Genomic DNA, 57,671 nt, shown 5'->3' on the forward strand with positions numbered 1-57,671 from the left:
AAAGGACAACAAGTCGACTATGTTTTAGGAGAATGGGATGAAAATGAGAAAGAAAAACTACCCGAACGACTCGAAACCGCCGGCGAAATTATCAAATCTTTTGGCACAGCAGGAATTGAAAACACCATGACAACCTTTAACGGAAAATAAAAAAGGGGGAAACCAAACTGTTTCCCCCTTTCTCTTTCCAGCACTGACGTGTACTTTATTCAAATATTACTTTTCGCACTATTTTCTTTTCCCCATCCTCTAATGTTAACAAATACACACCGGCAGCCACGTTTTTAAAATCAATTGTTTCATCAAAAGTACCAGTGTTAGCAAATTCATTTCGATACACATTTCTACCCAACAAATCCGTCATGGCTATGCGAACCACCCCCTTAGCAAATCCCGCAAACTGAATAGTACAACTCCCTTTAGAAGGATTTGGAAACAGCCTAACAGCATCTACCATAGTATCCCTCACGCCCAAGGTTGCCTTTTTAGTACAAACTGTAACCGAAGCAGCACTTACAGTACCACTATCACCACCAAAACGATCTCTCACACGCAACAGCCAAGTGCCTGCCGCATCTTGCCCATTAAATCCACTCAACAAATCGGCCGGTGTAATCACTTGTGTCGTTGTATTGGCACAATCCACCACAGCTCCACTATCGTCCAACTTCAACCGTAAGGTTTCATTCGTAGCACCACATATTCTCTGCAACAAACGCACCGTTTGTTTGGTTGGACTCACTAACTCCAATTCCACATCTGATAGATAAGCATGGGAAATAACCAAATCGACCGTAACTTCTTTGATCACACCTAAACCCGATGGAACCACAATTTCACGATTCACATATTGACTCGAACCATCTGTAATGACTATTGGTGCAGCAAAATTATAAGTATTGCAAGCAGAAACCGTTGTATAGCCAATGGCAAACGGTATAGGATTTATAGCATAAAAAACAGAATTAACTGGCTCCACCAAAATCCTACACTCTAACGCAGAAACAAATGGAACCTCGACAGACTGTGAGCCATCATTGGGCGTGTTAGCTATCAATGTAGCAGGAAAAGTAAGCCCACCATCCGTAGACAATTTAATATTCACAGCACTCGCACCAGCCAAAGTATTAGAACCATTAACATTCCAAGTTATGGTTTGAGTACTACCTGGAGCCCAACTCACATCAACATCATTGGGAGCAGTTATTTCAAAAGGACCTACGGTATTGCTAACCGTAATACGCGTCGCATCTGAAGCTGTTTGCCCAGAACCTGCCAAAGCATTGTCACGTGCAGTAAAGACAAACGTCAAGGTACGACCAATGCTAGCTAAGGATTCCCACTCACTGTTAAATCGATTCACAAGCACTTTGTCATAAGAAGGAAAATAACGCGTCAACGAAGCCGTTGGAGGAAAAGATCGAAACAATGGGCCATCAGGTTTATCAGCAATCGCTAAACTTTTGGCTCCAAAAGTCGTTATCGCAGTATCATTCTGTTCCCAAACATAAGTAAAAGCGCTGGTAGTTGTTCCGCTAGTGGTCCCTTTTAGTAAAAAAGGAGTGCTTTTTGGAATCGTATAATCTGAACCTGCGTTCACAGCAAAGGAAGACGTCGTGATACTAGCTTGCACCGGACAGGTTTTTGTGACTAAATTTTCTTGAATCTGAGCAATACTAGCATACGTAAAATAATCATCAGAATCAGCCTGTACATTATAATCCGTAATTCCGGCATATCCCATAATAGTAGAACCGCTACCGGGTTCTACATTGGTATCTGTACCTTCAATATCATGCGAAAAGGTGTGGGTAGCCCCTAGCTGATGTCCAAATTCATGCGCTACAAAATCAATATCGAATAAATCCCCTTCAGGTTTATTATTCGAGGGCGATGTAAAAGCGCTCCCTTTTCGTCCATTCTCACAAACGCAACCAATACAACCTGCATTTCCTCCGCCACCAGAGGCGCCAAACAAATGACCGATATCATAGTTCGCCTCCCCAATAGTACTGGTCAATGTATTTTGAAGTTGTTGATTCCATGTATCAGGCGCATTTGATCCCACCACCGGATCATACGGATCGGAAGTCGCATTGGTATAAATGACATCTAAATTATTGGGAATAATTACTAATCGGAGCGCTAGATCTCGATTAAAAACGCCATTTACTCTGGTCATAGTAGCATTCATCGCAGCCAAGGCACCTTCTTTGGTCCCGCCATGATAAAGAGTATACTCACCAGTACACGACAAAGCCAATCGAAAGGTACGAAACACACGATCACTGACCGTGGTTTTGGCGGAAATATTGGTTATCCTTTTAGACAAGGCAACTTCGTCAGTACTGCAACTCAAGGGCAAAACACCTTTATCGGTTTTATCAGAACGATACAAAACATAGGTATTGGCAGTTCCTTTAACCGGTTCTATAAATTCAGCTTGGGAATTGTTTCTCAAAATCATAGTTTGAACCCCTTGTTCAGAAGTACTAAAAAAAACGCGTGCCGAAGGATCTGTAATTCCTTTACCCGAAAAAGAACGAATAGAAGGAAATTGAGCTTGTAGCAATGGATCAAAATTAGAAGTTTCCCAAACTAAAAATTGTTCTGAAACTCCCTTAACATTTGGTAAGTCTATTGTTGTAGCAGCATTTTCTTTGTTTTTCCCCTTGGCAGAGGCCATAACTTTTGACCAATTGGACTTTTGAAGCTCAAAGATCGCTTCAAAAGGCCTCTCCTCCATCAATTGTCGCTGAATATCTGTTGACAAAACTATTCTCTTCCAAACTTCTTGTTCTTGGGCCAATATTGGGATTGAGGCACAAAAAATGAGTATTCCAACAACAATTTTCTTCATTTATCAAGTGTTTTATTACTCAAAATTAAAACAATAAAATGAATTCTTTTAACAAATAAACAAATCAAACGCACTACCGCAACGATTAAATGAATAGAATTAACAAATTACGAGAGAAATGTAACCACTGAATTTGCTTCTATAACCATTTAAAGTATAAATTTGCAGCTTTATAAATTAGTCATTTTGAAGATTTTTCACTCCATAAACGAATTTGTTGCTACTAAAAAAACAATTCTCACATTAGGCACTTTTGACGGGGTTCATTTTGGACACAAATCTATTTTGAACAAAGTAACACAAAGCACCTTACATGGAACATACGAGAGTGTGGTACTTACTTTTTTTCCGCACCCAAGAATGGTTTTACAGGGAAAAAAAGATTTAAAATTACTGAACACTATTGATGAAAAGAAAGAATTACTTGAAAAATTAGGAGTCGAAAATCTGATCATACATCCCTTTGACACTACGTTCTCTAAATTGAGTGCCGAGGAATTTGTCCGAGATATTTTGGTAGAAAAACTAAAAATACAAAAAATCATCATTGGATACGATCATCGATTTGGGAGTAACAGAACGGCCGATATCCACGATCTCATAGCTTTTGGAAAAACCTATAATTTTGAAGTCGAGCAAATTTCGGCTCAAGAAATAAATGATATTTCGGTTAGCTCAACTAAAATAAGAAATGCCATTACAGAAGGCAATATTGATTTAGCCAACCAATACCTTGAATACCCCTATTCTATTTATGGTGAAGTAATCAAAGGCAAACAATTGGGGCGCACCATCGGATTCCCTACCGCCAACATAAGTATCAATGAAGCCTACAAATTGATCCCTCAAAAAGGAGTGTATGTGGTAAAAAGCATCATCCATGAACAAACGGTTTATGGCATGATGAACATAGGAAACAACCCAACAGTTGGTGGTGATACACAAAGTATTGAAGTGCATTTCTTAGATTTTTATAACGATCTCTATGGAACATCATTAAAAATTGACATTTTGCACCGCTTACGTTCCGAACAAAAATTCGAAAACATTACCGCTCTCAAAAATCAATTGGCTACAGACGAACAAGAAACCAGAGATTACTTTACTGTTTACCAATCACTTAACAATCGTTAATCTTCCCTTAAATTGGAATTCCTTCCGTTTAAATCCTTAATTTAGAGGTCAATAATTGAAAATTTTTTCAATTATATGACTTAATTCTATTAAGTACAGCGTTTTGGCTAGGAATTACTTCACTTATATTATTTCCATAGGTGTTCAATGAACTTCGTTTGCAGTGGAAATCCTTTTTGAGGCTTTTTCTACCTCAAAAAGATTGTAACGTGAGCCCGACCCCAATGTCATTAAGTTAAGAGATTTTAGATTGAAGATTAACGATTCTTGATTTTAGATTTTAGAGCAAGTGAGTAAAATTATATGATTTTCAGTACCTTATACATCAGCAATCAAAAATCGTTAATCAAAAATCAGCAATCATTTTATCATTTAATCCTTAACTTAATGACATTGAGCCCGACCCTTGTGGTAACGCCCAAATAATAAGATTTGAAAAATGTTGTTTAGTGTAGTAGTAAGCTTTATATAGTAACCCTTAAAATTTTTCGGCATGATACTTTCAAGAGAATTTCAAAATGGCTTTCTGATCTTTCTGGGAATAGCCTTGTATTTTTTAATCATGAATCTTGTGGGCTTATCTGATGTGTTTTATCTCAGATTATTCAACACTATATTTGTGCTTTACGGCGTGAATCGAACCTTACTGATGAATATAACCGATGGCAACCTCAACATGGCCGACAATGCCGTATCAGGAATGAAAACCTCGTTGTATGGTGTTTTTTTGAGTATCATCGGGCTCATTATTTACAGTTACATGCAAGGAGGTGATGCTTTTGTGGAATCACTATCCAAAACGTTTCTTTTTGGTGGCAATCCAACCGTTATTTTGTATAGCATTTGCCTCTTGTTTGAAGGCATAGCTTCTACCGTGGTGGTTACAATGTTGTTGTTATTGTATTGGAATAACCGATTTGTAACGGACTAAAAAAACTAGCTTTTGGACTACTGTCTTTGTGACTTAAAAGTAATTGATTACTTTTGGCCTTGAAAAAAAATTGGGCGTATGAGCAATATAAGACACAATTGGACTAAAGAAGAAATCATTGCTATTTACAACAAACCATTAATGGATTTGTTATATGAAGCAGCAACAATACATAGAGAACATCATGAGCCTAATGTGGTTCAAGTTTCCACCTTACTTTCGATAAAAACAGGCGGATGCTCAGAGGATTGTGGGTACTGTCCACAATCAGCTCGATACCATACGGATATTGAAGGCAACGAGTTAATGACCGTAAGTCAAGTGAAAGCACAAGCTTTGCGCGCCAAATCTGGAGGTTCATCAAGAGTTTGTATGGGCGCCGCTTGGCGAAACGTAAAAGACGGTCCTGAATTTGACCAAGTGCTTGAGATGGTTCGTACCATCAACAAACTAGACATGGAGGTTTGTTGTACATTGGGAATGATTACCGAAAATCAAGCTAAAAGATTAGCTGAAGCGGGATTATACGCCTACAACCACAATTTAGATACTTCTGAGGACTATTACAAAGAAGTGATATCTACCCGTGGTTTTGAGGATCGTTTGCAGACTATTGAGAATGTTCGAAAAACTAAAATCTCGGTTTGTAGCGGTGGTATCATCGGAATGGGAGAAAGCGTTGAAGACCGCGCAGGAATGTTAGTCGCTTTGGCCACCTTAAACCCACAACCCGAATCTGTGCCAATCAATGCACTTGTAGCTGTTGAAGGAACGCCGATGGAAGATGAAAAACCGGTAGAAATCTGGGAAATGGTTCGCATGGTAGCCACCACAAGAATTGTGATGCCTGAGACACAGGTTCGTTTATCTGCAGGACGTATGAACATGAGCCGTGAAGGACAAGCAATGTGTTTCTTTGCAGGAGCCAATTCTATTTTTGCTGGCGATAAGTTATTGACTACGCCAAATCCAAATGTAGATGACGACATGAAATTGTTCGAAACCTTGGGATTACAACCTCAAAAACCATTTATTAAATTACAACAACCCATTACCGTTGAAGCTTCGGATTCAGAATTTGTGGCTTTGGGAGAGAAACCAAAATGGTCCAGACCTGGTCACATCATCGAAAAAAACATTGAAGCCTCAATGAAGAATAAGTAATGTTTTTTCTATAAAATAAATTAAAGCTTTATTACATTTGCTCTTAGTCTAAAAAACTATGAGCATTTTTTTTAATTTTTAATTTCAATTTATGAAACTGAATCTTACTGAAATTGAACGTGTAGCCACTATTTCGAAAAAAGATTTTTATACGAACTACGTAAAAAAACAACAACCTTTAGTAATTGAAAAACTAACCGAGGATTGGCCTGCTTATACCAAGTGGAATTTAGACTATATTAAAACTGTTGCTGGGGACAAAATAGTACCTCTTTATGACGATCGCCCTGTATCACACAAAGACGGTTTCAACGAAGCTCATGCTCAAATGAAAATGGCCGATTATATCGATCTGTTACAATCCAAACCTACCAATTACAGAATCTTTCTTTATGAATTAATGAAGGAGGTTCCGATCCTTCAAAAAGACTTTCAATGGCCTAAAATAGGACTACGATTGGTCAAACAATTGCCCATGCTGTTTTTTGGGGGCGAAAACTCTAAAGTATTCATGCATTACGATATTGATTACTCCAACATCTTACATTTTCATTTTCATGGTCAAAAACAATGTATGTTATTTGATCCGCAACAAACCCCATACCTTTACAAAGTACCTCATGCTTTAATTGCAAGAGAAGATATTAATTTTGACGCACCCGATTTTGAAAAATTTCCAGCCTTGAAAAACGCCAAAGGCCTCATCACTACTTTACGTCATGGCGAAATGCTATATATGCCAGAAGGATATTGGCATTATATGAAATACGAAACAGCAGGTTTTTCGATGAGTTTACGAGCCTTCCCAAGAAGATTACCGAACTTAGGGAAAGCGTTCTACAACGTGTTCATCATGCGCTATTTCGATACTTTGATGCGAGAATTAAAAGGACAAGCTTGGATTGATTATAAAAATGCAAAAGCAATGAAAAACAGCAATACATAATGGATTAAAATCTGTTGCCGCAAAACACCAATCAACGGATTAAAATCCGTTGCTACAAAATCAATCATTCCTACGGAATTTAAGGTTAAAAAATAATTTTATTACTTTTTATCGCTCCGTTAGCCAAAATGGTTCGAACAATCAATACCTGCTTACTCGATCTTAAAGAAGCAATCGACCATTTTTGTGCGTTGATTTTTGATTTATCGTATAATTTTCTACCTAACAAATCAAATATTTGCACTTTTTCGATAGCCTCTCCAAATGAGTTGATGGTAATGATCTTGTTTTTAACACTCACCACTAGTTTCTTATCCTCTAACACATTGTCTTCGGTACCCAACTGATTGTTATAATACTTTAGTACAAATCGATCATTTTCAACCCCCTTGATCGCTGTGAAAGAATAGTCCGATCGCGATAAATCATGAATAGCATTTGTCTCTTTATCTTCTAACCAAATTTCTTGACCTGCCAAAGCGCCGTCTCTGTGGTCAATACTAATATTGAAAGTGCCTTCGATTGTGCTTCGATACCCTAAAGGCACTTCATCTTTATCTGAAAAGGGCAAAGCACGTCCTTGAATGGTAAGATTCTGTCCCTTATTGACACTATAAAAATCGACAAATTCCTGCCCATCAAAACTTGGACCATCATACAAATTATCAAAGTCATTGGTAGCTCCACTAATGTACCCTACAAGTAGTTGTTTGAAAGCGCCACCGCTATTGGTCAAGTTCAACCAAACACGATGCTTCTCAACTTCTACCTCAAGATTTTTGGAGAGATTAAAAAACTGACTATTGTTACCCGATACACGCATGGCATTGGTAAACTTGAAACTTCCTGTGGCTGTATTTCCCACAAAAAAGGACTGTCCTGCAGCAATAAATCCTTTGGGTGCAACTCCTCCTGTATTTGCTTTGCCAGCAGCTGTTCCTGTGCCTCCTGTGATGTTAAAAGTCGCATAATCATCAGCCTGATAATCATTATTTGTAATTGCCGTATTATGCGTCCAAAAATATAGGGCGCCGTGAATAATGTCTTTGTTGGTCTCCATGAACCTTTTTGCATCGATCGCTGAAGGATAGGGATTCCCGATCAAATTATATTGATCTGCTCCTACTTTAAATTCATAGTCACCATTGTTTGGAATACCTTTAAAAGCGACGGGTTGCTTATAAGGCATCGCTACCGTTTCTGGATAAGGCGCACCGTAGACTCCTGGTTTTGGGGTACGAATAATAAAACCTACGCCGGGAGCCATGAGTCCATCATCATTCACCCAACCTTTGAGGGGATCGTATTTATGATATTTATCCCATAATGTATTTGGCGACAACAACTTCGCAGTTTGCCCAATTACTGGAGACGACCAATAGGTATAATCAAAATTCTTCATGGGCGATGAAGTTCTTCGGTATTCTATGGCTCCACTGTTTTTAGCATTCGTAGTTTGGACTAAGCTTGCGTTGTTCTCAAGGATTAGTTTTCCTTTTGTGGTTACCTCTTTGACAATTGTGAGTGTATGCCCTGACTTTATCGTCATCGTAACACCCTCATTCACTGTACAGGAACAACCATTTAGATTAGAGGTTGAAATATAATCATCATCAATAATCAAATTGGAATCACTAGTAGGAATTACTGACCATTTTCCTTCTTTCCAAGTTGAAATCTTTGCGTATTTTGACAAATCATAACTTACCTCTCTTGGAAAGCCACTTCGAACATAAAAACTCAAATTATAAACACCACTTGAAAGTCCTTTAATATCTCTAGTACTAGATGAAAAAGAAGTATCACCTGTTTTTGACCAAATATATGTATATGGGTCTTGCCAGATAGGACTATTTACTAAATCGGCAGTTACACTATAAGGCACGCTTTTAAGAATAGCACCAGACGTTTCATTAAAATTATAACCCGCAAGCAACCCTTTTTCTGTACCAAAATAGGTAGTAGGTGAATCAGCTAGACGCTTAATCTCAGAAAGAGAAAGTGCTGTGGTATAAAAACCTACTTTCAACATTTGTCCTTTGAAACAGTCCCATTCAGGCATAATATCACCCGCTATTGTTATTTCATTACTCGAATCTCCGCCATAATTTGAAGTTAATTGAGGTAACGATTTTTTTAAAACTCCATCTATAAAAAGCATCGTTTTTGCCCCATCACCAACAGTAGCTATATGATGCCATTCATTATCCCCAAGATTACCAACAGGAATCGAAAGGTACCCACCATACGAATGCAAAAATAGTACATCAGCTTGAAAACCAAATCTAAGTATGTCCTTCTGCCCAAACAATCCAGTATACTCTGAATTCAAATCGGAGGTTTTGAATTTAACCCATCCTTCCATGGTAAAAGAGGGCAAAACCGAGGGGAATTTCAAATTGGTATATACAAGTTGTGTTTTTGATTTATCAAAAAATATAGCTTGTTCTTGCTTTAATAAAGTTATACTCCCATTAGTATTACAACCCGATATAACTAAAGGTTCAACGGGCATAGGAGGAAGCACCGTTGGAGGAAGCGGAGATACTGTAACCTTTACTGAAACACAAGAAGTTGTATTACATGAACCGGAATACCTAACAAAATATGTAGTATCCCTCAAAGGCGATACAGTTATACTATTTCCTGTGCCAATTACAGCGCCTTCACAAGCATCGGCAAACCATTGCGCCGTTGCACCTGTACCTGCGGATCCACCACTAACTGCAAGTGTAGTAGAATTTCCTGTATAAATCGTTGTTTCTCCTATTATGTCTGTTGGCGCAACTGAATAACTATTAACCGTTACAGGCAGAGCACTTACAGCGCTAATGCCACAATCAACTACAGCAGCAGTAACTCGTATGAAACCATTTTGTCCTCCAGAACCAGCAGTAACTCGAATAGTGTTGGTGCCTTGTCCTGAAGTGATTACCCAACCTGGAGGAACGGTCCAATTATAAGAAGTTGCGTTTGCGACAGCTGCAACAGAATAACTAAGACCTGTTTGTAAGGCGCATTGAATAGCATTGCCATTAATGGCTCCTGGTTGAACAAAACAAATGATCTCATCAGCTCCAATGTAAGGCTTACTTCTAGGTTGTCCATCTATATCTGTAGGAACAGCATCCAACAAAACACCTTGCAAATCAAAATTTTTAGCTGTTGCCTTTAATCGTAGCGTGGTATTTAAAACAAAATCAGGTTGTATGTTTTTGGCGTTTGTTTCTTTTCCAATTACTTTCTTCCAATCCTCCAAAGTACTCATTAAATTAGAAGGTTCATAATAATCTCCCCAGCCTGCTATATATTGAGTAGAGTAATAATTATTAAAATCTAAAAACAAATATTTATCCCTTGCTTTCCATTCGGAATAAAAAGCAACTTTTCTAGAACCTCCTGTTTGTGCATTGATGAAATTATTATTTCGAATATCCAATTTAGTTGTATTAGTACCTACAAAAATGGCCGCACTCAATCCTAGTTTCTGAACACCTCCTAATCGAACACTATTGTGATATACCTTAATATCTTCTCCTGAAGATAGAAAAATACCAAATCCACTTTGACTAAAAAGATCACCTCCCCCAGAGGTAACCACATCGGAAATGACATTGTTATTTAACATCATTCTATTACCAGAACTTAAAAGACCAAAAGAAGACGACATCAATGAATTTACAATTTTATTTATTTGGTTATTGGCAACAATACCATTTGATCCATACGCAGCAATTCCTGCAACAAAAGTAAATCCGTACTCATCATAATCTGTATTGACCAAAGACAAATCTGAAATTGTATTATTTAAAATAGAAAAATTAGAAGCCGTGTTAACATAAAGACCAAAGAAGGGCTTATTATTACCATTTGTAGTTGAGTTAGTATTATTTAATATTTTCCATCCAACATTAAGCATTTCATCTTTACCATTGATAAACAACAAATGCTTCGCATCAATAAAGTTAACATTTTCAATGGTATTATTGGGATTATTCCCAGTGCTTAGTTTACTTACAGTTGAACCATTACCAGCAAAAACACCTATAGACAGATTACTTTTTAAAGAGAAAGATTGTTGTACCGCAAGATTTTTAATTTGGATATTACTTGCATTGTCGCCTAACCAAAAAACAGTTTTTGATAGCGTATGATTCATTGAATTATTTTTCACAGTCAATGCCTTGCTACTGGATCCATTATTGCCATCAAAAATGACAAATTTGGCACCAATTATTTTAAAAACACTCTTACTACCTTCTCCAGTATTTCTATTTTCAATAACAACGGTATTTCCGGCATTAGGCTTTATAGTTAGTGTATTTGTTGCGCTTGATCCAGTAAATTGTGTGATAACGATTGGAAAAATCTCTCCATTTTTAGTAGAATAATTAGAGTCGTCTAGCAAAAAAGTAACCGGACCACTTACTCCTGAAGCATTAATTCTCGCTATTGCAGAGGTTATTGTTTTAAATGGAGCGGGTTGTGAAGTACCAATATGGTAAGTACCTGACAAAGCCTGAGCCATAGCACAATACGGCAAAAACAATAAAAAAATTAAAACAAAGTACTTTTTACGCATCCAACAAACATTTATTTAGTCTATTCTAAAAACAAGATTTAAACTTTTTGTTTCTATAAACAACATCAAAATTTAAAATTTTAGAAGGGGCAAAAATAAGGTATTCATTAGGGAAACTTATTGAGATTAAGATAAGATTAACCTTTTAAAATCTACAACTCACTTTAAAACAAATACTTATTAATACCTACAATCAGTAGACTAAAAATATTTTCATAAATTAACTCAATAACTATGGTCCTCATGTTAAAAAGAACAAACAAGACAAACTCCAAAATTGAAATTCCAATTTCCAATATTAACCTTTTAAAACAAAAAACCCTTTCAAAGCAAGTCACTCTGAAAGGGTTAAATGGATAGGGTTGTATTTTTGCCCAACAGATAGAAATCCGTTGCTACAATATTGTACGTTCCTTCACAACGGATTGAAATCCGTTGCTACAAAATAAATCGTTCCTACGGAACTGAGTAGGATTAAAAAATAATCTTCTTGCTGCTAATCGCTCCGTTGGCTAAAGTCGTTTTGACAATCAAAGCTTGCTCACTCGAAGGCAAAGCATCGATCACATACTCTTGTGCGTAGATTTTGGATTTATCATAGATTTTTCTACCTAACAAATCAAAAATCTGAATTTGAGTAATGGTTTCTTCAGATGAAGCAACCGTTATTTTTTTATTTTTGACACTAATCACTAGCGATTTATCTGCTAATGTGTTGTCATCAGTACCCAAAGTTTTATTAGCGTATTTCAATACAAATCGACTGTTCTCTACTCCATTAATGGCTGTAAAGGTGTATTTACCTTGGGTCAAATTATGAAGGGTAGCTATCTTTTTATCTTCTAACCAAATTTCCTGTTGGGCCAATTGTCCATCTCTTGTGTCGATGCTGATCTCAAATGGACCAGCGATGGTACTACGGTAACCCAACGGCACTTCATCGGTCGCTTCAAATGGTAAAGCGCGTCCTTGAATCGTTAAATTCTTGCCTTGATTGATGCTGTAAAAATCTACAAAAGGTTGCCCATCAAAAGTTGGCCCATCATACAAATTGTCCCAATCATTAGTAGCTCCAGCAATATATCCTACTAACAATTGCTTGAAAGCGCCTTGGCTGTTGGTTAAATTTAGCCAAACTCGGTTTTTCTCGTCTAATGTAGTTTTCTTGGCGCTGGCTTGTTTGAAGAATTGGGTATTATTTCCCGAAACACGCATAGCATTGGTGAATTCGAATTTAGTGGTAGTAGGTGTTTTTTGCGATCCCACAAAAAAGGATTGGCCTGCTCCAATATATCGTGATGGAACAGCAATTCCACTTGGTGCTGTTCCTATTCCTGTACCGACCCCTCCAGTTAATGTATATGTAGCGTAATCATTAGCCGTATATGTATTGTTTAAAATTGCGGTCTTGTGTGTCCAAAAATACAAAGCGCCATATATGATATTACTATTGCCCGTAATAAACAAATCAGCATCAATCGCCGATGGATAAGGATTTCCAATCAAGTTAAACTGATCGGCTCCTGCTACAAAGGGAATCGTACCATTGTTTGGTATTCCTTTGAAGGTCACCGGTTGTTCATAGGTAATCCCCGACCAGTTATCAGGCGCAGGAGAACCAGGTTTTGGCACACGGATAATGAACCCAACACCAGGTTTCATTTCTCCGTCATCAAAAACCCAACCCGAAGTAGGATCAAATCTAAAATATTTATTGTCAAGCGTATTGGGTGATAAATTTTTAGCGGTTTGTTTCGGGACAACTATTCCATCACCATAAACTGGCGAAGACCAATACGTGAAATCGAAATTCTTCATCGGGGATGATTTGCGCTGATATTCTATACTGCCTGTATTTAGAGCAGCGGGATTGGTCTGTTTTAAACTGGTGTTATTTTCAAAAACCAAAGTACCTTTTACATCCAATCCGTTTTCTAAAATCAATTCACCAGGAGACTTAATAACAACATTCACATTTGGATCAACGATACACGAACATGCTGTAACTGCACTACTAACATTAATATTGCTACTTCCTGTAAATTTGGCAATTTTGTTGACAGTTAATCCTCCGTTGTCCCAAGTCACCCCATCGGAAGATTGTGAAATTGCCAAGGAAATAGTAGCTATATTAGAGTACGCACTCTCAATCCCGCAACTACTCACAGCTTTTACTCTCATGTAGTACGTTTGCCCAGCTAACAATCCATTTATTGACAAAGACTCAGTAGAACTAGCTGAAGGAGTAACAGGACGATTTTGATAGCCTGCTAAATAAGAAGTTAAAGCAGCATCCGAAAACACATCTACAATATAATTAGATGTATTAGATGAAGCGTTCCATGTTTGAGAAGCAGTAGTTTGGTTACAGGTTAAGGTAATGTTTGAAAGGACTGGTGTTGCTGGTGCTAGACTAACAGTAACCATTACAGATGCACATGTAGTAGTATTACAGGTGCCATTATAACGAACAAAATAAGTAGTGTTTGAAGTAGGAGATACAGTTATTGCATTACCCGTTCCTATAACAGTACTTCCACAAGAACCACTAAACCATTGGGCTGTTGCTCCTGTACCTGCTGAACCGCCATTAATCGTAAGTGTAGTAGAGTCTCCTGAACAAATTGTGGTTGTTCCTAATATCCCTGTTGGGGCAACTGAAAGACTATTTACAGTAATCGTTGCTGTACCCGTAATAGCAGCACTGCACGTTGGAGCCGACTGGTATGCAACACTAACCAAGCTATAAGCAAAAGTTCCAGAAGTTGTTGTAGGCGCAGCAACATTAGCTGTTGTATTAGCACCTACATTTATAGTTTGGTTTGCACCACCATTAACTCTATAAGTTACCGTAATTGCACTAGGCCTAGGGTTTGTAAAAGTAATATTTGGTGAGGCTGCGTTTTGGCAAACTGTAGCTGTACCGCTTATACTAGCACTAGGGTTTTGAGTAGTAACCGTTTGATAACCTAGAGCCGTATTAGCACTTGTACTACCACTACATCCATTAAAAGACCTAACTCTATAATAATAAGTAGTACCTACCGCCAAGCCTGTAACATTAAAAGAGGTAACTAGACCAACATCTAAATTATTATATCCAGATACAAAACTACCAAATGTTGAACTTGTAGAAACATCCAGTCTATAACTTGTAGCAGTTGTTACTGTATTCCAATTGGCAGTAAAACTAGTACAGCTAACATTTGTCGCTGCTGAAGAAGTTGGTATTGGCGGTGTTGCATTTGCTCCAGTTGTTATACTGATAACATTGCTATCCCAAACACAAGCTGAGGCATATGCCGCTGTAGCTGAAACCACCCTTTTGTAATATCTAATATCTGCTCCAGTTGTGGTTCTTGCTGCAGGAGTATAATCTTCTGCTGTACCACTAGTTCCAGTTGTAACATTTGACCAAGGCCCTGATGCACTTGTTGCCGTTTGCCATTGATATCTAATAGTTGGATTTATTGTTGACCCATTGTATGTATAAGAAGAACCATTTATAACTCCTGGTGTAACCCCACTACATACTGTTGAAGGAGTAGGAGCTACAATAGAATTTGACGATGCAACAAAAGGAGTAATGCTAAAACTAACTACATTCCCTCCTGCATTTTCATAATAATCAAGAATAAGATCTGCATCTCCGTCTAGATAAACCAAAATACTTTGAAAGTTCTGTGTTGGTTGTTCTTGCCACTCATCGAAAACCAAAACATTGTCAACATACAACCTGACTCCATCGTCTCCTTGAACGTTGACTATATAACAACCAGCAGGTCTCGTGGACTTCATTCGATACCGCACAGCATATAGTTCAGTATAAATAGATGCTCTTTGTGTTCCGTTTGAAAAAACATCAAAACATGCTGCCCCTCCATTAAAGTTAAAATTTGTGGGTATTGATTCTGTTCCTACATCATAATAGCCCGCATACTGTGAAGCAGTAAATGGATTTGTTGAAGGTGGTGTTGAAGGTGATGGAGTACCACCTGGAGGGGCTGTACCTGTCCAATTATAGATATGCCCTCGCCAAGTATTTGTTCCTGCTATTGTTGGATCGTCTATAGTATTTCCTATGGAAATTAAATTAATTCGCAACTGAGCAAATGCAGAATTATCATTAACACAACCGCCAGGAGCAGTTCCTCCTCTAGAAATTAAGACTTTTACTTGTCCTGACAATGTAGCTGTCCAGTTAAAATCAACACCTCCGCTACCAGCTGAAGTAGTTAAACCATTATTATTCGCAGCGTTATAAATTGAAACAATTTCATTGTTATTAGTTCCGCCAAAATTATCATCTACGCGAAATCGATAAGTAAACCCCTGAACTACATTTAAAAGTACAAACCTTCCAGCAGGAACATTATTTGAAATAGTTCCCGAATTATCAATACAATAAATTATAGTACTACCAACTTGTGTGGCTCCTGTAGGATAGGCACACTGCCCATAATTTTTAGTAGAAAATAAAAATAGAATAAACAAAAGCATGCAAGAAAAAGCTTTGCCAGTTAAAAAACTGTTCAATCCTATTCTTAAACCCCTTGATCTTTTTCTTTGATTAGTAGGAATCATTAATAAATCTGCAAAAAGTAAAATTCTTTTCATAAAAAAGTATTCAAAATTAAATTCTCCTTAACAAAACATTATAAGCCATATTCTTCTTTATGTCTTCTTAAGTGTTTGCAAAAGTAACTATTATCCGATATCAAACAACTATTATTATGAGAATTAATAGTAAAACAAACTACTGCTAAGCATCTTAGCAAATACCTTATTGCCCTAACAAAAAACAAACACAAATAAACTAAGAGATTGAAGATCCAATCATGTAAGGGTTAGAAAAAATTATCAGATAAAATTCCAAACTCTTATCCGGTAAAAGTTTACAGATTCAACAATTTAACAATGCAAAGTTGTAAAACAAAAAACCCTTTCAAAGCATTAGACTCTGAAAGGGCTTATCGTTCGAAGCTATTTTACTTACAAAATAATCTTCTTGCTGCTAATCGCTCCGTTGGCTAAAGTAGTTTTGACAATCAACGTTTGCTCACTCGAAGGCAATGCTTCAATCATATACTCTTGTGTGTTGATTTTGGATTTATCATAGATTTTTCTACCTAACAAATCAAAAATCTGAATTTGAGTAATGGTTTCTTCAGAAGAAGTAACCGTTATTTTTTTATTTTTGATACTAATCACTAGCGATTTGTCTGCTGATGTGTTCTCATCAGTACCCAAGGTTTTATTGGTGTATTTCAACACGAAGCGGTCGTTTTCTACCCCATTGATAGTAGTAAAGGTGTAACAACCTTTGGTCAAATCATGAACGGTAGCCGTCTTTTTATCTTCCAACCAAATTTCTTGTTGGTCTAAATTTCCGTCTCTTGCATCAATACTAATCTCAAATGGACCCGCAATCGTACTGCGGTAGCCCAATGGCACTTCATCCGTTGCTTCAAAAGGCAAAGCGCGACCTTGAATCGTTAATTTTTTTCCTTGATTAATGCTGTAAAAATCCACAAAAGGTTGGCCGTCAAAAGTTGGTCCATCATACAAATTGTCGAAATCATTGGTAGCACCAGCAATATACCCTACTAACAATTGTTTGAAGGCTCCTTGGCTGTTGGTTAAATTTAGCCAAACACGGTTCTTCTCGATAGCCGTTGTTTTTTTGGTGTTTTCTTGTTTGAAAAACTGGGTATTGTTGCTCGCTACTCGCATGCTATTTCTGAATTCAAATCTACTATTATTTGGAGCAGTATCTTTTGTGCCTATAAAAAAGGATTGCCCAGCAGCAATAAAACCAGAGGGAGTATTGTTATTTAAACCTGGATTTGGTGCTGGACCTGTTGGTGGCCCTGTTGCTGTTCCTCCTGTAATATTGAAAGTAGCATAATCATTGGCTTTGTATTGCCCATTGTCGATAGCGGTATTGTGTGTCCAAAAGTAAATCGCTCCGAAATTAATAGATTCATTATTAGGATGAGTCAAAAACTTTGTGGCATCCAAAGCGGAAGGATAAGGATTGCCTATTAAATGGAATTGATCCGGACCAACATTAGTATAGTTAATATCTCCATTATTTGGTATTCCTTTGAAGGTTACAGGTTGTTCATAGGTGGGAGTATTCCAATTTTCTCCATTAGGATAAGTTGTACCCGGTTTTGGCACACGGATAATAAACCCAACTCCTGGTTTCATTTCGCCATCATCAAAAACCCAACCTGTTGTTGGTGTAGGATCAAATCTAAAATATTTATTTTCAAGCGTATTGGGTGATAAATTTTTGGCGGTTTGTTTAGGGACAACTATTCCATCACCATAAACTGGCGAAGACCAATACGTGAAATCAAAATTTTTCATCTTGGATGATTTACGACGGTATTCTATAGCTCCTGAATTAGTAACATTGTTAGTTTGGACTAAACTCGCATTGTTTTCGAAAATAAGACTTGTCGTTGCACTATTAGTTACATTAACTGCATTAGTAATATTTAAGGTATGACCATCTTTGATAAGAACATTACCTGATGTAACCGTACAAGAACAACCATTTAAACTTCCTGTAGAGGTGTAATCTCCTGTAAACTCTAGATTGTAATCAATAGTAGGCAATGAAGGAGTCCAGGATATTCCATTCCATGTGGTCGACTTAGTTCCTATGGTATAACTAATAGACCTAGAGCATCCTTTACCAATATCAAAATTTAAATTATATTCACCTGACGAAAGTCCTGTAATATTTCTGGTACTTGCGGTATAAGCAGGTGTCCCTGTTTTGGTCCAAGCATAAGTATATGGATCTCTCCAAACTGGGGTGTTTACTAAAGTCCCGTTTTTACCGGCAGGCAAACTAGCAAGTGTAGTACCTGACCCTTGTTGAAAATTATACCCAGCAATTAAACCCGATTCGCTTCCAGTATAAGTTATAGGAGAATAAGCTAAACTAGCAATTCTGGTAGTAGAAAGTGCTGTATTATAAAGACCAGCTTTCATTATCTGACCACCGAAAAAATCACCCGAACTATTAAAAACACCAGCCCCAATTTTTACATTATCGGCACTAGAACCATAATTTGAAGTTGCATTTCCACCAGATCCAACTACTACTCCGTCAACATAAATTAAGATCTGTGAACCTGTCCCAACTGCTGCTATATGATGCCAAGTATTATCACCAAGATTAACAGGTGGAGTTGCATAGATATTACCTCCATTTAAAGTGTATAAATGCAACTGACTACCTTGAAAACCAAATTCCAATACGTCATTTTGCCCGAATAAACTAGTAAAACCAGATGTATTCAAATCAGATGTCCTATATTTAATCCAACCTTCCAATGTAAAACTGGCTAAATTAGAAAGAAAAGAACTAGCGGTACTTATGTATTGGCTACTTGTTTTCACAAGTTCTAAAGCATGATTTTGATTTGCCAAAGTAATACTTCCTATAGCAGCACTACAACTTGCGTCTACTATTGTTGCTCCAACAGGCAAAGGAGGTAAACTGGCAATATAAATCGTAACCACCCCAGTCATAGCAAATGAGCAAAAAGTATTATTTCTAGTAGCAATGACAGTATAATTCCCAACACTATTTTGAAGTCCAAAACTAATGGAACTACCTGTACCAGCAATAACTGAACCTACATTAACACTATTTCTTACTAATTGATAACTCACTCCTATTTCTGAATTAGAAAGACCTATCAGATTACCAGCAGAACCAGCACAAAGATTACCAGAACCCGTCATTGTATAAACTGTTGGCAAAGTACAAGTAGACGATCCTACATTTACAATTCCAGTTGTGGCAGCAAAATAAGTATTGTTTTTATTAGTAGCACTCGATGTAGTACTACCCCAAGACCCAGAAGAAGTTGTAAAACCACCTAGAAATAAACTTCCAGCTGTATGGGTAAAAGTTCCTAAATTAGCAATTGCATTAGAAGCAATCGAAAAAGCAGTCGTTACAGTTGTTGCTTTACTAAGAGTAACTCCCGAAGTATTACTTAGAGTTAGACTATTAACAGTTCCAGGCATTCCAGCACTAGTAGTTTGAGCTACTGAACCATTAAAATTATAGTTTGCAGTAGTACTAAATGTTCGTGTTATATTTGTGGATGAAACTGAGCCATCTATACCACTTGGATTAGCAGTTATCAATATCGCCCCAGCATTTAGATTAACTTTAGCAACTCCTGTAGTACCACCTGATTGTGAAACCTGAAATGTAGCACAATCTAAAGTCCCATTAACAGTAAGTTCTCCTACCCAATCAGATTGTGTCGCAGCATCATCTCTATTTAATGTAAAGTTTGAAGCTAACTTTAATGTACTTCCTGTATTAACAACATACTTCGCCCAAATAGCAGCACCAGCTGTTGGCATATTTAAAATTTGAATACCAGACCCATTGAATGTAAGAATACCATTTTTAACTACTCCCACTGTTGATATGGAACCTGATCCAGCAGAGTTTGTCAAATTTCCAGCAAGATAAACATTACTTGTTCCAGAAGTTCCTGCGTTAAAATCAAAAACTCCACCTGTTTGATTATAATTTCCACCAATAGTCAGGGTATAATTTGTTGCATTATTAACTCTATATGTACCTGAATTTATTGTGAAGTTTCCACTTACTGTCGTATTTACACCTTGTAATACCGTTCCTGTTATAGTCAGATTTGGAAAAGCTGTAACTGAAGGCCCACCAATAATTGAATTCCCAGTAAATGTAACTAAACCAGAACCCGAAACTGATTTTCCATTATTTATCCAATCTCCATCAACAGTAATCCCTCTATTTATTACTAGTGGAAAAGCATTAGTTAACGTTATCGAATTAAAATCCATTGTAGCCCCTGCTCCACTTATAGTTTGAGTTGTCCCCCCATTAAAAGTAACTTCTGCATCAGCATTACCAACATTCATATCGAAAGTGCCATCATTTACAAGATTACCACCTATTAACAAAGTGTTCCCTCCATTTCCGGCTGTTTGTAAAACACCTCCTCCGTTAATTATTACATTGCCTGAAACTGTTAATCTTCTATTAGTATCATTATTCCCAATAGTAAGTGTACCACTAATATTTAAGCTTTTACAAACAGCTAAATTTATGTTTACAACAACAACATTACTGCTTATCAGAGTTATATCATCTGCATTACTAGGCACACCATTCGGGCTCCAATTATTAGCATCCCCCAATTTGAAGTTCCTGCTCCTCCATCCCAGGTTTTTTGCCCAAACCCCAATTGAACCACCAACAACACCGCAAAAAGTAAAATTTTTTTCATAAAAAAACAGTCTAAATTTAATCTAGGATAACAAAAAATTATAAAGAAAAAATTCTATATAATTTTTGTTAATTTGGGGCAAAAGTAATTAATTTAGACTTAACAGTATGTTAATTAAACTATTAAATCCATGAACAACAAGTGTCTTATTTTGCATTCTACTTTCAAGACATGATTTTGGCAACTTCCTATATAAAACCTTATTTTTGCTGCTCTGGTACTAATCTCAAAATCTCTTCATGCCACCCTTATACACTCTGAAAGAAGCCCAACACAAAATAGAACAGTATTGCGCCTATCAAGAGCGCTGTCACGAAGAAGTGGTAACCAAATTGAGAGGTATGCACCTAGAATCCCAAGAAATAGACCAACTTATTGTGCATCTTATCGAACAGAACTTCTTGAATGAGGCTCGTTTTGCTTGTAGTTTTGCCCGTGGAAAACACCGCATCAAACACTGGGGAAAAATCCGCATTACCAATGAACTCAAAATGCGTAACATCAATAATACCTTGATTGCACTTGCCTTAAAAGAAATCTCAGCCGAGGAATATTCGGAAACTTTTAATGCTTTAGCAGAAAGGAATTGGCAATCTATAACAGAAAAAAATGCGCTCAAAAAAAGAAAGAAATTTTGTGATTACATGCTTCGTCGTGGTTTTGAGAGCAATTTGATTTATGATAAAGTAAAGGAATTGGAGTATGGGAACGCGGATGAGGCGGATTTTTTATAGTGACTAAAATTTAACCGCAAGGACGCAAAGGCACAAAGTTCAACAGCATTCCTTTGTATAGCTTCGTGAATTCTTGGTGTTTATTTGTGGTGAAAAACTTAACCGCAAGGGACGCAAAGTTTTAAATAATTATCTCTTTAAATCCACGGAATCTGCGTGCAAAATTTAACCGTTAAGTTCACCAGAAAAAAACATATAAGTCACCCAAGTTTTTCTGAATAGGCTATGTATTTTGAACCATATAAGGCAAATAAGGGCATATAAGTTTTGGTTGAACTACACAACAATTGCAATACTTTTGCTTTGTGCGACTTCGTGACTTCTTCGTGTTTCTTTGTGGTAAAATTTTAACCGCAAAGTTCACAAAGATTTACGCAAGGGACGCAAAATTTTAAATAATTAACTCTTTAAAATCCGCGGAATCTGCGTGAAAAATTTAACCGCAAGGAGAGAAAAGATTTACGCAAAGGACGCAAAGTTTTAAACGATTAACCATTAACCGATTAAACACTCAAATAAATTTTACAAACTCAACAACACCGAAACGGCATTACCACCAAACCCAACAGCGTTAACGAGCACCTTACGAATCGTTCTTGAATCGGAATTTTGATTAAAAAAAGGAGTGTGAATAAACTGATTGTGTTGGAGCATCAAAATGGCCATTTCGACACTTAAGATTCCTGAGGCACCAAACGTGTGGCCAATTTTCCATTTATTGGTAGTTAGTAATGGTAACTGCTTTCCGAACACTTTTTCAATGGCACGGTATTCTGTCAAATCACCTTTGATGGTGCCTGGGGCGTGCATTACAATAGCATCTACTTCGGACAAAGGCGTGTTTTGCAGAGCCATTGCCATCGATTTTTGAAAACAAATGGCTTCTGCCGAGATTGAAATGTTATGTTCCAAAATTTCTGTAGCGTAGCCAATGCCTTCAATAAAAGCCAAGGCGTTTGCTTTCTTTCCTAATTCTAAACAACATACTGCTGCGCCTTCACCCAAAACCATTGTGTTTTGCTTTTTATCCAAATCCAAAGCACGGTTGGGCCATTCGACAGGCTCATGATGACCCTCTTTGTTTTGAGTATAAATCTTCAAAGCGCGCATCTGACCTATCGTAAAATCAGTCAAGGGCGCTTCACTACCACCTACCAAAAACTGATTTGCCATTCCCGCTCGCAACCAAGCGACTCCGTTGAGTAGAGCATGCAAAGCAGTAGAACAAGTAATAGAATGCGAAATTTCGGGACCGGTACTTTGCAAATCATGCGCCACCCAAGACGAAATATTTCCCAAAGTAGTAGTGGGTGAAGCTAAAGTTTGGGCTTTTCCCGTGGTTAAATATTCTTGAAAATGTTTTTCGAACAAATCGGTGGCACCTCTCGAAGAGCCAATGTTGATACCAAAACTGCCTCCTTTTTCCCAACCTGCCTGCGCCATCGCTTTTCTTGCTGCCACCATAGCATACAACACCGACTTGTCTAATGACTTGTACTTAATATCCGTTTGTTGTAAAGCCAAAACTTCTTGTTGTGAAGCGGCATCCAAAGCAGCTACCCAAGTCTTTTGATGGTCTAAAAACTGCTCCGAAAAACAAGTTGAAGGATGTTGATAGTTTTCCCAAATGGTCTTCGGGTCATTGCCCAAAGGGGAAATAGAGGACAGGGCAGTTATAGAGATAATTTGTGACAAATCGATGTATTTAATTTCACAAAGATTCACAAAGCACTTAAAAAGATTCACAGAGGAAATATATAATTACCTCTGTGCTTCTTTGCGATTTTCTCTGTGAATCTCTGTGAAAAATTTTGAGCAAATTTACACTATTTCCAAAGCACTTTCCACTACTTCATACACTTTTTGCAACTGTGCATCGGTAATTACGTAGGGTGGCAAAATGTAAACTATATTCCCAACTGGACGCAGAATTACTCCATTTTCAATAAAAAAATCGTAAAGCCTATTGCGCAATGAGCCGTAATAACTAAAGCTGCTATCTGTCTTGATTTCCAAAGCAAAAATCACCCCAAAAACTCTAGTATTACTTACTTTTGGGTGTATTCCTATATGTTTTTGAAAGTCCAAATGGCGTTGATGAATGCGTTGAATGTTGGACTGCATCGTTTCGGTTTGCAACAATTCGATACTGGCCAGTGCCGCAGCGCAACCCGTTGGATTTGCCGTAAAGGTATGGCCATGAAACAAGGCTTTATTGATATCATCATCATAAAAAGCATCAAAAATCGCTTTAGTGAAAGTCGTAATCGCCATAGGAATAGTGCCCCCAGTCAAGGCTTTAGACAAACACATCATATCTGGCAAAATTTCTAAATAATCGCAGGCAAAGTTTTTTCCCGTTTTACCGAAACCTGTCATCACTTCATCAGCAATGGTCAATACTTGGTTTTCTTTGCAAATTTGAAGCAAGTTATCCAAAGCTTCAGGTGCATACATCACCATTCCTGCGGCACCTTGTATTAAGGGTTCAAAAATAAAAGCCGCACAATTTTTATCGGCGATTGCTTTTTGAAGGGCCGCTATACTTTCTGTTTCCTTTCCCTGCACTGGAACTGGAATCCGAACAACATCAATCATCATTCCTTGAAAAGCTTCGGTAAAGAAAGAAATTCCACTTGCCGCCATAGCCGCAAAGGTGTCGCCATGAAAAGCATCTTCAAAAGCAATAATCGTCGTTTTTGAAATTCCTTGGTTAAAGTTATACTGCAAAGCCACTTTTATCGCAATTTCGACAGCGGTAGAACCATTATCCGAAAAAAAGAGTTTTTGCTGATTGCTAGGTAAGATTTCGACTAATTTCTCGGATAAAACAACAGCGGGTTCGTGCGTAAAACCTCCAAAAAGTACGTGCTCTAAGGTAGTAAGTTGTTTATAAATCGCATCCGCAATAAAGCGATTCGAGTGGCCATAAGGATTGACCCACCATGAAGCAATGGCGTCGATATATTCTTTACCACTTTCATCCCACAATAACGCGGCTTCGCCACGGGCAATTCCTATTGGTAATGCAGCTGTTTTGTGTTGAGTGTACGGATGCCAAAGGTGTTTCTGGTCTCTTTCTGTTAAATTCATAGTTTTAAAGAATATAGAAAATAGAGTATAGAGGAAAGACTATACCCTATATTTTTTTGACAAAGATAGAAAAGTCTATGCTCTTTATTCTGCATTCTAATTTCTTATAAACTCAATAATTGCTCTCTAAACAAATCGGCATATTCTGCGATGACATTCGTATCAAAATAGGGTTCTTGGTCAATTCGTCCAATACATTTCAATCCTGTTTTACTTAAAATAATCGATTCGGTTGCTTGATTTTCATCTCCAGAAAAAACGATTCCAGCCACCACAATGTTTCGGTTTTGCAACGCCTCGATAGTCAACAACGTATGATTAATACTCCCCAGATAATGACGGGAAACCACAATCACTTTATAATCGGGTTGAATCAAATCGGCAATCGTATTAGTTGTGTTCAAAGGAACTAAAATTCCACCAGCGCCTTCTATTACTAGATGATTTTCGGTTACTGGCTCTTTAATTTGAGTTAAATCAATGGTAATACCATCAATCTCGGCTGCATAATGCGGGCTTGCAGGCGTATGCAAAGCATAACTGTTGGGATGAAAAACAGTCTTTTGATTGGACACGTATGCCTTTACTTTATGACTATCGGAATTATCTAAATCTCCTGCCTGAATGGGCTTCCAATAATCGGCTTCTAAAGCTTGAGTAATGATAGCGGCTGCAACGGTTTTACCTACATCGGTACCTATTCCTGTAATAAATAATTTCATATTTTTTGAGCTTATTGAACCGCAAAGTTCGCAAAGAATTCACAAAGTCTACTATAATCATAACACAAAAAAAGCAACCCGAAAGTTGCTTTATATTTATTCTTCTTTTAGCTCGTCTAAAACGGTTCGGATTTCTTTGGCGTATTTGCCGTAAAAAAAGTGTACCCACCATTCTAAAGCTACGCCCATAAACAACATACTAAACAAAACCGCAACAAACAGCGCTATACTATTGCTACTATCGGTAAATAATGTTGCGCCATTAGGCAATGTAAAATACAAAACCCCAACCAAAAACAAAATCATAAAAGGTGTTAAGGCAAACCCAAAGGTCTTGTAGAGTTCCATATTCAAGCGAATATCAAAATAGGTTTCGTATAAATTGTCTTTGGTATTCAAAGCTGTTTTGTTTAATCGTTTATAAAAAACAAACAACTTAATTAGATAATAAGCACTAACCGCTACAAACAAACTGAACAACAAATAAAAGGGAGTGATGGCTTGCTCTGGAAATCCATTTAAATAAGGCGCAAATCCTATAAGAACAATTGATACAATTTGATAAATAAATTCATTTTTCAAATTTTTCTTAATCTTATCTAGCGGTGTGTTGGCCTGTTGTACTTTCTCTAATTGAGTGGGAACAACCACATTTTTGGTATTTTCGCTGTTCCAAGCTGATTGTATATCGTTAAAATCCATATCCTTGATTTTTTATAATTTCTTTTAATTTTTCTTTGGCTCTATTTAATTTGACTCTAGCATTTCCTTCTGAAATCCCTAGGTTTTCTCCAATTTCTTTATGTGAAAACCCCTCGAGTTGGTAAAAAATAATCGCTTTGTCTATCTTATCCAATTTTTGAACGGCTCTATAAAAGTGTTCCAATTGCCGCTCTTTGATATCGGCATCCCCTTCTTCGTCGGGAATATTAGTAGATGACAATTCGTATTTGTCTACTTTCTTTTTTTCTTTTTTCAGAAAAACAATAGCAGTATTGATGGCAACACGATACATCCAAGTAGAAAACTGACTCTCTCCTTTAAAACTATCGTTGGCTTTCCATAATTGGCAAATGATTTCTTGAAACAAATCTTCTTGGTCGTCTCGGTTGTCCATATACATTTTGGAAACCTTGTACAAGATGCCTTTATGCTGCTCGATTCGGGATAAAAATTCTTGCTCTTTTGTCTTCAAAGTCAAATTAGTTGGTTATGGGTTGTACCTTATATCCTGCTTTTTGTAATAATTGAATCACTCCTTTTTCTCCACCTAAATGCGCTGCTCCTACAGCAAAAAATACACTTTCATTTTTCATCATAGCTGGCATATCTTTGACCCAATTACTATTGCGATTATCCAACATTACAGGTTTGCTTTTCTCGTCCATAAATTTAGGGTCATTAACCATTTCATAAATAGCCTTTAAATCTTCACTTTTATAGGTTTGAGTTAATAAATCGAAATGTTTTTTGTCATAATTTCCCAACTGCTCAACCATTACGTGAGGAGGATAAGCCGCGTCTAAAGTAGCAATTTGAGTCGCAAATTTCTCTAAACCTACTACTTCCATTTTGCGTTTTTGAGCCATTTGAAAAAACTCCAATTCATACATTTTAGGAGGACAATTTAACGATTTTATCATTATTAAACTCATTAAAGAACTCAAACTAGTAGTCTCAAATTGACTAGCGCCTACTCCTACTTTCTCTTTCAAAAGAACATCTAATTTTTTATAATCTTCAGGGGTCAGAAGAGTACTCAAAGCTACTTTGCTCACACTCATTTCTTGCATCGCTTTTACTTCTGATGGGTCGTCAAAATCTAACTCTAAGGCTAATTTAGTTGATTTATCAAATGCTTTTTTCACTTTTTCTTTGATGGTAAAATCACTTTCACACATCATGTGTAAGGTTCCGTATACATAAGAAGGACGTGCTAATCCGTTTCCTGAAATTTCCCATAATAAAGAATTTTCGTTTGCTTTTTTGGTTTGTGCTTGTGTTGAAAAACTAAAGCTAGTTACCGCTACTAAACCTAAAATAAGTGTTTTAATTGTTTTCATGATTTTTGATTTTTTGATTGATGATAGTTTTTAGCCTTCTATTTATTCTTTGTTGAGGAATTACTGGCTAACAAACAGCATGCAGTGATTAGTAATAAACCGTTTTCTGGTTTGTCAAATACAAACTCTTTTACTAGACTATAGCCTAAGCTTATTCCAGCTAAAAAAAGAAATACGTAAAGAATTTGGTTTTGGGATTGTGTTTGTACATTTTTCATGGGTTTTGATTTTTTTGGGTTAATGATTGATGATTAAAAACGATATCTAATTATTTGATTACGACTCGTAAGTAATCAACAACTAAAAACGTTACAAACTTTTTTTGTTTTTTTCAAAAAACCCAGAAAACAAGAGACTTATGAAGTGTAATTTTTTTAAAGAAGCGATGACAAACAATATAAAACTTCCGAAATTTGAGCTTCGGTATTGTAGCTGTGTAAACAAAAACGCAAGCGCTCTTGCCCCGCGGGAACGGTGGGTGAAAGTATGGGTTTTACATCAAACCCCTTTTCTTGTAGTTGTTGAGCAATGTGTTTTACATTAGCATTTCCGGGAATTATAGCCGATTGAATCGCCGATTTGCTTCGAACGAAAAGCGGTTTCAAACTGAAGCGGTTTTTTTCATGATTAAAAAAATTAATTCGCTCTTTCAATTCACCAATTGTTGCTGCTTTAGCATTCAACGTTTGATAAGCGATACCAATTGTTGCAACGGAATGGGGAGAAAGTCCTGTAGTGTATATAAAGCTTCGGGCAAAATTGACCAAATAACTACTCAATTCCTTAGAACCTAACACAACAGCACCATGACAACCTAAGCCTTTTCCAAAAGTAACAATACGAGCAAAAAAATAATCTTGCAAACCCAGAAACTGTACCAAACCTTCTCCTTTTTCACCAAAGACTCCCAATGCATGTGCTTCGTCAACCACTAAATAGCAGTTGTATTTCTCAGAAACAGTCACCAACTCTTCTATATTGGGACAGTCTCCATCCATAGAAAAAACACTTTCTGTAACTACATAAATGGTAGTGGAATGCTGATTTTCAGAAGCCTGAAACTTCAAAATAAGTCGTTCCAAATCCTCAAAATCGTTATGCTTGAACTTATACGCTTTCGCATTAGAAAGCTGAATCCCATCTCTGATTGATGCATGACACAATTCATCAAACAAAATAAAATCCCCTTTTTGAGGTACAGCACTAAAAAAACCAACATTGGCATCATAGCCTGAATTAAAAAGCAAGGCAGATGGAGATTGATGAAAATTTGCAATAAAAGCCTCTGTCTTAGGATACAAAGTATGATTCCCAGAAAGCAATCGCGAACCTGTTGCACCGTTTATCATACTATTATTAGTGACTAAATGATGATGTGTCGCTGTAAAAATAGCTTCGGATTTTGCAAAACCTAAATAATCATTTGATGCAAAATCGATTAATTGGTTGGCCAAAGACAATTTTCTAAGCGCATTTTGCTCTTGTCTGGTGGCTAACTTTTGAGCGAGGGAATGGGGAAAATCTTTCATAAGTGCAAAAATATACAACTTTTCATAAAACAAGAAAGCCCAACAATTGCTGGGCTTTCTTCTCTATTCTATATTCTCTTAGTCTGCTAAAAGAATTAATTTATTGTCTTTCATTTCAATTGTTCCAGACTCGATATCAAGTGTGTATAATTGATTAGAAACTTTTTTAAATTTAGTTTCTCCTTCGCTTATAAAATCAAAACTATTGGCTGCAATTTTTACAGTTCCTTGTTTTAGTAACGAGACAATTGGCGCGTGATTATTCAAGATTTGAAAACTTCCGTCTACACCTGGAAGGGTAATAGAAGTAATTTCTCCATTAAATAATTTTGCTTCTGCTGATACAATTTCTAAAATCATTTTTTTAGTGATTAGTAATTAGTAATTAGTAATTAGCACTATTTGCATACTGCCACCTTCTAATTGCTAACTGATTTTATGCTTCGGCTAACATTTTCTCTCCTGCTTCGATCGCTTGCTCGATAGTACCTTTAAGGTTGAAAGCAGATTCTGGCAAGTGATCCAATTCACCATCAATAATCATATTAAATCCTTTGATGGTATCTTTAATATCAACCAAAACTCCAGGAATACCTGTAAATTGCTCCGCAACGTGGAAAGGTTGAGATAAGAAACGTTGTACACGACGTGCTCTAGAAACCGCTAATTTATCATCTTCTGATAACTCTTCCATACCAAGGATAGCGATGATATCTTGCAATTGTTTGTATTTTTGAAGAATTTCTTTAACTCTTTGTGCACAGTTATAGTGATCATCACCTAAGATATGAGGAGTCAAAATTCTTGAAGTAGAATCCAATGGATCTACCGCAGGATAAATACCTAACTCAGCAATTTTACGAGACAATACTGTTGTTGCATCTAAGTGAGCAAAAGTTGTTGCTGGCGCAGGGTCAGTTAAGTCATCCGCAGGAACGTAAACCGCTTGTACAGATGTAATAGATCCTTTGTTTGTAGAAGTAATACGCTCTTGCATCGCACCCATCTCAGTTGCCAATGTTGGTTGATAACCTACCGCAGATGGCATACGTCCTAAAAGTGCTGACACCTCAGAACCTGCTTGTGTAAAACGGAAGATGTTATCCACGAAGAACAATACATCTTTTCCTTGATCAGATCCAGCTCCATCACGGAAATACTCAGCGATAGATAATCCAGAAAGTGCCACACGTGCACGAGCTCCTGGAGGCTCATTCATTTGTCCAAAAACGAAAGTAGCTTTAGACTCTCTCATTCCTGGCATATCAACTTTAGATAAATCCCATCCTCCATTTTCCATAGAGTGCATGAAATCGTCACCGTATTTAATAATTCCAGACTCTAACATCTCACGAAGCAAGTCATTTCCTTCACGAGTTCTTTCTCCTACTCCTGCGAATACAGAAAGACCACCGTGACCTTTTGCAATATTGTTGATCAACTCCTGAATCAATACTGTTTTACCAACACCAGCACCACCAAACAATCCAATTTTACCACCTTTTGCATAAGGCTCAATCAAATCGATTACTTTGATACCTGTGAATAAAACTTCAGAAGAAGTAGATAAATCTTCAAATCTTGGCGCTGCTCTGTGAATTGGCAATCCGTTTTCTCCTGTTTTAGGCAATTCACCTAATCCATCGATTGCGTCACCAACAACATTAAACAAACGTCCGTAAACATCTGGACCAATTGGCATTTGGATCGGATTACCCGTACCCACTACTTCATAACCTCTGCTCAAACCATCTGTTGAGTCCATCGAAATGGTACGTACAGTGTTCTCACCGATATGGGATTGCACCTCTAGTACTAACAAAGTACCATCTTTTCTAGTGACTTCTAATGAGTCATAAATTTTTGGAAGTTCAACATCCTTACCGTTGAAAACAACGTCAACTACTGGGCCAATGATTTGGGCAACTTTTCCTATTACTTTTGACATTACTTATGTATTTATTAAATAGCTATTTGGTTTGTGAAATTCGCCATCAGAAAATAAATGCTCTCAGATGCTTTTTTCCGCGAGCAAAGATATATTTTTTAAAATAGATAATCAATATCTTTTTTTCAAAAAAAACGATATTTTTCGATTCCCAGAAAGGAAATCCACACTACTATTATATCGTTATAGAAAAAAGCAACCCCCAGTGAATCACCGAGGGTTGCTTTAATTTTATTTTTTGAGATTATTTACAAACTTGCAGGATACAAAATTCTAAACTGACCAACATTTACACTTTTAAAATTGGAGCCATATTTCGCATTAATTGCCTCAGCAAAAAGATTAGAAATAATAGCATATCCTCGCGGACTTGGATGCACGCCATCTAATGAAAACATTCCTCCCGTTACAAATGTAGAAGTTGTATTGTATCCATTATAAACAATACCGCCACTCGCTAATTTATCAGTTACTCCTTTCAACTCTACAAACGCAAGTCCTTTTGCCTTAGCCACTGATTCAATTGTGGCGTTATACGCATCTGTAGCTGTTTTAATTTCTGCCACTTCTCCTTTTGACAAAACCCAACTATCAGTCAAAGGAAACCGCGTACCATTCCCTTGCAATAAAAAGCTTTGAGAACTAACACCACCTGATAACAAAACGATATAATCTGTTGATGTTGTCAATCTTAAAGAAGGCAACACTAATCCAGGCACATTTACAGTAGTTAAGTATTCATCAACCATAATCACACCATTAGCACCAGCAGTAAAATTAATTGTTCTAGCTAATCTTTCGGCCTCTGTAATCAAACCAGCATTTTTAGCAGCTATCAACCCACCATTATAAGCTGCATATGCACTATTCAAATCAGAGGCTTGCGTAGCTGATAAAGTTGCTGGATTGTAAGGAACGGTTGTAAAGAAAGGCAATGCGGTCACATATGGTAAATTAGCCACTACCCCCTTAGCCCCTTTTGCCGTCAAGGCGTTAACAATATTCGAATAAGCACTAGCAAATACATTAGGATCTGTAATATCATTACCTGCGTAAGTTGCAGGATTTAAATTCCCCTTTTGATCTTTACCTGTACCTCCAGAAATCGCGTAACCTAAAACATCATTACCACCAATCCATAACGAAAAGAAAGTAGGATCCTGAGCCACTGCGTCAGCCAATACGTTCGAAGTAGCCGATGTAGCAAACCTTGCATAATAAGGATTTGCCAAACCCGCAGCAACACCAGCTACATTACCATAACCATTGGCTACCAAATGATAACTTTTAGCACCTGGCACTCCAAGATTACCAAAAGGCCCCGTTAGTTTAGTAGATACTTCAGTAGAAGGCTTACCTGAAACCGGCACTGGCGCAGCCCCATTAAAAACCAACCTTGTCCCTTGAATTACATTACCCCCAAGAAGCAAACCACCAACATTATCTGCCATAAAAGGCGTCTTCAATTCCCCGCCGCCGGCCAAAGCAAACTGTTTAGCCAATAAATTAACATAAGATCCCTCTTGAGCTGCTTTAAAAAGGGCATTATCACTGAAACCTGCAGCATAAGAATCCCCTAAAGCTATATATTTGGTTACCACAGCAGAACCTGCAGTCAAAGGTTTACCATCCGAAGAGTTTGCGTCAACTACTACTACTTCATCTTCATTATTACAGGCTACAAAGGCTAACGAAGCAATAAGTAACCATTTGAAATTTTTTATCATTGTTCTAATTTTTTTTGATTAATGAATAATTACGGATTGATGGTCCAAGAAGCAAAATATTGTTGCCCGATTAAACCAGCTCCTAATACCTGTCCATATTCTTTACCCCCAATATTAGAAGCACCTACTTTTAACGTAGATTTTAAAGCTGGAAAATTATAGTTCAACTGCGCATCGATTACAGTAGCCGCTTCGATGGTACCATCCGCAAAAGAAGATTGCCACAAGTACTCACTATTCCATCTACCACTCACATTAAACCCAAAGTTTTTAAACAAATTTTCATTACTAAATGAAGCTTTTACTCTGTGTTTTGGCGTATTGAAACCAGCCTCGAAACTTTCATCTTTAGATTGATCAAAATCGAATTGGGCATAATTATAGTTCACTCCCACCTCAAAATCCTGATATACTTTTCTAGACAAACCGATTCCAAAGCCAAGAGATTTAATCTCTAAAGCGGTATTGGTATACAATTGAAAAGTTCTTGTATTTCCAGTTCCTAAAGCATGAACTGATTGCCATCCTAAATCTGCTGGATTAGGAGTCGCATTTGGTGCATCTTGCGTCACACCATACAAAGGAGTCACCACATTCAAATTACCAATAAAATTATTATAAATGTTATAATATCCATTAATATCAATTGAAGTATTATTGATAAATGAACGGTATCCTAATTCAAAAGCTTTTACCTCCTCAGGTTTTACCAAGTCAACATTAGTTTTTTTCAACAAAGCAGTATTTCCTCCTGCAGCTGAAAAGGCTAACACAGATGATGCCGTATAAGAGTTATTGTAAGCATTGGTTCCATTTATTACAGCAGATGTACCATTTGCAAATTGCTGACCTAAAGCGGTATTAACAGGCAATGTCTCTGTATATCTTGTCAAGTTATCTGGTGCAGAACCTAATAAAATGGCACTCCCCACGTTAAAACCTATGTATTGATCCTGAGTGGATGGATTTCTAAACCCAGTTTGGAAAGATCCTCTAAAATTATGATTTTTATTAGCTCCTCCTGAATACACTAAGGAAACTCTTGGGGAATAATTCCCTTCGAAGTTTTTAGCTTTATCATATCGCATAGAAGCTGTAATTTTCAAACGTTCATCCATAACTTTCTTTTGGGCTTGAGCATAAAAACCATATTCATTATAATTAATTGGCCCATCTTTATCTGTATAAATTCTTCCAAAAGAATTCAATTCATACAATCTAAAGGATCCTCCAACTTGAAGTTCAGCGAATTTAATTTGATCTTTAAAATTATAATTGGCATCCGAATGATAGATTCTAGAATTATCCACCAATTTAGACCCTGTTAAAACATCTGGATCTGCAATTACCTGATTAAAAGCCTCTTTAAATGCTGCAGTTCCTGGAATGAATCTTGGTTTTCCGGTAGAAGTCAAACCTAAACCTGCTGGCGAAATATTATTATCAGCAAAATTTCTAGCAGCAGCATGCGCCTCGCTTGGTAGCAATCCTAAAACTAAAGAACTACCTGCATAAGCACGAGCATAATCACCAAACCAGGTGGCATCAGATTTTGCCTTTCTATTAATATTAATACCTGTAAACAACATATCATAGGATTGACCTCCATCTTCAGTAGTTGTATACCCTCTTACAAAGAAATTTTTTCCTTTGAATTCCAATTTATGTTGTTGCATAAAAAAGTTATTCAAATAGTAACGATTAGCACCTTGATACACCGTATTACCAAAACCAAATTTACTTTGCCAAATCACTTCTAATTTTTCATCACCAAACGGGCGGTAATGCAAAGAAAAATCAATTTTAGTATTCGATACTTTGTTATCGGTTAAATCAACCTCATTGTATCCTGTTCTTGATATTCTTTCGGCTGGCAAAGTTGGAGCAGGAATAACCGTTGCCACTTCATCCCCATAAACATTTATTCCATCATAACCAATATTATTTCTATCTATACCAGCTCTAGTTTTATCATCATAATTAACAGCATGCCATTCTGTACCTCTCATGTAGGTAAAATTAGCTTTTGCAGCAAATTTAGGACTGAACACACCCGCCATTCTAACACCATAGTCTACGTAATCATTTGTACCAGCTGCTTTTTGAGAGGTTTGTCCAAATTTAGCATAAGCGGTAATTCCTGGTGAAGAAAATGGACTTTTGCTATTCATAAACAAAATTCCATTAAAAGCGTTGGCACCATACAAAGCAGAGGAAGCCCCTGGCAACAACTCTACACTTTGCACATCAATTTCGGAAAGACCGATTAAATTCCCCAAAACAAAATTCAACAAAGGAGAAGCATTATCCATACCATCTACCAACTGCATGAAACGCACGTTAGCTACAGAAGCAAAACCACGCGTATTAATAGATTTGAAAGACATACTAGAGGTATTCATTTGCACTTCTTTCAAATTCTCTAAACCATCATAAAAAGAAGGAGAGGCTGTTTTTTTAATTTCAGCAATACCCATTCTTTCGATAGTAACTGGAGATTCCAAAACACGCTCTGGAGTCCTTGAAGCCGAAACTACTATTTCGTCTAATTTAGTTTCTTGATCTACTAATTTCACACTCACTTTTTGACTATAGGAACTTACCTTAATCATTTGAGTGGTAAATCCTAAATTGGATACTTCAAGAGTAACCGGCAGTTCTTTGACTCCGTTCAATACAAATTGTCCATCATAATCTGTAACAGTACTTGCAGACTGTCCGACAACTTTGATATTTACACCTGGGATAGGCTGATTGCTAGCATCTCTAACAATCCCTGAAATTGAGTTTTGGGCAAAAGAAAGACCGCAAAAAAACAACGACAAAAAAAGTAAATAAATTCTCATTAGCTTTGTGTTAATTGGTTTAGGTCGTAAATGTAAAAATAATTTTGATATTAATAAAAATTCACATAAAAAACTACCGATTTAACACTTAAAGGCCGCAAAAAAAAGCATAAAATGATTATGAAATTTATTGCAAAACCCAAAAATAAAACATTAATAATGAATAATAAATTATGCACGCATAATAAATTAAATTTATCATATTTTTTAGTCCTATTTATTGCGTTTTCAATAAAAATGATTTTCTCAACGAAAACGATTGAACTTAATAAGGTAATAAACAGAAATTTTAAAAAAAATGCATAAAAAAGCCCCAAACACATAAGCATTTGGGGCTGACTATATAATTAATTAACCTATTCTACCGTTACTGATTTAGCAAGATTTCTCGGTTGATCTACATTACAACCTCTTAAAACAGCTATGTGATAAGAAAGTAGTTGCAACGGAATAGTAGTAATAAGCGGAGATAAAGCATCTGATGTTTCCGGAATTTCTATCACAAAATCTGCTAGATCACGAACTTGTGTATCACCTTTAGTAACTACAGCAATGATGCGACCGCTACGAGATTTAATCTCTTGAATATTACTTACAATCTTATCGTAATGCCCTTGCTTAGGAGCTATTACAATAACAGGCATTTGTTCATCTATAAGTGCAATAGGACCATGTTTCATTTCTGCAGCAGGATAACCTTCAGCATGAATATACGAAATCTCTTTTAATTTCAAAGCTCCTTCAAGCGCTACAGGAAAATTGTAACCACGCCCTAAGTACAAACAATTAGGAGCATCCATAAAAGTAGCCGCAATTTCTTTAGCAATATCATTGGTCTCTAAGGCTTCTACTACCTTAGCAGGAATATACTCTAATTCTTGTAAATAAGTATGATACTGTGATTGTGTCAAGGTTCCTTTTGCTTTTGCCAAACGCAAGGCAATCATCGTTAACACTGTAATCTGAGTCGTAAATGCTTTAGTAGAAGCTACACCAATTTCTGGACCAGCATGAGTATAAGCACCTGCATGAGTCTCTCTTGAAATAGAAGATCCCACTACATTACAAACACCAAAAACAAAAGCTCCGTGTTCTTTGGCCAATTTAATAGCGGCCATGGTATCGGCTGTTTCTCCAGATTGAGAAATAGCAATCACAACATCTTTACTAGTAATGATAGGATTACGGTATCTAAATTCCGAAGCATATTCAACTTCAACCGGTATTCTTGTAAATTCTTCAAAAACATATTCAGCTACTAAACCTGCATGCCAAGAAGTACCACAAGCCACAATAATAATGCGCTCCGCGTTAAGGAATTTCTCTAAATTATCCTCAACACCTGCCATTTGAATAATACCTTCATTAGCATGAAGTCTTCCTCTGTACGTATCTTTGATAACACTTGGTTGTTCGTAAATTTCTTTCAACATAAAGTGGTCATAGCCTCCTTTTTCAATTTGCTCCAAATTCATTTGAAGCTCTTGAATATAAGGATCCACTAATGAATCATCCATAATTTTACGCACCTTCATTGGTTTGTGCAAACGAATATTTGCCATTTCACCATCTTCTAAATATACCGCATTTGAAGTATATTCAATAAAGGGCGAAGCATCAGAAGCAATAAAATACTCTCCCTCTCCTACACCAATCGCTAAAGGACTACCTAAACGTGCTGCAACAATTTCATTAGGATTTTTTTTATCAAAAACTGCAATTGCATAAGCACCTACTACTTGGTTTAAAGCCAATTGAACGGCTTTACCCAGCTTTAATTTTTCTTTCTTCTGTACTTCTTCTATCAAATTTACTAAAACCTCAGTATCTGTATCTGAATGAAAGACATAACCTCTATTGATTAACTCTTGTTTTAAAGGCGCATAGTTCTCAATAATTCCATTATGAATAATGGTAAGATCCCCAGAATTCGACACATGAGGATGCGAATTTACATCGTTAGGCACTCCGTGTGTAGCCCAACGCGTATGCCCCATTCCAATAGATCCATGAGTAGTCATTTCAGCAGCTGCCTTTGCTTCTAAATCGGTAACTTTTCCTTTGGTTTTACAAAGCTTTATATTCTGGCCATCATATACCATAATACCGGCACTATCGTAACCTCTATATTCTAATCGCTTCAAACCCTTGATAACAATGGGATAAGCTTCTCTATGACCTATGTATCCAACAATTCCACACATATTCTAATTATAATTTTGGTTTGGTATAAATAATTTCTAAGCGCAACCTTTTGTCCTCAGGTACTGCAGGATGTCCGCCATAAAGCACAGTCCCTAACGGATTAAGTACAGAAGCTGTTGGCAAAAAAGAAAAGAGCGCATTAGGGGTTTGTAATTTACTAAAAGTACTTATATTGATATCTTCGGTAACCACCACTCCTAATTTAACATTGGTAGAATCCTTATACTTTATTAAATTTTTAATCTGGTTGGTGACACGAACTTTATACGTTTTCCCTCTACCATTAGAAACTGCTTCTTTCTGCAAAATCCCATCAAAAATAAATTTGTTTTTTTTGCTATTAGATGCATTAGAGGTTAAATCAGTTAGATAATCCAAAACAGAAGCCTCATTAGTAAGATCATACATAAAAATACGATTAGGTTCAACCGAAGTAGCCATCGCAGGGGCATCAATATGGAAAACCAAATTGGCTTCATTAATTAACCAACCGTTCTCTCTTATTCTTTCTAATTCGTCTGCTACGCCATTATTATTCCCGTCTGGACCAAAAAGCTCGATTACCGCCAAGGAACCTTCACCTCCTTTTAGGTATAATTTCGAGTCCCCTTCAGTTGTGTTAGGGCTTGTAATGGCATTGCTATAAGCAGCATCAAGATTGGATTGTTCTAAAAAATTAACCGTATTACCTGTTAATTTTAAATCCAAAGTTTTATTCACTCTTTTTACCGTGGTTGTACCATTAGTAGTGGTAGAAGAGTCTTCTTTATAATACAATTTTATTTTTCCAGCAGAGAAATTAATTAAAGCCAGACTTTCATCAGTACCGTTTTTTTCCACTTTAAAATACAATCCTCTAAAATAATCTTTAAAAGCATCATTAGTACTTAATTTGCCTGCAGGGGCTTTTAAAATTTTATTCAAAAAGAAATCGTTACTCAACTTCAAACGCATAGCGGGTTTGGTTCTCGTATTGGTCACTTTTTTAGTTTCCTCATCTGTAGTAGTCTCAGTAATTTCAGTTAGATCAAAATAAAATTCATCATTTTGTTTTACATCCGTTGAATTATTAAGGCGAGATCCAATTTTTAGCGCATCAAAATCACTTTTTTGATTACTATAATATGGCTGTCTATCTTTAAAATTCGTTGAAGGATCTAAATCACGAATAAAATAACCAGATTCAAAAACGTTTAACTTGAACTTCGCTTTGGCTTTACCATATATAGAATCCAATTCATAGGTGGTTTTACCCGTAGAAGCGTCTGTAACTTTACCAGTACTAAAATAAGGAATAGTAATCACCACACTATCCATTGCAACATTTGCACCAATTGTAGGATTAACCTCGGACAAAACAACTTGCGTTACAAAACTTGCTGCTGTGGTTCCAAAAGCTGGATTGGTATAAAAACCTAAAGCATTTATAGGCAAATTATTGGCCTGAACCGGTCCTGTTTTTTGATTATAGGCTTTTACGGGAGAATAATACTTTCCTAAATCAAAATTGTTATCCCCAATTAAATCTTCTCCAACCAAATTATAGTCTTTATCACAAGAGAACAAAAGCAAAAAACCACAAAAAACAAATAACTTCTTTAAGAAAGCAGTAGTATACATAAATAATGTAAAGTTAAAATTAAAGCACCTGGTTAATATAAAAATTGGTATATGCCTCAGCAAAACCATCTTTAGGGAGGAAAGATAAAAAAGGTTTATCAGAAGATTCTATAAATTTTGTTAAACTTGGAGACAAGCTATTGGAAGCAATGATTACCGCATCGGAATTTATAATTGCCGTTTTCATGATATTTTCATAATTGGGCACTTCTAAATCAGCAATTGCTTCACTAGGAATACCATCAAACTTGACTTTATTAATCATATCAGGATCTAATGTTTCCGTGAAAGATTCTGAGTAAACTGAAGTTACAATTTTAGTCTCTGAAAACAATGCCTCGTTTTTGTAATAATGTTTCATATACACCGGCAAAATTGAAGCCATCCAGCCATGAACATGGATAATATCTGGAACCCAGTTTAATTTTTTCACGGTTTCAACCACGCCTTTAGCAAAAAAAATCGCACGCTCGTCATTATCAGGATACATCACTCCATCCTCATCTGCAAAGGTAGCCTTGCGCTTAAAATACTCATCATTATCAATAAAATAGACCTGAATGCGTTCTTTTGGTATCGATGCTACTTTGATAATCAAAGGCATATCCAGATCATTCACCACTAAATTCATTCCAGATAGTCGAATCACTTCGTGTAATTGATGCCTTCTTTCGTTAATATTTCCATAACGTGGCATAAAAATTCGAATCTGCCCGCCTTGATCATTGATCATTTTTGGCACATCATAAGACATTAAAGAGACCTCATTTTCAGCAAGGTAAGGAACAACCTCAGATGACACATATAATATCCTCTTGTCTTTCATAGTAGTATTTACTTTAAGTTTTGGCAATAAAAACGGTGCAAAATTACAAAATTTTATGCAGTTATAGACTAAAATATTATGTTTGTACCCAATTTTAATACTTTGAACATGCAAATATTCAATAAAAACATCGATTTAACAGATTATTTGATCCGTTTCAAAACTCAATCTTCAACGATAGGCTTTGTTCCCACCATGGGCGCCTTGCATGAAGGTCATTTGGCTTTAATGAAACAATCTATACAAGAAAACGATGTAACAGTTGTTAGTATATTTGTAAACCCTACACAATTTAACAACGCAGAAGACTTAGACAAATACCCTAGAACACTAGAGGCTGATGTGTTAAAAATAAGCAGCTTAAGCAATGAAATTATTGTGTACGCTCCCACAGTAGACGATATTTACGAAGGTGAAACCAAAGCCCAATCGTTTGACTTTGACGGTCTAGAAAACCAAATGGAAGGCGCTTTTAGACCCGGTCATTTTGATGGTGTTGGTACCATAGTGAAACGATTATTCGAAATAGTTACTCCAACAAAAGCCTATTTTGGGGAAAAGGATTTTCAACAATTACAGATTGTAAAAAAATTAGTTTCCAAAAATCAACTTCCAGTAACCATCGTAGGATGCCCAATTTTTAGAGAAGCCAACGGACTTGCCATGAGTTCTCGTAATGAACGATTATCGGCTTCCGAAAGAGAAGAGGCTGCCTTTATCTACCAAACACTTCAGAGCGCCAAAGAAAAATTCACAACCCAAACTGCTGATTCAGTGCAGCAATGGGTGGTAAAAACGTTCAAAAACCACCCCGCCTTTGAATTAGAATATTTCGTAATTGCTGACGAATCAACACTTTTACCTATCGAAAGCAAAGAAATATCAAAAAATTATCGAGCTTTTATAGCGCTTTTTGTTAATAATACCCGCTTGATCGATACCATTTCATTAAATTAATTACATTTGCCCCATGCAAATTCAAGTCGTAAAATCTAAAATTCACCGTGTAAAAGTAACGGGTGCCGATTTAAATTATATCGGAAGTATTACTATTGACGAAGCCTTACTTGATGCGTCAAACATCATTGAAGGTGAAAAAGTTTCTATTGTCAACATCAACAATGGCGAACGTTTTGAAACTTACGCCATCAAAGGCGAAAAAAACTCGGGAATCATTACCCTAAATGGCCCCGCTGCTAGAAAAGTTCAAAAAGATGACATCATTATCATCATCTCATACGCTACCTTAGAATTTGAAGAAGCCAAAACTTTCAAGCCTTGGATTGTTTTTCCTAACGAAAACGACAACTCGTTAACCTAAACCATACAACGCTTTCAACAACAAGCCAGTCATCCACTGATTTTACTCACATTATCGCACTATTTTTTTACTATTTTATCATAAAATGAATTAAAATAGTAACTTGCCCTGCTTTTAATGTAACCCTAATCTAGACGGCTTAACCATGAAAAAAGTGCTTGTACTATTATTCTTCACTGTCGCGTTGTACGCTCAAAAAAAAACCGAAACCTTCCAATCAGAAAGACTTGATGAACAACGCACCATCACAATAAGCTTACCTGAATCCTACGAAAAAAAAACAGCCAAAACCTACCCTGTTTTAATTGTATTAGATGGCGATTTTTTGTTACCCCCATTTGAAGGTGCCCTCGCTTACGGCAGCTATTGGGATGATTTACCCGAAACTATTATTGTAGGCATACATCAAAACCACAACGACGAACGGGTTGACGATTGCGCTTTTGACACTGCACAAGGCCTTCCCTTTGAAAAAGGAGCTGCTTTTTATGAATTTATTAGCCAAGAATTATTGCCTTATTTGGAAAAAAAATACCGTGTCGCTCCCTTTCGGATGATTGCTGGACTAGACACTACGGCAGGTTTTTTGAATTTCTTCTTATATAAAGAAAATCCAATTTTTAACGCCTACATCGTATTAAATCCCGAATTAGCACCATTGATGGAAAAAAGAGTGGCCGAACAACTCAACGCTACCAAAAATCCGGTGTTTTATTATTTATCAACCAGTGATGACGAAATCAAATCAATAGCCGAATCGATACAGCTGCTGCAACAAAACATTAAGAGAGACGATAATCCATTGGTTCATTTTAAATTTGAGTCGTTCAAAGAAACTGGTCATTATTCCCAAACTTTATTTGCAATCCCAAGTGCATTGCATTTAATTTTCGAAAACTACAAGCCTATCAGTTCCTCAGAATTTACCAATAAAATAGCCCTACTTCCCTCAGGCTATGTGGATTATTTAGAAAAAAAATACGCCAATATGCAAGAAACACTGCGGTTTGATATTCCAATCAGAATAAACGATTTTAAAGCAATTGAAGCCGCTATCTTAAAAAATAAAGCCTATAACGAACTGGATCAATTGTCAATTTTGGCCGATAAATACTATCCAAAATCCATGTTGGCTGAATATGAATTGGGGTTGATGTATGAAAAACAAGAAGACTACAAAAAAGCGATGAAACGTTATCAAAATGCTTCGCAACTGCTAGAAATTGGAGCATTAACAAAAACAATGATGTTAGAGAAATACGAAGCAATGCAAAGCAAAATAGCACCCAAAAAATAATGGCTAAAGTAAAAACTACCTTTTTTTGTCAAAATTGTGGCGCTCAATATGCCAAATGGCAAGGACAATGTAATTCCTGTAAAGAATGGAATACTATTGCTGAAGAAATTGTACAAAGACAAGAGAAAGTAGCTTGGAAAAGTGAACCTGTTGCTTTGAGTAAAGCACCACGCCCGTTACGCATCAACGAAATTGATTCGACAGCAGAGGTTAGACTAGACACCACCGATGCGGAATTGAACCGTGTTTTAGGAGGTGGAATTGTACCTGGTTCCTTAATCTTACTAGGTGGCGAACCCGGTATTGGAAAAAGCACACTGTTACTGCAAATTTCCTTAAAACTGCCTTATAAAACTTTGTATGTTTCTGGGGAAGAAAGTCAAAAGCAAATCAAGATGCGGGCGGAACGCATTACTCCAAATGGAGACAATTGCTATATTTTGACCGAAACCAAAACGCAAAACATCTTTAAACAAATCGAAACAATGCAGCCTGAGATTGTTATCATCGATTCGATTCAAACGCTGCATACGGATTATATTGAATCGACTGCTGGAAGTATTTCTCAAATTAGAGAAACCACTGCAGAGTTGATTAAATTTGCCAAAGAAACCAACGTTCCCGTGATTCTTATTGGACACATTACCAAAGATGGTACCATTGCAGGACCCAAGATTCTGGAACATATGGTAGACACGGTTTTACAATTTGAAGGCGACAGAAACCACGTGTACCGCATCCTTCGCTCGCTTAAAAACCGTTTTGGTTCAACTGCCGAAATAGGAATTTATGAAATGCTGGGCAGTGGCTTACGCGAAGTTTCAAATCCGTCTGAAATTTTGATTTCTCACAAAGACGAACAACTTTCTGGAACCGCGATTGCTACAACGCTAGAAGGTATGCGTCCTTTAATGATAGAAATACAGGCCTTGGTAAGCACTGCAGTATACGGAACGCCACAGCGAAGCACAACAGGATACAACGCCAAGCGATTGAATATGATTTTGGCTGTTTTAGAAAAAAGAGCTGGTTTTCGACTGGGCGCTAAAGATGTCTTTTTGAACGTAACAGGAGGACTTTCCGTCGATGATCCAGCGATTGATTTGGCTGTGGTTGCCGCCATCTTATCTTCAAACGAAGACATACCGATCCACAAAGATTTTTGTTTTGCAGGCGAAGTGGGGCTTTCTGGAGAAATTCGCCCCGTAAATCGAGTAGACCAACGCATACAAGAAGCTGAAAAACTGGGTTTCTCAACCATATTCGTTTCAAAATACAACAAAATTGCGCTTAAAAACACAGGGATTCAAATTCGGTTGGTTACGAAAATAGAAGACGTAGCAGCCGAGCTGTTTGGGTAAGACAAAACCCTAGCCCTGATGGAAGCGGCATCCTTTTATACCAAAAACCCTTTCAGTTATTAATACTGAAAGGGTTTTTGGTATAAAAAGATATAGCGTACAGCAGGATAAAGCTCCTAAAACTGCGCCTATGGTTTATGAAAAGCTTTTTTATTGAATACGATTAAGATTCCTACTCCAGTAGAAATAGCCACATCGGCTACGTTGAAAATAGCATTAAAAAACGTGAAAGGTCTACCGCCAATAAAAGGCACCCATTCTGGCATGGGATAATCTTTAATGATAGGAAAATAAAACATATCGACCACTTGCCCATGAAACCAAGTACCGTAGGGCTCTTGAGAAAATAAGACTGCTAATTGTTGGTAGCTATCGTTAAAAATAACACCGTAAAAAATAGAATCAATTAAATTTCCTAAGGCACCTGCAAATATCAAAGCAATAGCCACAATGAGGTAGTTAGAACTTTGGTGATTACGGATGGTGTCCCACAACCAATAACCAATTCCTGGTACAGCGCAAATTCGGAATAAGGTCAAAAATAATTTACCGTATTCGCCGGGGATTTTGGTTCCCCAAGCCATTCCTTCGTTCTCTATAAAATGTATTTTGAACCAATTGAAGACCGTCACTTCTTCGCCTAAAACAAAATTAGTTTTGATATAAATTTTAGAAACTTGGTCCACTAACAAAAGTAGAAATACAATAATATAAGCTTGGCGTAAAGACATTTTAAAGATTTTAATGGGCAAAAATAATCAAATTCAAGAGAAAAAACACAAAAAAGAAATTCCAAATTCCAACGAAGAAGTTTGGAATTTGGAATTTACAATTTAGAATTTACATGGTTTATCGTTGCAAATTTTTAGCTTCGATGCTCATGGTTGCATGAGGCACAATTTTAAGCCTTTCTTTGCCAATTAACTTACCGGTTACTCTACAAATACCGTAGGTTTTGTTTTCTACACGGAAAAGCGCGTTTTTTAAGTCACGTAAAAATTTCTCTTGACGAATAGCCAATTGTGAATTGGCTTCTTTAGACATCGTTTCACTACCTTCTTCAAAAGCTTTGAACGTAGGAGAGGTGTCATCTGTACCATTATTTAAATCATTCATATAGGCACTTTTTATCAAGTCAAGATCCGCTTGTGCTTTATCTATCTTCTCTTTTATTATCTGTTTGAACTCTGCTAAATCAGCGTCTGAGTATCTTGTCATTTCCTCGGTCATAGCCTAAATTAATTTAATGGTTGGTTACTTTTTTTGGTTGTTCTATTTTGTGATAGTTAATTTAGTATGAATATCATCAAATTCAATTTCAATACCATTTTCCAAGCTATCGCTAAAAATCAAGGCCTCTGTTAGTGTTTCAGACTTGATATAATTTTCATTTGCTAGAATGGCTTCTTGTAAAACAGGATGATTTTGAACGTACACTTTTACTTTGTCAGTCACCTCGAAACCAGAATCTTTACGGATATTCTGAATACGATTTACTAATTCCCTGGCGATTCCCTCTTTTCTCAACTCTCCAGAAATGGTAATGTCTAAAGCTACAGTAATTCCGTTAGCATTGGCCACTAACCAACCTTCAATGTCTTGGGAAGAAATTTCAACCTCTTCTAAGGATAAAATTACATCTTTTCCTGAAATTACAACACTTATGGTTCCTTCCTTATCCAATTGATTGATTTGATCTGTCGAAAACCCTTGTATTTCCTTGGCAATCAAGCCCATTTCTTTACCGAAACGAGGCCCTAAAGCTTTAAAATTAGGTTTAATTTGCTTCACTAAAACACCTGAAGCATCGTCTAAAAGTTCGATTTCTTTGACGTTTACTTCGGCTTTTATAAGGTCAGCAACCGCTTCAATTTCAGCCTTCTGACTCGCGTCAAGTACCGGAATCATTACCTTTTGCAGAGGTTGACGCACTTTAATCATCTCCTTTTTACGCAGTGATAACACTAGTGAAGAGATCGTCTGCGCCTTCTGCATTTTACTCTCTAATGATTTATCAACAAACTTTTCAACCGAAACAGGGAATTGAGCCAAGTGCACCGATTCGAAATTCTCTGTTCCTGTCGCTTGTGTTAAGTCTTTGTATAACTTATCCATAAAGAAAGGAGCGATAGGCGCACTCAATTTTGCTATGCTTAACAAACAAGTATAAAGCGTTTGGTAAGCAGCAATTTTATCTTGAGCATACTCGCCTTTCCAGAAACGGCGGCGGCATAAACGCACGTACCAGTTGCTCAAATTTTCTTGAACAAAATCAGAAATAGCACGAGCGGCACGGGTTGGTTCATATTCAGCATAAAACACATCTACCTCTTTGATCAACGTGTTCAATTCTGAAATGATCCATTGATCAATCTCTGGGCGTTCCTCTAGAGGTACCTCAGCTTCTGCATAGCTAAAGCCATCGATGTTCGCATACAATGCAAAAAACGAATAGGTATTATACAGCGTTCCAAAGAACTTACGACGCACCTCAGCGATTCCTTCAATATCAAATTTTAAGTTATCCCAAGGATTGGCATTCGAAATCATGTACCAACGTGTTGCATCAGGACCGTATTCCTCTAGTGTAGTAAAAGGGTCAACGGCATTGCCCAAACGCTTGGACATTTTTTGTCCATTTTTATCCAAAACCAAACCGTTGGACACTACGTTTTTGTAAGCTATACGATCAAAAACCAAAGCACCAATTGCATGTAAAGTATAAAACCATCCTCTGGTTTGATCGACACCTTCTGCAATAAAATCAGCAGGGTAATCGGTATTTTGATCAATTTTTTCTTTGTTTTCAAACGGATAGTGCCATTGTGCATAAGGCATAGCACCAGAGTCAAACCAAACGTCAATCAAATCGGATTCTCGTTTCATTGGTTTTCCTGAAGCAGAAACTAACGTAATTTGATCTACCACATTTTTGTGTAAATCAATCAAATCATAATTGGCTTCGGACATATTTCCAATTTCAAAACCAGCAAAAGGATTGTTGGTTTGTACACCAGCCGCAATAGCTTTTTCTATTTCGTTGTATAATTCTTCTACAGAACCAATTAAGATTTCTTCTTGTTTGTCTTCTGTTCTCCATATAGGCAAGGGAATTCCCCAATAACGAGAACGTGATAAGTTCCAATCGTTGGCGTTTTTCAACCAATTCCCAAAACGACCTTCTCCCGTAGCTTTTGGTTTCCAGTTGATGCTGTCGTTCAGGTCGAACATACGGTCTCTCACCTCGGTAATTTTGATAAACCAAGAGTCTAATGGATAATATAAAATTGGTTTATCAGTTCTCCAGCAGTGTGGGTAACTGTGTACGTACTTCTCTACTTTGAAGGCTTTATTTTCTTCTTTTAAACGAATAGCAATTTCTACATCTACCGAACGCTCAGGCGCTTCTCCTTCGTTGTAATATTCGTTTTTAACATATTTCCCTGAATAATCTCCAAGACCTTGAATGAATCTTCCTTGCAAATCTACCAAAGGAACTGGCGTACCATTTTCATCTAAAACCAACATTGGCGGCACTTCTGGAGTAGCTTCTTTGGCTACTTTAGCATCATCAGCACCAAATGTAGGCGCGGTATGTACAATACCCGTACCGTCTTCAGTAGTTACAAAATCACCAGCAATCACTCTAAAAGCATTTTCTGGGTTTTGATATGGCAATACAAAAGGCAATAATTGTTCGTAACGAATGTCAACTAAATCTTGGCCTTTGCATTTATTAGGGTTAACATTAAACGGGATCTTACTTCTTATTTCTTCTAAAAGTTTAATTCTTTGTTTATTGGTCTCATGAAATTGCTTTTTATCAGAATCATTTAAATTCTCACTTTCTTGTTTTATTAACAAATCTATTGCCCTTTGATATTCTTGAAAATTTTTACTTTCTCGAATCGCATCTAGTAATTCCGTATCATTATTTACATCAACATAACCTTTTCCGAATTGCTTTCCGACTAAGTTTTTTGCTAAAATTACTTTAACAGGAAGGAATGTGTATTGATTAAAAGTTTCTACTAATACATAATCGATTTTTGGCCCAACTGTCAAAGCAGTATTGGAAGGCAAAGTCCAAGGTGTTGTCGTCCAGGCTAAGATGTGAATAGCTCCAAAACCTTGTAAAAATGAAGGTAATGTTTCTGGTAATGTCTTGAATTGAGCCACAATAGTCGTATCCGTTACATCACGGTAACTTCCTGGTTGATTTACTTCGTGAGAAGACAAACCAGTACCTGCTTTTGGAGAATACGGTTGAATGGTGTAGCCTTTGTACATCAAATCTTTGTCATAGATTTGTTTTAGCAACCACCAAACGGATTCCATATACTTGGGTTTATAGGTCACATACGGATCTTCCATATCTACCCAATAGCCCATTTTTTCGGTCAAATCGTTCCATACATCGGTATAGCGCATTACGGTTTTTTTACACGCTTCGTTATAATCCTCGATAGAAATGGTTTTTCCAATATCTTCTTTAGTAATCCCCAATTCTTTTTCAGTGCCTAATTCTACAGGCAAACCGTGGGTATCCCAGCCCGCTTTACGCTTTACTTGGAAACCTTTTTGGGTTTTATATCGGCAAAAAATATCTTTAATAGCACGTGCCATCACGTGGTGAATTCCTGGCAATCCGTTGGCCGAAGGAGGTCCTTCAAAAAACACAAAAGGCGTGTTACCTTCGCGTGTAGCTACACTCTTTTCAAATATATTTTCGTTCTTCCAAAAATCAAGCACTTCTGATGCCGCTTTTGGCAAGTCAAGTCCTTTGTATTCAGTAAATTTTGTGCTCATTGTATCCTTTTCTTAATCGAGGCGCAAAAGTAAGGAATTTTGAATTATTGTGTGAGGATTTATTTAAAATTCACAAAGTTTTATTAGACAAAACACAAGATAAAAAATAAAAAAAGAGCAGCAATAGCCACTCTTTATGAATTAATTTTGATTTTATTTAAAAAATACTACTTAAACCCACCAAAATAAACTTCTTTAATAAAAATTCGATTCCCGAATACTGGATTAATATCGATCTTTTCCCTAAGTTCTTGATAAAAGGTATCTCCATTAAAATCTTCGATTTCATAGGTAATTTTATGTGGCAATGCCCCAGCATTTAATGCAGCGATTGGACGGTAGTCTAGAAACAATTTTCTTTCGAAAAAACTTTTATTACCATTATCAAATTCCGTTTTTTCAGAGGCAAGAATCCTATACGTTGCTTTATCAATAAATACATGATAATCGGTTTTTGGAATGCTTCGATTAGCTGAGTTCAATGTTTTTTCAAAATAATTCAAATGATAACAGGGTGTACCTTCAACAATTTGGTCTTCTAAAAGTTCTAAATCATTCCACAAATCTAGCCTGAAATCCGATAAAAAATGAATTAAATCAAGGTTTTTAGCTAATAAATTATGTCCGTATGAGGTCTCTTTAGCCCATTTCGCATTAACACCTGTTTCGCGATCATCATGCGTCCAAGCCTCGGCACCATTAACGATTTCATAATAATTTTCAGGCATCTTTTTCTTCAAAAGATAATTAGACGCAGTAGCCCATTTTTCCTCCGTTAGTGTAATTCGATTTCCTTCTACAAAAAGCTTGGAAAACAAATGTGCTTTTTCGATACTTTTTAACGCTTGACTCCCTCCTAAACTAGCCACCACTTTGGCTAATAAATCAGGCTTAGATTGGTAAGCAATAGAATCCAGCATATTCAATCGAAGATTTTTTGACTTCAGCAAATTGGCTTCTCTATTCGATTTTTCAAGCTCCCAATCGGCATCTTGCTGTTGGATTTTTTCAAAAAAAGCCAAACGTAGTTCTTCTTTTTCTTCGGCAATTTTGAGACCTAATTTTTTGAGCTCTGTAAATCGAGTCGTATGACGCCTACTTATTTTATCTACGAAAAAAGCGTTATTAACACGCTTAACGATGGTAGAACCTCTTGAATCTAACTTATCGTTCTCAATAAGTAAATTGGCAAATAGTAGTGCTTTCTCTCTATTTTCTAGTAAGAAATAAGTTTGAGCTAAATTATTCAAAACAATAAATCTAAGATATTCATTGTCGGGAGCTACAGGATATTTTATCAACAAACTCTCTAAATAGTTTAAATGAGGCTGTAGCGTTTTTATATCTAAACCTTTTTCCCAGGTTACTTTTTGCATCTGAGCAGTAATTTCATTTTCAAAACCAAGCAACTGGTTGTATTCTGGATGTCCTTTGGTAGTAACAAACTCAAACTTTTCTTTAGACTCGCCTTTACTATAGCGAAGCTTATAATTAAGATATTTTTGGATCTTTTCCATAGATTGATAAATTGCGTTATCAATACCTAAAACCTCCACATTGTAATCCTCTTTCAAAAAAGCTACTTGTACAGCTTTATCATGGGTCTCCACCGCTAACTTCAGCTCACTTTTTTGATAATCGACACCTATAAAATAAGACTCAATTGAATTAAAATTTTCTGCAAGCAAAACTTTATCCGCGCATTTGGCCTCTACTTTGATTTGCACTGCATAGTTTGACGCTACTCGGAAGTTCCATTGACCTTTCTTTTTATCAAAAATACTATCCACCTTCGTACTATTATACTTAGGCAAAGCAATCGTAACAAAAATTTTCAATTTGCCGTTCGCTGCATCTTTAATATAACCATCGATATTAAAGTATTTTTTTTTCAATATCAGTTCCTCTTGAATCAATTCCTTATCCATTTGATAAAAAGTAGTTTGAGTCAACACATTATCAAGAATAGGAAAAGCAGCATATTCGATGGTGGGTACATAAAACTTTTTCTTCTTAGAACTAATTTTTTCTTGCGCCTGCATAGTATAAATGGCAAGCAAACATATAAACAGTAGGGCGTTTTTCATAGGTAAAAAAAAAGCCATCAAATAGTATCTGATGGCTCTTGTATTTTTTATTTTTTATTAAAAATTTGAATAGAATTATCAGAAACATAAAAGATGTTCTGGGTGGCTGGATCAATTTCGTATTGTGGTTGATTGTTGGTAAACGTAATTTTATCCACCTCAACACCATCAATTTTTCTCACCTTCACAAGCATCTTTTCTCCTGCCTCCGTTTTGGCAAAAATATAAGAGAAGTCACGATTTTGTTTCATGGCATTAAAACGAGAACCGAACTTCTCAGCAATCATTCCTAATGCAGCGGCACCAGCAGCATACCCTTCGGCTTGTGCCATATTGGTTTTATCTCTTTCGCGTAAGGTTACAACCTGCTTGTTACCGTTTGCATCACGAGTTTCCATAGTTAGCTCGCTTCCTTTAATCGCGCTACCAAAAGCTGCACCGCCCATTACTGCACTTCCAACCAGTGCGGTACTTTTTAGCAAACGTCTTCCAGTTTCACCTGGTTGTTTGTATATATGGTGATATTTTACAGCACCATCCATACTTACACCCATTACCTCAACGGGCCCTGCAAGCACAACGCCCCATGGAAACAACTCTATACTATTTAGTTCTTTTTCATTTTTGATATTTACTTTTGCAAACGGCTCGGGTTTATCATCAATGGTTGGGTTGAACTTGTACAACTTCTCATCATTATATACCAAATAAGAATTGGATGCTTCTTCAAACGTTGGTAAAACAGGGCGAGTTTTATCAAATTCGATGTTACGCTTCCATAATTTTTTACCTGATTTGTAATCTACCATATTACCGTAGGTTCCTGTAAGATACATTACTTTTTCACCCACTTTTCCTAAATAATAAATAGGATCCTCTTTGTCATCTGAAATTTCAATAAATTTTTTCCATAATTTTTCACCTTCTTTATTGATTAACATCATTTCGTTTTCGGCTACATAAAGAAAATCTTGATCAATTGGAATTACTCTTTTCAAACCATCCCCACGAGCATCTTTCTTCCAAATTTTTTCACCCGTTTTTAAATCATAGAAATTAAATCCACTATAGTGAGCAATTAATAATTTCGATCCCCAATCCTCAAGGTAGACTACTTTTTTGGTTTTGATCGACTCTTTCCAGATACTCTTCCCAGTATCAGTACTCAACACATTTAAATATTCTTTAGAGGAAAAAACACCTTGGCTGTTTACCACTACAATATTTTTGTCATTTTGTGTAACAAAGAATTTGGAATACTCTTCCTCATTTGCTTTCCAATTCAACTTACCCGAACTTCTATCAAAAGAATATAGCTTTCCATACAATAAATAGTAAATCACCATTCCGTTTACCTTTGCAATGTTTGTGTTAGCAGATAGCTTCAATGAAAAATTAAACAAAGACTTTGCTTTGTCAACAGGGGTGTTCCATTTTAGCTCACCAGTTTTCATATCCAACAAAGCAATTGTCATGTCCCCATCTTTTTTCAAGGTCAACAAATACTCATCAGTTTCAGGGATAAAATCTGATTGCACTACCCAAAACGATTCTTTTGATGAATTGTACACAATTTTACCAGAATCTGTATTAATGATAATATACTTATTATTGATATAAGCCTCCACATAAGGACTTCCAGCAACACTTGTAAGTGGTTTTTTATCTTTAAATAGATTACCAAAATCACCATCCTTCATGATATCGCCAACAGAAACACTTCCAAAATCGTCTTTAGTTAGTGTCCAAATTATTTTTTTTGTTTCCGGATCCACACCTTTTACAGTACCTCCTTCTTTAAAAACTACAATTCCTGTAATTTCGTTTTGTACTAAATCTTGTACTGAGTTCTCGGTTTTAATGATCTCGTCGTATTTTCTTTGCGAAATTGCAGAAACACAAACTAGCAATACCAGCAAGGCTGAATAGGTAATTTTTTTCATTTTAAAATTAAAGTTTTGTTAGTAAATAAAGGGCCAATAAATGACGTACGAATATAAAACTTTAATTTAAACTTAAGAAAAAATTTCTTTCAAAATATCCAAAGATTTGGGCTGCTTGAATCCATCCAAATGATAGCTATAATATTCGATTAAAATTTTGAGTAAAATTTGACGTTCGGTAACATGAAACACTTTTTGATCAGAATCCAAGCGCAATGCTATCAACTTTTTGAATAGATTCGATTGGTGTTCAGATAAAGAACTAATGGCTTGGAATAATGAAAAAACACCTTCTTTCATTTCAAAAAATGGCAAATCCATCTCTGATGTATCAGGATAAAATCCTAAAAACTTAGTAATCTCTAGCATTAAAATCAAGTGAAAATTGCTAGTCTCGTTATGAGTATCTAACCATTGTAAAGCCACTTCAAGGTACTGGAACAAATCATCGTTTTTTTCTTCTTCATGAATTGCATGATGCAAAATTTCAGAAAGAAACAAGACCATAGTGCTCTTGACGACATCTAGCGGAATAGTTTGAAACGGAATGGCAGTTTTGATTTCTTTAAAATGTTCTAAGGTTCCTTTGTTCTTGTGAACCGCTTCGATTTCCAAGATCGATAACGGTTGAAAGTAAGCGATTTTTTGATTGTTTTTTTTGCCCGAAAAAGCATCGCGAACAAAATAAGACTTTAAACCATGCGATTGCGTAAAGCACTTTACAATCAAACTTTTTTCTTGAAATTTTAAAGTCGAAATAACGATAGCCTTAGTTTTTACTAACATAGCCCCCTAGCCCCAAAGGGGGAATTATTCGATAGCAACCAACTATGGTTATTCGAAATTAGAAAAATAATGTTTTTTATTTTTACAAACATTCTTTTGGAGTTTGGAATTTGGAATTTAAAAATTTGAATTTCTACCTGATAATCATCACCTTCTTCACCTTGGTTTCTACTCCATCATCGGCTGAGATGAAAATCATATACACACCCGAAGCTACTTTGTATTTACCAAAAGCAGTAGTATCCCATTCGATAGTTCCTCCTTCAGAAATGGCTTCGTGAACCAAATTACCTTCAATATCGGTGATTTTAATGTTCGCTCTATCTAGAAGTCCTGCAATTTTTACCGTTCCACTAAATTCTGGCCGAACGGGATTGGGATACACATACACATTGTTTAAAGAATCACTAGCGCCTGTGGCCACTCCTTTGAACGAAACCATACCCTTGGCGGTAGCCATAAATACCTCGCCTGTGACAGTATTAATCCCAATATCATTTATAGTATTACTGGGCAATGGTGAGTTATTTACAGTAAAATGATAGATCGTTTTTTGCCCATTGGAAGAGAGTAGAAAAACACCCGAATCAGCCGTTCCGACCCATTTGTTATTGGCTCCATCTACTACAATAGCATTGATAAACTGTTCAAATAACAACTCTTGTGCTACGCCATCTTCCAAGATAATGATAGGCTTTGCACTCAGTTGCGCCGAGTTCTGAAAACTATTTACGTTGGCCAACACCCGAAGTCCTTTAGTGGTACCAATCCACAACTGATTGTTATTGTCAATCGCCAATGCCCGAACATCGGTTGTGGGAAGATTCCCCTTGTCCGTACCTAACGTCATTTTCTTAAACGTAGGTGTACCCACTTCACTAAAAGCAATCACCCCATCGGTATTAGAGGCGATCCACTTAGTACTATTTTTATCAATAATCATTCGTCCCATACTGACGTCGATACTTTCTTCAGCAATGGTATTCAAGGAATAACTTTGCCATTGGCCATTACTTTTCAAAACCTTTAGTCCATTTTCGATTCTCGAATTGGTTAACCAAAGATTACCTAACTTATCAAAAGCAGTTCCGTTGATGCGAACATCGAAATAAGTGGGGCCTAAAAAAGATATGGATTCCAAACCAGAATTTGTTTGATCAAATAATCGTGTTGGCACCTCATTTTCAATCTTTAAAAGCCCTGAAAAAAAAGAGCTTGCATATACTTTCGTTTCATCTTTGGGATCAATCAACACTCTTGAAATGGATTTGGCTCCTAATACTTTATCCTGAGGAATTGCAGACCAACCTTGAGCATTGAGTCGACTAATGCCGTATAAATTAGGCCCACTATTGTTGTAAGAATACGGGTTATAATCCCCTGTATAGCCACCAAAAACTGCCCAAAGCGTAGTAGGTGTAACTTGAAAGGCAAAAATTGCATTTCGAAGAGGTCCTGGTGGAGTTCCGTCTTCAATTGAAGCGCTGGACGATAAAGTTGTAGTAAGCAACCCATTATCTTTGGTGCCCAAAAACAAAGTGGCGTTTAACACGGTAGCACAAGTAAAAACGGGATTTTTATCCAAAATCTGATTGCTATTCATTTGTTTTATCTGCAGCATATTGGCTCCAAAAACCGTAACCTGATTTGAGGTAGTGACCAATAAAAAAGTTTCCGTTGAACGCAAATCTTCAATCGGCGCACCAAAATTTTGAATTGGAGGAAACGTTATAAGATTGAATTTTGACAAGCCACCCGATACGGTAGCGGCAAATAAATCATTACCAAATACTGTAATTCCCGCCCAATTATCCGGCGCTAAGACGGACCATTGTTTGTAATCGTTTAAATTTGGATTCGTGACACTTGCTGCTCTAATACCCTTTTCAGTTGCAGCATACAGCACTCCATTAAAAACAGCCGTTTGTCGTACCGAAATTTCTTTCCCTACATCGCCTATAAAATAAGTATCTCCAAAAAGCTGTGTATTTAAGTTAAATTGCACTATTCCAAAATCACAAGAAACGTATAAAATCCCTTGATATTCTAAAAAATGGTTGATTTTTTTGATCTCAGCTGGCAATTGTTTGTTTACAATATCGACAATTTTGGAAATTTTTCCGTCTTTTTCATCAACCACAATCAAAAGGCCATTTTCGTACCCAATAATGGTCTTATTAAAACTAGCGGCATGATATAAGGCCGAAATGGTCAATCCCGACAATCCATCTACCGTAGTGGTAGTTTTAGTGGTATTTGAAATGGTATTTTTAGTCAAAAGCGCATTCTCGGAGGCTGCAAATAAAGTACTTTCTCCATTTGAAGCAATATCTTTAATTTCGTTAAATGAAAAATAGCCTTGCCAAGACTCCTGACTTTGAGCAGCACCAAAATGAAAGGTTAACAAAAGGCAAAAAAGCACTACTACTCTATTCATGATCTTCTTCAAATGAATTACAAATATAGTATAAACGAAAGTTTTTGATTTTGATTCTATAGAATAAAAAAATGCCTTCAACCGTTACCGGAAGAAGGCATTCCATACTATTAAGGGAACAATTATACTACTCCTTGAGCCAACATAGCGTCGGCTACTTTTACAAATCCAGCAATATTAGCACCTTTCACATAATCAACAAAACCGTTGGCTTCGGTACCATACTGTACACATGAAGCGTGGATATTCAACATGATATTGTATAATTTCTCGTCTACTTCTTCAGCAGTCCAGCTCAAACGCAAAGAGTTTTGAGACATTTCTAAACCAGAAGTAGCAACACCACCAGCATTAGAAGCTTTACCTGGAGCAAATAAAATTTTAGCATTTTGGAAAGCGGTTACAGCTTCTGGAGTAGAAGGCATATTAGCACCTTCCGCCACTGCAATACATCCGTTAGCTAATAAAAGAGCTGCTTCTTCACCGTTTAATTCATTTTGAGTCGCACAAGGCAAAGCAATATCACATTTTACTTCCCAAGGACGTTTCCCTGCCACATATTTAGCATTTGGATATTTAGCAACATATTCGCTAATTCTTCCACGTAATTCGTTTTTCAACTCCATTACGAAAGCTAATTTATCGGCATCAATTCCGTCTGCATCATAAATATACCCAGCAGAATCAGATAAAGTAACAACTTTACCACCTAATTGAGTTGCTTTTTGAGTAGCAAATTGAGCAACGTTTCCAGAACCAGAAATAACAACAGTTTTTCCTTCAAAAGAATCCCCTTTTGTTTTCAACATACTTTGTGCAAAGTATACTGTTCCGTAACCAGTAGCTTCTGGACGAATTAAAGAACCTCCGAAAGAAATACCTTTACCAGTTAATACACCTGTAAATTCATTTCTCAATCTTTTGTATTGACCAAATAAATACCCAACTTCTCTTCCACCAACACCAATATCTCCAGCAGGAACGTCAGTATCAGCACCAATATGTTTCGATAATTCGGTCATAAAACTTTGACAGAATTTCATGATTTCGTTATCTGATTTTCCTTTCGGATCAAAATCAGAACCACCTTTACCACCGCCCATTGGCAAAGTAGTCAAACTGTTTTTGAACGTTTGTTCAAAAGCTAAAAATTTCAAGATACTTAAATTTACCGATGGGTGAAAACGCAAACCACCTTTGTAAGGTCCGATAGCCGAATTCATTTGAATACGGTAACCGCGATTTACTTGTGTTTCCCCCTTATCATCAAGCCAAGTAACTCTAAACATGATAACACGCTCTGGCTCCACCATGCGCTCCAAAAGCATTTTGTTTTGGTATTTTTTATTTTCTTCGATAAAAGGAATTACCGTTTCTGCCACTTCT

General features: G+C 36.6%; 36 protein-coding genes (2 of these 36 running past the window's edge). 10 read left to right on the forward strand and 26 right to left on the reverse strand.

Going from position 1 to position 57,671, the window contains the following annotated elements:
* On the forward strand, nt 1-150 hold the 3' portion of the coding sequence (pth, locus tag BXU11_RS00770) for an aminoacyl-tRNA hydrolase (protein WP_223253641.1). It extends 420 nt beyond the left edge of the window; the window shows 150 of its 570 coding nt (coding positions 421-570); the start codon falls outside the window, past its left edge; its stop codon occupies nt 148-150.
* Nucleotides 151-205: 55 nt separating this feature from the next.
* On the opposite strand, the gene BXU11_RS00775 is transcribed toward pth, so the two are convergent.
* Nucleotides 206-2,860: a reprolysin-like metallopeptidase gene (locus tag BXU11_RS00775; protein ID WP_078210652.1), complete on the reverse strand. Its 2,655-nt coding sequence runs from the start codon at nt 2,858-2,860 to the stop codon at nt 206-208.
* Nucleotides 2,861-3,046: 186 nt separating this feature from the next.
* On the opposite strand from BXU11_RS00775, the gene BXU11_RS00780 reads away from it, so the two are divergent.
* The 4 genes from BXU11_RS00780 (at nt 3,047) to BXU11_RS00795 (ending at nt 7,035) form a co-directional block, all read left to right on the forward strand.
* Nucleotides 3,047-3,994, forward strand: coding sequence for a bifunctional riboflavin kinase/FAD synthetase (locus BXU11_RS00780; RefSeq protein WP_024979850.1), 948 nt, complete (start codon nt 3,047-3,049; stop codon nt 3,992-3,994).
* Nucleotides 3,995-4,487: 493 nt separating this feature from the next.
* Nucleotides 4,488-4,925, forward strand: a complete 438-nt coding sequence (locus BXU11_RS00785; RefSeq protein WP_024979849.1) for a hypothetical protein — start codon at nt 4,488-4,490, stop codon at nt 4,923-4,925.
* Between the two features lie 78 nt (nt 4,926-5,003).
* Nucleotides 5,004-6,089, forward strand: a complete 1,086-nt coding sequence (gene bioB, locus BXU11_RS00790) for a biotin synthase BioB (RefSeq protein WP_024979848.1) — start codon at nt 5,004-5,006, stop codon at nt 6,087-6,089.
* Nucleotides 6,090-6,180: 91 nt separating this feature from the next.
* Nucleotides 6,181-7,035 (forward strand): cupin-like domain-containing protein, encoded by an 855-nt coding sequence (locus BXU11_RS00795; RefSeq protein WP_035717183.1) that lies wholly within the window; start codon nt 6,181-6,183, stop codon nt 7,033-7,035.
* 85 nt (nt 7,036-7,120) lie between these two features.
* Here the strand turns inward: BXU11_RS00795 and BXU11_RS00800 are convergent, their stop codons facing one another.
* The 3 genes from BXU11_RS00800 to BXU11_RS00810 all read right to left on the reverse strand — a co-directional run bounded on the left by BXU11_RS00800 (nt 7,121) and on the right by BXU11_RS00810 (nt 20,842).
* Nucleotides 7,121-11,617 carry a T9SS sorting signal type C domain-containing protein gene (locus tag BXU11_RS00800; protein ID WP_078210653.1) on the reverse strand — a complete coding sequence of 1,499 codons (4,497 nt, stop codon included), beginning with the start codon at nt 11,615-11,617 and terminating at the stop codon, nt 7,121-7,123.
* 474 nt (nt 11,618-12,091) lie between these two features.
* Nucleotides 12,092-16,234, reverse strand: a complete 4,143-nt coding sequence (locus BXU11_RS00805) for a T9SS sorting signal type C domain-containing protein (protein ID WP_078210654.1) — start codon at nt 16,232-16,234, stop codon at nt 12,092-12,094.
* A 375-nt stretch (nt 16,235-16,609) separates the two neighbouring features.
* The gene (locus BXU11_RS00810; RefSeq protein ID WP_139363421.1) at nt 16,610-20,842 is read right to left on the reverse strand and encodes a LamG-like jellyroll fold domain-containing protein; all 4,233 of its coding nucleotides are present in this window, start codon (nt 20,840-20,842) and stop codon (nt 16,610-16,612) included.
* A 328-nt stretch (nt 20,843-21,170) separates the two neighbouring features.
* On the opposite strand from BXU11_RS00810, the gene BXU11_RS00815 reads away from it, so the two are divergent.
* Nucleotides 21,171-21,665 carry a regulatory protein RecX gene (locus tag BXU11_RS00815; protein ID WP_078210656.1) on the forward strand — a complete coding sequence of 165 codons (495 nt, stop codon included), beginning with the start codon at nt 21,171-21,173 and terminating at the stop codon, nt 21,663-21,665.
* A 522-nt stretch (nt 21,666-22,187) separates the two neighbouring features.
* Here the strand turns inward: BXU11_RS00815 and BXU11_RS00820 are convergent.
* The 14 genes from BXU11_RS00820 to BXU11_RS00890 all read right to left on the reverse strand — a co-directional run bounded on the left by BXU11_RS00820 (nt 22,188) and on the right by BXU11_RS00890 (nt 40,244).
* Nucleotides 22,188-23,360 carry a beta-ketoacyl synthase N-terminal-like domain-containing protein gene (locus BXU11_RS00820; RefSeq protein ID WP_078210657.1) on the reverse strand — a complete coding sequence of 391 codons (1,173 nt, stop codon included), beginning with the start codon at nt 23,358-23,360 and terminating at the stop codon, nt 22,188-22,190.
* A 126-nt stretch (nt 23,361-23,486) separates the two neighbouring features.
* Nucleotides 23,487-24,758 (reverse strand): adenosylmethionine--8-amino-7-oxononanoate transaminase, encoded by a 1,272-nt coding sequence (gene bioA / locus BXU11_RS00825; protein ID WP_078210658.1) that lies wholly within the window; start codon nt 24,756-24,758, stop codon nt 23,487-23,489.
* A gap of 104 nt (nt 24,759-24,862) precedes the next feature.
* Nucleotides 24,863-25,480 (reverse strand): dethiobiotin synthase, encoded by a 618-nt coding sequence (gene bioD, locus BXU11_RS00830; RefSeq protein ID WP_078210659.1) that lies wholly within the window; start codon nt 25,478-25,480, stop codon nt 24,863-24,865.
* A 96-nt stretch (nt 25,481-25,576) separates the two neighbouring features.
* Entirely contained in the window at nt 25,577-26,182 is a 606-nt protein-coding gene (locus BXU11_RS00835) for a hypothetical protein (protein ID WP_078210660.1), read from the reverse strand.
* Nucleotides 26,172-26,675, reverse strand: a complete 504-nt coding sequence (locus BXU11_RS00840) for an RNA polymerase sigma factor (RefSeq protein WP_024979839.1) — start codon at nt 26,673-26,675, stop codon at nt 26,172-26,174. Before BXU11_RS00840 ends, BXU11_RS00835 begins: the two co-directional genes overlap by 11 nt.
* Before the next feature lie 7 nt (nt 26,676-26,682).
* Entirely contained in the window at nt 26,683-27,543 is an 861-nt protein-coding gene (locus BXU11_RS00845) for a TraB/GumN family protein (RefSeq protein ID WP_078210661.1), read from the reverse strand.
* Nucleotides 27,544-27,917: 374 nt separating this feature from the next.
* A complete protein-coding gene (locus tag BXU11_RS00850; protein WP_078210662.1) occupies nt 27,918-29,072 on the reverse strand; it encodes an 8-amino-7-oxononanoate synthase in 1,155 nt (384 codons plus the stop codon).
* Between the two features lie 78 nt (nt 29,073-29,150).
* On the reverse strand, nt 29,151-29,432 hold the full coding sequence (locus BXU11_RS00855; protein ID WP_024979835.1) for a F0F1 ATP synthase subunit epsilon: 282 nt from the start codon (nt 29,430-29,432) through the stop codon (nt 29,151-29,153).
* Nucleotides 29,433-29,508: 76 nt separating this feature from the next.
* On the reverse strand, nt 29,509-31,020 hold the full coding sequence (gene atpD, locus BXU11_RS00860; protein ID WP_078210663.1) for a F0F1 ATP synthase subunit beta: 1,512 nt from the start codon (nt 31,018-31,020) through the stop codon (nt 29,509-29,511).
* A gap of 248 nt (nt 31,021-31,268) precedes the next feature.
* Entirely contained in the window at nt 31,269-32,747 is a 1,479-nt protein-coding gene (locus BXU11_RS00865; RefSeq protein WP_078210664.1) for a G-D-S-L family lipolytic protein, read from the reverse strand.
* 29 nt (nt 32,748-32,776) lie between these two features.
* Complete coding sequence (locus tag BXU11_RS00870; RefSeq protein ID WP_078210665.1) at nt 32,777-35,593, reverse strand: TonB-dependent receptor; 2,817 nt, start codon at nt 35,591-35,593, stop codon at nt 32,777-32,779.
* A gap of 356 nt (nt 35,594-35,949) precedes the next feature.
* Nucleotides 35,950-37,797, reverse strand: coding sequence for a glutamine--fructose-6-phosphate transaminase (isomerizing) (gene glmS, locus BXU11_RS00880; protein WP_024979829.1), 1,848 nt, complete (start codon nt 37,795-37,797; stop codon nt 35,950-35,952).
* A gap of 7 nt (nt 37,798-37,804) precedes the next feature.
* Nucleotides 37,805-39,418: a DUF4270 domain-containing protein gene (locus BXU11_RS00885; RefSeq protein WP_078210667.1), complete on the reverse strand. Its 1,614-nt coding sequence runs from the start codon at nt 39,416-39,418 to the stop codon at nt 37,805-37,807.
* A 19-nt stretch (nt 39,419-39,437) separates the two neighbouring features.
* Nucleotides 39,438-40,244: a glycogen/starch synthase gene (locus tag BXU11_RS00890; protein WP_024979827.1), complete on the reverse strand. Its 807-nt coding sequence runs from the start codon at nt 40,242-40,244 to the stop codon at nt 39,438-39,440.
* A gap of 78 nt (nt 40,245-40,322) precedes the next feature.
* On the opposite strand from BXU11_RS00890, the gene panC reads away from it, so the two are divergent.
* From panC to radA, 4 genes are all read left to right on the forward strand, one after another.
* On the forward strand, nt 40,323-41,201 hold the full coding sequence (gene panC / locus BXU11_RS00895; RefSeq protein ID WP_078210668.1) for a pantoate--beta-alanine ligase: 879 nt from the start codon (nt 40,323-40,325) through the stop codon (nt 41,199-41,201).
* 13 nt (nt 41,202-41,214) lie between these two features.
* Nucleotides 41,215-41,565, forward strand: a complete 351-nt coding sequence (panD, locus tag BXU11_RS00900) for an aspartate 1-decarboxylase (RefSeq protein ID WP_024979825.1) — start codon at nt 41,215-41,217, stop codon at nt 41,563-41,565.
* Nucleotides 41,566-41,710: 145 nt separating this feature from the next.
* On the forward strand, nt 41,711-42,862 hold the full coding sequence (locus BXU11_RS00905) for an alpha/beta hydrolase (protein ID WP_078210669.1): 1,152 nt from the start codon (nt 41,711-41,713) through the stop codon (nt 42,860-42,862).
* Complete coding sequence (radA, locus tag BXU11_RS00910; RefSeq protein ID WP_078210670.1) at nt 42,862-44,223, forward strand: DNA repair protein RadA; 1,362 nt, start codon at nt 42,862-42,864, stop codon at nt 44,221-44,223. The genes BXU11_RS00905 and radA overlap by 1 nt, the downstream gene beginning before the upstream one ends.
* Before the next feature lie 128 nt (nt 44,224-44,351).
* On the opposite strand, the gene BXU11_RS00915 is transcribed toward radA, so the two are convergent.
* The 8 genes from BXU11_RS00915 to gdhA form a co-directional block, all read right to left on the reverse strand.
* The gene (locus BXU11_RS00915) at nt 44,352-44,954 is read right to left on the reverse strand and encodes a lipoprotein signal peptidase (RefSeq protein WP_078210671.1); all 603 of its coding nucleotides are present in this window, start codon (nt 44,952-44,954) and stop codon (nt 44,352-44,354) included.
* A 118-nt stretch (nt 44,955-45,072) separates the two neighbouring features.
* Complete coding sequence (locus BXU11_RS00920; RefSeq protein ID WP_024979821.1) at nt 45,073-45,453, reverse strand: TraR/DksA C4-type zinc finger protein; 381 nt, start codon at nt 45,451-45,453, stop codon at nt 45,073-45,075.
* A 42-nt stretch (nt 45,454-45,495) separates the two neighbouring features.
* The gene (gene ileS, locus BXU11_RS00925) at nt 45,496-49,032 is read right to left on the reverse strand and encodes an isoleucine--tRNA ligase (protein WP_078210672.1); all 3,537 of its coding nucleotides are present in this window, start codon (nt 49,030-49,032) and stop codon (nt 45,496-45,498) included.
* A gap of 167 nt (nt 49,033-49,199) precedes the next feature.
* On the reverse strand, nt 49,200-51,137 hold the full coding sequence (locus BXU11_RS00930) for a hypothetical protein (RefSeq protein ID WP_223253642.1): 1,938 nt from the start codon (nt 51,135-51,137) through the stop codon (nt 49,200-49,202).
* Between the two features lie 29 nt (nt 51,138-51,166).
* Nucleotides 51,167-53,062, reverse strand: coding sequence for a PQQ-binding-like beta-propeller repeat protein (locus tag BXU11_RS00935; RefSeq protein ID WP_078210673.1), 1,896 nt, complete (start codon nt 53,060-53,062; stop codon nt 51,167-51,169).
* A gap of 72 nt (nt 53,063-53,134) precedes the next feature.
* Entirely contained in the window at nt 53,135-53,848 is a 714-nt protein-coding gene (gene recO / locus BXU11_RS00940; RefSeq protein ID WP_024979817.1) for a DNA repair protein RecO, read from the reverse strand.
* 133 nt (nt 53,849-53,981) lie between these two features.
* Entirely contained in the window at nt 53,982-56,285 is a 2,304-nt protein-coding gene (locus BXU11_RS00945; RefSeq protein ID WP_078210674.1) for a two-component regulator propeller domain-containing protein, read from the reverse strand.
* 122 nt (nt 56,286-56,407) lie between these two features.
* Nucleotides 56,408-57,671, reverse strand: partial view of an NADP-specific glutamate dehydrogenase gene (gene gdhA / locus BXU11_RS00950; RefSeq protein ID WP_024979816.1) — the 3' portion only. The gene runs 80 nt beyond the window's last position; the window shows 1,264 of its 1,344 coding nt (coding positions 81-1,344); its start codon lies off the right edge, out of view; the stop codon is at nt 56,408-56,410.

This window comes from Flavobacterium sp. LM5 (assembly GCF_002017945.1).
Lineage (GTDB): Bacteria > Bacteroidota > Bacteroidia > Flavobacteriales > Flavobacteriaceae > Flavobacterium > Flavobacterium succinicans.

Bases quoted from the DNA above. Each gene is read 5' to 3' on its own strand.
- BXU11_RS00775 (WP_078210652.1), bottom strand. From the start codon at position 2,860: ATGAAGAAAATTGTTGTTGGAATACTCATTTTTTGTGCCTCAATCCCA.
- BXU11_RS00785 (WP_024979849.1), top strand. From the start codon at position 4,488: ATGATACTTTCAAGAGAATTTCAAAATGGCTTTCTGATCTTTCTGGGA.
- bioB (WP_024979848.1), top strand. From the start codon at position 5,004: ATGAGCAATATAAGACACAATTGGACTAAAGAAGAAATCATTGCTATT.
- BXU11_RS00795 (WP_035717183.1), top strand. From the start codon at position 6,181: ATGAAACTGAATCTTACTGAAATTGAACGTGTAGCCACTATTTCGAAA.
- BXU11_RS00800 (WP_078210653.1), bottom strand. From the start codon at position 11,617: ATGCGTAAAAAGTACTTTGTTTTAATTTTTTTATTGTTTTTGCCGTAT.
- BXU11_RS00805 (WP_078210654.1), bottom strand. From the start codon at position 16,234: ATGAAAAGAATTTTACTTTTTGCAGATTTATTAATGATTCCTACTAAT.
- BXU11_RS00815 (WP_078210656.1), top strand. From the start codon at position 21,171: ATGCCACCCTTATACACTCTGAAAGAAGCCCAACACAAAATAGAACAG.
- bioA (WP_078210658.1), bottom strand. From the start codon at position 24,758: ATGAATTTAACAGAAAGAGACCAGAAACACCTTTGGCATCCGTACACT.
- bioD (WP_078210659.1), bottom strand. From the start codon at position 25,480: ATGAAATTATTTATTACAGGAATAGGTACCGATGTAGGTAAAACCGTT.
- BXU11_RS00835 (WP_078210660.1), bottom strand. From the start codon at position 26,182: ATGGATTTTAACGATATACAATCAGCTTGGAACAGCGAAAATACCAAA.
- BXU11_RS00845 (WP_078210661.1), bottom strand. From the start codon at position 27,543: ATGAAAACAATTAAAACACTTATTTTAGGTTTAGTAGCGGTAACTAGC.
- BXU11_RS00850 (WP_078210662.1), bottom strand. From the start codon at position 29,072: ATGAAAGATTTTCCCCATTCCCTCGCTCAAAAGTTAGCCACCAGACAA.
- BXU11_RS00855 (WP_024979835.1), bottom strand. From the start codon at position 29,432: ATGATTTTAGAAATTGTATCAGCAGAAGCAAAATTATTTAATGGAGAA.
- atpD (WP_078210663.1), bottom strand. From the start codon at position 31,020: ATGTCAAAAGTAATAGGAAAAGTTGCCCAAATCATTGGCCCAGTAGTT.
- BXU11_RS00865 (WP_078210664.1), bottom strand. From the start codon at position 32,747: ATGATAAAAAATTTCAAATGGTTACTTATTGCTTCGTTAGCCTTTGTA.
- BXU11_RS00870 (WP_078210665.1), bottom strand. From the start codon at position 35,593: ATGAGAATTTATTTACTTTTTTTGTCGTTGTTTTTTTGCGGTCTTTCT.
- glmS (WP_024979829.1), bottom strand. From the start codon at position 37,797: ATGTGTGGAATTGTTGGATACATAGGTCATAGAGAAGCTTATCCCATT.
- BXU11_RS00885 (WP_078210667.1), bottom strand. From the start codon at position 39,418: ATGTATACTACTGCTTTCTTAAAGAAGTTATTTGTTTTTTGTGGTTTT.
- BXU11_RS00890 (WP_024979827.1), bottom strand. From the start codon at position 40,244: ATGAAAGACAAGAGGATATTATATGTGTCATCTGAGGTTGTTCCTTAC.
- panC (WP_078210668.1), top strand. From the start codon at position 40,323: ATGTTTGTACCCAATTTTAATACTTTGAACATGCAAATATTCAATAAA.
- panD (WP_024979825.1), top strand. From the start codon at position 41,215: ATGCAAATTCAAGTCGTAAAATCTAAAATTCACCGTGTAAAAGTAACG.
- BXU11_RS00905 (WP_078210669.1), top strand. From the start codon at position 41,711: ATGAAAAAAGTGCTTGTACTATTATTCTTCACTGTCGCGTTGTACGCT.
- radA (WP_078210670.1), top strand. From the start codon at position 42,862: ATGGCTAAAGTAAAAACTACCTTTTTTTGTCAAAATTGTGGCGCTCAA.
- BXU11_RS00915 (WP_078210671.1), bottom strand. From the start codon at position 44,954: ATGTCTTTACGCCAAGCTTATATTATTGTATTTCTACTTTTGTTAGTG.
- BXU11_RS00920 (WP_024979821.1), bottom strand. From the start codon at position 45,453: ATGACCGAGGAAATGACAAGATACTCAGACGCTGATTTAGCAGAGTTC.
- ileS (WP_078210672.1), bottom strand. From the start codon at position 49,032: ATGAGCACAAAATTTACTGAATACAAAGGACTTGACTTGCCAAAAGCG.
- BXU11_RS00930 (WP_223253642.1), bottom strand. From the start codon at position 51,137: ATGGCTTTTTTTTTACCTATGAAAAACGCCCTACTGTTTATATGTTTG.
- BXU11_RS00935 (WP_078210673.1), bottom strand. From the start codon at position 53,062: ATGAAAAAAATTACCTATTCAGCCTTGCTGGTATTGCTAGTTTGTGTT.
- recO (WP_024979817.1), bottom strand. From the start codon at position 53,848: ATGTTAGTAAAAACTAAGGCTATCGTTATTTCGACTTTAAAATTTCAA.
- BXU11_RS00945 (WP_078210674.1), bottom strand. From the start codon at position 56,285: ATGAATAGAGTAGTAGTGCTTTTTTGCCTTTTGTTAACCTTTCATTTT.